At 71.8% G+C, this 55,482-nt stretch carries 24 protein-coding genes and 2 pseudogenes; 15 read left to right on the forward strand and 11 right to left on the reverse strand.

The features are described 5' to 3' along the window. Nucleotides 1-434: 434 nt before the first annotated feature. The 10 genes and pseudogenes from ccrA to ACZ42A_RS38135 all read left to right on the forward strand — a co-directional run bounded on the left by ccrA (nucleotide 435) and on the right by ACZ42A_RS38135 (nucleotide 31,545). Complete coding sequence (ccrA, locus tag ACZ42A_RS38090) at nucleotides 435-1,814, forward strand: crotonyl-CoA carboxylase/reductase (RefSeq protein WP_468531959.1); 1,380 nt, start codon at nucleotides 435-437, stop codon at nucleotides 1,812-1,814. Between the two features lies 1 nt (nucleotide 1,815). Next, nucleotides 1,816-2,814 (forward strand): 3-oxoacyl-ACP synthase III family protein, encoded by a 999-nt coding sequence (locus ACZ42A_RS38095; protein ID WP_468531960.1) that lies wholly within the window; start codon nucleotides 1,816-1,818, stop codon nucleotides 2,812-2,814. Then, complete coding sequence (locus ACZ42A_RS38100) at nucleotides 2,811-3,686, forward strand: 3-hydroxybutyryl-CoA dehydrogenase (protein WP_468531961.1); 876 nt, start codon at nucleotides 2,811-2,813, stop codon at nucleotides 3,684-3,686. Before ACZ42A_RS38095 ends, ACZ42A_RS38100 begins: the two co-directional genes overlap by 4 nt. 141 nt (nucleotides 3,687-3,827) lie before the next feature. Further along, the gene (locus tag ACZ42A_RS38105) at nucleotides 3,828-12,272 is read left to right on the forward strand and encodes a type I polyketide synthase (protein ID WP_468531962.1); all 8,445 of its coding nucleotides are present in this window, start codon (nucleotides 3,828-3,830) and stop codon (nucleotides 12,270-12,272) included. A 55-nt stretch (nucleotides 12,273-12,327) separates the two neighbouring features. Continuing rightward, nucleotides 12,328-20,661: pseudogene (locus tag ACZ42A_RS38110) on the forward strand (SDR family NAD(P)-dependent oxidoreductase); the annotation flags it as partial. 301 nt (nucleotides 20,662-20,962) lie between these two features. Continuing rightward, nucleotides 20,963-26,425, forward strand: a pseudogene (locus ACZ42A_RS38115) (type I polyketide synthase); the annotation flags it as partial. 74 nt (nucleotides 26,426-26,499) lie between these two features. Then, nucleotides 26,500-27,930, forward strand: a complete 1,431-nt coding sequence (locus ACZ42A_RS38120) for an FAD-dependent monooxygenase (RefSeq protein ID WP_468531963.1) — start codon at nucleotides 26,500-26,502, stop codon at nucleotides 27,928-27,930. A 55-nt stretch (nucleotides 27,931-27,985) separates the two neighbouring features. Beyond that, entirely contained in the window at nucleotides 27,986-29,536 is a 1,551-nt protein-coding gene (locus tag ACZ42A_RS38125) for an acyl-CoA carboxylase subunit beta (RefSeq protein WP_468531964.1), read from the forward strand. Between the two features lie 15 nt (nucleotides 29,537-29,551). Then, the gene (locus tag ACZ42A_RS38130) at nucleotides 29,552-29,752 is read left to right on the forward strand and encodes an acyl-CoA carboxylase epsilon subunit (RefSeq protein ID WP_468531965.1); all 201 of its coding nucleotides are present in this window, start codon (nucleotides 29,552-29,554) and stop codon (nucleotides 29,750-29,752) included. Nucleotides 29,753-29,769: 17 nt separating this feature from the next. Continuing rightward, nucleotides 29,770-31,545 carry an acetyl/propionyl/methylcrotonyl-CoA carboxylase subunit alpha gene (locus ACZ42A_RS38135; protein ID WP_468526366.1) on the forward strand — a complete coding sequence of 592 codons (1,776 nt, stop codon included), beginning with the start codon at nucleotides 29,770-29,772 and terminating at the stop codon, nucleotides 31,543-31,545. A 77-nt stretch (nucleotides 31,546-31,622) separates the two neighbouring features. Here the strand turns inward: ACZ42A_RS38135 and ACZ42A_RS38140 are convergent, their stop codons facing one another. The 6 genes from ACZ42A_RS38140 to ACZ42A_RS38165 form a co-directional block, all read right to left on the reverse strand. Continuing rightward, entirely contained in the window at nucleotides 31,623-31,973 is a 351-nt protein-coding gene (locus tag ACZ42A_RS38140; RefSeq protein WP_468531966.1) for a nuclear transport factor 2 family protein, read from the reverse strand. Between the two features lie 41 nt (nucleotides 31,974-32,014). After that, the gene (locus ACZ42A_RS38145) at nucleotides 32,015-33,253 is read right to left on the reverse strand and encodes a cytochrome P450 (RefSeq protein WP_468531967.1); all 1,239 of its coding nucleotides are present in this window, start codon (nucleotides 33,251-33,253) and stop codon (nucleotides 32,015-32,017) included. A gap of 32 nt (nucleotides 33,254-33,285) precedes the next feature. Next, complete coding sequence (locus tag ACZ42A_RS38150; protein ID WP_468531968.1) at nucleotides 33,286-34,560, reverse strand: cytochrome P450; 1,275 nt, start codon at nucleotides 34,558-34,560, stop codon at nucleotides 33,286-33,288. Nucleotides 34,561-34,594: 34 nt separating this feature from the next. Beyond that, nucleotides 34,595-36,247 carry an acyl-CoA dehydrogenase family protein gene (locus ACZ42A_RS38155; protein ID WP_468531969.1) on the reverse strand — a complete coding sequence of 551 codons (1,653 nt, stop codon included), beginning with the start codon at nucleotides 36,245-36,247 and terminating at the stop codon, nucleotides 34,595-34,597. A 245-nt stretch (nucleotides 36,248-36,492) separates the two neighbouring features. Continuing rightward, nucleotides 36,493-36,837: a nuclear transport factor 2 family protein gene (locus tag ACZ42A_RS38160; protein ID WP_468531970.1), complete on the reverse strand. Its 345-nt coding sequence runs from the start codon at nucleotides 36,835-36,837 to the stop codon at nucleotides 36,493-36,495. A 273-nt stretch (nucleotides 36,838-37,110) separates the two neighbouring features. Continuing rightward, nucleotides 37,111-37,836: a TetR/AcrR family transcriptional regulator gene (locus tag ACZ42A_RS38165; protein WP_468531971.1), complete on the reverse strand. Its 726-nt coding sequence runs from the start codon at nucleotides 37,834-37,836 to the stop codon at nucleotides 37,111-37,113. Nucleotides 37,837-37,912: 76 nt separating this feature from the next. Here ACZ42A_RS38165 and ACZ42A_RS38170 point away from each other — a divergent pair, with 76 nt between their 5' ends. From ACZ42A_RS38170 to ACZ42A_RS38180, 3 genes are all read left to right on the forward strand, one after another. Continuing rightward, the gene (locus ACZ42A_RS38170; protein ID WP_468531972.1) at nucleotides 37,913-39,580 is read left to right on the forward strand and encodes a GMC family oxidoreductase; all 1,668 of its coding nucleotides are present in this window, start codon (nucleotides 37,913-37,915) and stop codon (nucleotides 39,578-39,580) included. Nucleotides 39,581-39,757: 177 nt separating this feature from the next. Beyond that, entirely contained in the window at nucleotides 39,758-41,230 is a 1,473-nt protein-coding gene (locus ACZ42A_RS38175; RefSeq protein ID WP_468531973.1) for an MFS transporter, read from the forward strand. Between the two features lie 145 nt (nucleotides 41,231-41,375). After that, nucleotides 41,376-42,119 carry a thioesterase II family protein gene (locus ACZ42A_RS38180; protein WP_468531974.1) on the forward strand — a complete coding sequence of 248 codons (744 nt, stop codon included), beginning with the start codon at nucleotides 41,376-41,378 and terminating at the stop codon, nucleotides 42,117-42,119. A 176-nt stretch (nucleotides 42,120-42,295) separates the two neighbouring features. On the opposite strand, the gene ACZ42A_RS38185 is transcribed toward ACZ42A_RS38180, so the two are convergent. From ACZ42A_RS38185 to ACZ42A_RS38195, 3 genes are all read right to left on the reverse strand, one after another. Continuing rightward, nucleotides 42,296-45,169 carry a helix-turn-helix transcriptional regulator gene (locus ACZ42A_RS38185; protein WP_468531975.1) on the reverse strand — a complete coding sequence of 958 codons (2,874 nt, stop codon included), beginning with the start codon at nucleotides 45,167-45,169 and terminating at the stop codon, nucleotides 42,296-42,298. Nucleotides 45,170-45,703: 534 nt separating this feature from the next. Continuing rightward, a complete protein-coding gene (acnA, locus tag ACZ42A_RS38190) occupies nucleotides 45,704-48,421 on the reverse strand; it encodes an aconitate hydratase AcnA (protein ID WP_468531976.1) in 2,718 nt (905 codons plus the stop codon). Nucleotides 48,422-48,592: 171 nt separating this feature from the next. After that, a complete protein-coding gene (locus ACZ42A_RS38195; protein ID WP_468531977.1) occupies nucleotides 48,593-48,835 on the reverse strand; it encodes a hypothetical protein in 243 nt (80 codons plus the stop codon). A 100-nt stretch (nucleotides 48,836-48,935) separates the two neighbouring features. Here ACZ42A_RS38195 and ACZ42A_RS38200 point away from each other — a divergent pair, with 100 nt between their 5' ends. Both ACZ42A_RS38200 and ACZ42A_RS38205 read left to right on the forward strand, forming a co-directional pair. After that, a complete protein-coding gene (locus tag ACZ42A_RS38200; protein ID WP_468531978.1) occupies nucleotides 48,936-49,133 on the forward strand; it encodes a DUF4236 domain-containing protein in 198 nt (65 codons plus the stop codon). A gap of 64 nt (nucleotides 49,134-49,197) precedes the next feature. Then, nucleotides 49,198-50,727, forward strand: coding sequence for a helix-turn-helix domain-containing protein (locus ACZ42A_RS38205; RefSeq protein ID WP_468531979.1), 1,530 nt, complete (start codon nucleotides 49,198-49,200; stop codon nucleotides 50,725-50,727). 76 nt (nucleotides 50,728-50,803) lie between these two features. On the opposite strand, the gene ACZ42A_RS38210 is transcribed toward ACZ42A_RS38205, so the two are convergent. Together ACZ42A_RS38210 and ACZ42A_RS38215 are read right to left on the reverse strand one after the other, a co-directional pair. Continuing rightward, nucleotides 50,804-51,364: a hypothetical protein gene (locus tag ACZ42A_RS38210; RefSeq protein WP_468531980.1), complete on the reverse strand. Its 561-nt coding sequence runs from the start codon at nucleotides 51,362-51,364 to the stop codon at nucleotides 50,804-50,806. Then, nucleotides 51,351-55,482 (reverse strand): golvesin C-terminal-like domain-containing protein (locus tag ACZ42A_RS38215; RefSeq protein ID WP_468531981.1); only part of this gene is annotated, 4,132 nt, incomplete at its 5' end. The genes ACZ42A_RS38210 and ACZ42A_RS38215, both read right to left, overlap by 14 nt.

The following is a 55,482-nucleotide window of genomic DNA, read 5'->3' on the forward strand; positions in this document are numbered from 1 at the left end:
GTCGCGAGGACGGCCAGCGCCTCCTCGCGGGTCGGCAGCTCGCGCCGAAGCCCCTTGTCCACCAGCGTGTTCAGCAGGTCCATGAGAGCCGATCCCACCTCGCGCGGCACCCACCGGGGACCCGGAACTCCGCGGATTAGGGGTGTGAGTGCCATCACAACGCGCCGTACGGCCGTGAGACCGGCGCATTCGTCCGCCGACCGGCGCCGCGCATTGCTCCCATGAATGAGAACCCCTAGCCGAGACGGGTCCCCCACCCTTATGGGGTCCCGCATAGGGGGCGGCTAAGGGTACGGGGCGGGACCTGTGAATGCGTAACGTGAACGGCGTCGCAGGAACCCTTCGCACACTGTGCTGTGCCCCCTCGACAGGTCTGATCCGAGTTGGCGGCTTCCATCCTGAAGCAGCCGTTTTCCCGACGGAAAGGGGTCGTCATGGATGCGTTGACCGAAGCTCTCCTCGCAGGGGTCGACGCGGAGAAAATCGAGACAATCGATCTTCCCGAGAGTTATCTGGCCGCGCATCTGCGGATCGACGACGTCAACATGTTCGACGGCGTTTCCGACAGGGACGTACGGAAGTCCCTGCACGTGGACCGAGTCCCCATGCCCGCCCTCGCCCCGGACGAAGTCGTGGTGGCCGTGATGGCGAGCTCGATCAACTACAACACGGTCTGGTCCGCGACGTTCCAGCCGGTCTCCACCTTCAATTTCCTGAAGCGCCTGGGCCGGGAGGGCGGCCACGCCGCACGGCACGACCTGCCCCACCACGTCCTGGGCTCCGACGCCTCCGGGGTCATCGTGCGGGTGGGTGCCGGCGTACGCCGCTGGCGGCCGGGTGACCATGTCGTCGTCAGCTGTGTGCAGGTGGACGACCAGGAGCCGGCCACCCACGCCGACGGCATGCTCGGCGCCGGCCAGCGCATCTGGGGCTACGAGACCAACTTCGGCGGACTCGCGCACTACGCCGTCGTACGGGCGAGCCAGCTGCTCGACAAGCCCGCCCATCTGACCTGGGAGGAGTCGGCGGGCGTCATGCTCACGGCCGCGACCTCCTACCGGATGCTGGTCAGCGACAACGGGGCCCGTATCAAGCAGGGCGACATCGTCCTCATCTGGGGAGCGACCGGCGGTCTCGGCGCATTCGCCGTACAACTGGTCAAGAATGCCGGGGGAATTCCCATCGGCGTGGTCAGCTCGGAAGAGAAGGCCGACATTCTGCGCCGCCTCGGCTGCGATGTCGTCATCAATCGCAATGAGATCGGTCTGGGGGGCGACGAGGCTCTCACACCGGACCGCACCATCGAATTGGGCAAGCGGCTCGGACGGGCCATCAGGGCGGCGGTCGGTGAGGATCCGCACGTCGTCTTCGACTTCATCGGACAGGCCACGTTCGGCATTTCCGTATTCGTCGTACGGCGCGGCGGAACCGTCGTCACCTGCGGTTCCAGCACGGGTTATCAGCACCAGTTCGACAACCGCTATCTCTGGATGAACCTCAAGCGGATCGTGGGCAGTCACGCCGCCAACCTCCAGGAGCAGTGGGAGTTGAACCGGCTGGTCCGGCTCGGCCGGGTGTCCCCCGTGCTGTCCGAGGTGTATCCGCTGGCCGACGTCGCCGAGGCCGCCCGGCTCGTCCAGCGCAACCGGCACATCGGCAAGGTCGGTGTCCTGTGCCTGGCTCCCGAGGAGGGCCTCGGTGTGACCGACCCCGAGCTGCGGGCCGCCCTCGGGTACGAGCGGCTGAACCCGCTGCGCGCCACGGGCCCGAACGGAACGTCCGACCATGCGAAGTCCCAGGAAAGGGCTGCGTGACGTGACAGAGCAACGCACCGGGATCGTAGGGACCGGGTCCTATCTGCCGAAGGAGGAAGTCGGCAACGAGGAGGTCGCCGCCCGCGTCGGCACCACGGCGGAATGGATCGAGCGCAAGACCCAGATCGTCTCGCGCCGCTACGCGGCACCGGACGAGGCCACCTCGGACCTCGCGGTCCAGGCCGCGAACCGGGCGCTGGACCAGGCCGGACTGACCGCGGACCGGGTCGACTACCTGATCGTGTCGACGTCGACCGGGGACTTTCCGCAGCCGCCCACGTCGTATCTGGTGCAGGACGCGCTGGGCGCGTTCGGGGCGGCGTGCTTCGACGTCAACGTCGTGTGCAGCGGCTTCGTCTACGCCATGGAGATCGCCCGGCGGCTGATCGACGGACGTCCGGACCGTCATGCGCTGGTCATCGGCGCCGATCTCTACTCGCGGATCCTCGACTTCGACGACCGGCGCACGGCCGTGCTGTTCGCCGACGGTGCCGGCGCCGCCGTCCTCGGCCCGGTGGACGCGCCGTACGGCATCATCGGCACCGATCTCATCAGCCGAGGCGACGCCCACGATCTGATCCGGGTGGAGGCGGGCGGCAGCAGGAACCCCACCTCGGAGACGACCCTCGCCGAGGGCGGCCACTACTTCCGGATGAACGGCCGCGGTGTACGCGACTTCGTCGGCGAGCACGTCCCGCCGGCCCTGACCGCGCTGGCCGGCCGGGTCGGCGTCGGCATGGAGCAGGTGGACCACTTCGTGCCGCACCAGGCCAACGGGGTCATGCTCGGCGAAGTCGTCGAGCTGGCCGGGCTGACCCGTGCGGTCACGCACCGGACGCTGCAGAAGTACGGCAACGTCGGCAGCGCGTCGGTGCCGGTCGCCCTCGACGAGGCGAACCGCTCGGGTGCGCTCTCCCCCGGCGACCTCGTGCTGCTCGCCGGGTTCGGGGGCGGGATGTCCATCGGGGCCTCCCTGGTCCGCTGGGGGGTGACGGCATGACCGGCACCGGTTCCGGCCCGGACATCGAGCGGGTGGGCGTGGTCGGCAGCGGCATCATGGGCGCCGGGATCGCGGAGCTGTGTGCGAAGGCGGGCTGCGACGTGCGGGTCGCGGTCTCCTCCGACCGCTCCCTGGAGACCGGCCCCGGCCGGATCGCCCGGTCGCTGGACCGGGCCCTGGGCAAGGGCAGGATCAGCCAGGAGCAGCGCGATTCGGCGCTGGGGCGGATCACGTTCACCCGCGACCTCGGCGAGTTGGGCGACCGCCAGCTGGTGGTCGAGGCGGTGAAGGAGGACGAGACGCTCAAGCTCGACCTGTTCGCCTCGCTCGACAAGATCGTTCAGGCGCCCGACGCGATCTTCGCCTCGAACACGTCGTCGCTGTCGATCGCGCGGCTCGCCCAGGCCACCAGCCGCCCTGAGCAGGTCATCGGGATTCACTTCTTCAACCCGGCCCCGGTGCTGCCCCTCGTGGAGATCGTCGACTCGATCCTGACGGATCCCCGCGTGAGCGCCCGGACCGAGGCCTTCGTGGCCCGGCTCGGCAAGACCGCCATCAAGGCGCCGGACCGCGCCGGGTTCGTGGTGAACGCCCTGCTGTTCCCCTACCTGCTGTCCGCCATCCGCATGGTCGACTCCGGCCTGGCGACCGCCGAGGTGGTCGACCAGGGCATGACCCTGGGCTGCTCGCACCCGCTGGGCCCGCTGCGCCTCGCCGACCTGATCGGCCTCGACACCACGGTGTCCATCGCCGAGTCCCTGTACGAGGAGTCCAAGGAGCCCTTGTACGCGCCGCCCGCCCTGCTGCTGCGCATGGTGGAGGCCGGGCTGCTGGGCAAGAAGTCGGGCCGCGGCTTCTACACGTACACGTAGCGCCTCCGCCGCCCCTCCCTCACGCGGGCGTGGTGCGAGCGGCCTCCCGGCCTCGCACTCCGCCCGCGCCATTTCACGCACGTCCGCGCGCCGCGGTCCGGCCCGCCGCGCGCTGTTGCCGCCGACAGGAGAGCGAAGAACATGGCCATCCGTCCCGGATCCGGTCGTCCCGAAGGGTACTCGGTACCGGACGACGCAATTGCTGTGGTGGGCCTCGCCTGCCGCTTCCCCGGCGCCCAGGACCCCGCCGCCTTCTGGCGGCTGCTGTCCGACGGCGAGAGCGCGGTCGGCCCGGTGCCCCCGGGCCGTCCAGGCCTGACCGCCGGTGCCGGCACGCGGCCGGCCGGATTCCTGGACCGGGTCGACGAGTTCGAGCCGGAGTTCTTCGGCGTCTCCCCGCGCGAGGCGACGGCCATGGACCCGCAGCAGCGCCTGGTCCTGGAACTGGGCTGGGAGTCCCTGGAGAACGCGGGCATCGTCCCGGGCACGCTGCGGGACACCCCCGTCGGCGTCTTCATCGGCGCGATCTGGGACGACTACGCCAAACTGGTCCAGCGGTACGGCGCCGACGGCGTCACCCACCACACCATCACCGGCACCAGCCGCGGCATCATCGCCAACCGGCTGTCCTTCGCCCTGGGCCTGCGCGGACCCAGCCTCGTGGTGGACACCGGACAGTCCTCGTCGCTGGTGGCCGTCCAGCTCGCCTGCGAGAGCCTGCGCAAGGGCGAGTCCACCGTGGCGCTGGCCGGCGGGGTCAGCCTCAACCTGGCCGCGGAGGGCTTCACCGTCGCGGAGCGGTTCGGCGCCCTGTCCCCGCAGGGACGGACGTACACCTTCGACGAGCGGGCCGACGGGTACGTACGCGGCGAGGGAGGCGGGATCGTCGTCCTCAAGACGCTCCGGCAGGCCCTCGCCGACGGGGACGACGTGTACTGCGTCATCCGCGGCGGTGCCGTCAACAACGACGGCGGCGGCGGCGCGCTCACCACGCCCCGCGGCGCCGCCCAGGAGGACGTGCTGCGCCAGGCCTGCGCGGCGGCCGGGATCGAGCCGTCCGAGGTGCGGTTCGTGGAGCTGCACGGCACGGGTACCCCGGTCGGCGACCCGGTCGAGGCGGCCGCCCTCGGCGCGGTCCTGGGCACGGGACGGGCCACGGACGATCCCCTGCTGGTCGGCTCGGTGAAGACCAACATCGGCCATCTGGAAGGCGCGGCGGGCATCGCGGGGCTCATCAAGGCGGCGCTGTGCCTGCGCTCCGGCACCCTCGTGCCGAGCCTCAACTTCGCCCAGGCCAATCCCGCCATCCCCCTCGACGACCTGCGCCTCGCCGTCGCCACCGGGACGACGAAGCTGCGCGACGACGGCGCCGAGCCCGTCCTGGCCGGAGTCAGCTCCTTCGGGATGGGCGGCACCAACTGCCACCTCGTGCTGTCCGACTGGCGGCCCTCGCCCGAGGCCGGATCCGCGCCGGCCGCCGCGGCCGGTCCGGTGCTCGCGCCGCTGTCCGCCCGGACCGGGCAGGCGCTCGCCGCCCAGGCCGACCGGCTGGCCCGGCATCTGGAGGACCGCCCGGAACTCACGCCGGCGGACGTGGCGTACTCCCTCGCCACCACGCGCACGCACTTCAGGCATCGCGCCGTCCTCCTCGTCGAGGACCGGTCCGCCCTGCTGGCCTCGCTGACCGCGCTGTCCGCCGGGGAGTCGGCGCCCGGCCTGGTGCGCGGGGTGGCGCGGGACGGTGGTCTCGCCTTCCTGTTCACCGGTCAGGGCAGCCAGCGCGCGGGCATGGGACGGGACCTGTACGAGGCGTTCCCCGTGTTCGCCGACGCGCTGGACGAGGTGTGCGGGCTGCTGGACCCGGAGCTCGAACGGCCGCTGCGGGACGTGATGTTCGCCGACGAGGACTCCGCCGACGGCGCTCTGCTGCACCGGACCCGCTACACCCAGCCCGCCCTCTTCGCGTACGAGGTCGCCCTCCACCGGCTCCTCGGACACTGGGGAGTCACCCCGTCCGTCGTCATGGGCCACTCCGTCGGCGAGCTGGCCGCCGCCCATGTCGCCGGCGTGCTGTCGCTGCCGGACGCCGCGACCCTGGTGGCCGCGCGCGGCAGGCTGATGGACGCGCTTCCGGCCGGCGGCGCCATGGTGTCGGTCCAGGCCTCGGAGGAGGAGCTGCGGGCCACCCTGGCGGGGCGGGAGGGCCAGGTCGCGGTGGCCGCGACCAACGGCCCGCTGTCGACGGTGATCGCGGGCGACGAGGACGCCGTCCTGGAGACCGCCCGGCACTGGGAGGAGCAGGGGCGCAGGACCAAGCGGCTGCGCGTCAGCCACGCCTTCCACTCACCGCACATGGACGCGATGCTGGACGCCTTCCGGGAGGCGGCGCGGCCGCTGACGTACCACGCGCCGCGCATCACGGTGGTGTCGAACCTGACGGGCCGGGCCGTGTCCGCCGAGGAGATCGGCACGGCGGAGTACTGGGTGCGCCACGCCCGGGAGGGCGTCCGCTTCCTCGACGGCATGCGCGCCGTGGAGGGGAGCGGTGTCCGTACCTACCTGGAGGTGGGCCCGGACGCCGTCCTCGCGGCGATGGGGCGCGACTGCCTCACCGAGGACGCGCGGTTGGTCACCTCCGCGCGCCGCTCGCGGGCCGAGGTGCCCGCACTGCTGTCGGCGGTGGCCGAGCTGCACGCGCACGGCGCACCGGTCGACTGGCGGCGCGCCGCCGGGCCCGGCTCGCGCGTCGAGCTGCCGACGTACGCGTTCCAGCGCGCGTCCTACTGGCTGTCGGCGCCGGACACCCCCGCCGAGCAGCCTGCCGCCCCCTCGGAGGTCCCGGAGGCCTCGGAGACCCGGGAAGCCCAGAAGGCCCCGGAGCCCCGGGAAGTCCAGGAGCCCGCGACGAGTCCCCTGGCCCGGCGGCTGTCCGGGCTGCCGCGGGCGGAGGCCGAACGGGCCGTCGCGGACCTGGTCCGGCGCGAGGTGGCCGCGGTGCTGGAGTACCCGTCCGCCGACTCCGTCGAGATGGACCTCACGTTCAAGGAGCTCGGCTTCGACTCGCTCACCGGCGTCGAGCTGCGCGACCGGCTCGGCATCGCCTCGGGGCTGCGCGTCCCGCCCACCCTGATCTTCGATCACCCCACCGGGGACGCCGTCGTCCGCTTCCTGCGTTCGGAGCTGCTCGGTGACCGGAACTCCCCGTCGGCTTCCGTCACCGCCCCGGGCGGATCCGCCGACGACCCGGTCGTCGTGGTCGGCATGAGCAGCAGGCTCCCGGGCGGGATCGGCTCGCCCGAGGAGCTGTGGGAGCTGGTGGCCGCCGGTGGCGAGGCCATCACCGACTTCCCGGCCGACCGCGGCTGGGACCTGGAGACCCTCTTCGACCCGGACGGGGAGCGGACCGGCACCTCCTACACCCGGCGCGGCGGATTCCTGCACGAGGCCGCCGAGTTCGACGCGGAGTTCTTCGGGATCTCGCCGCGCGAGGCCCTCGCCATGGACCCCCAGCAGCGGCTCCTTCTGGAGACCGCCTGGGAGGCCTTCGAGCGGGCCGGCATCGACCCGACGAGCCTGCGCGGCACCGAAACCGGTGTCTACGCGGGCACGTTCACCTTCCGCGACCAGGACGGGCCGAGCGGCGGGGCGGAGGGCCAGCGCATGACGGGGTCGGCGGCCAGCGTGTTGTCGGGCCGGGTGTCGTACACCTTCGGTCTTGAGGGACCGGCGGTCACCGTCGACACCGCCTGCTCCTCCTCGCTCGTCGCCCTCCACATGGCCGCCCAGGCCCTCCGCCAGGGCGAGTGCTCCCTCGCGCTCGCCGGCGGTGTCACCATCATGTCCACGCCCAGCACCTTCATCGAGTTCAGCAGGCAGAAGGGGCTGTCGGTCGACGGGCGGTGCAAGTCGTTCGGGGCGTCGGCGGACGGGACCGGCTGGTCGGAGGGCGCCGCGCTCCTCGTCCTGGAGCGACTCTCCGACGCCCGCCGCAACGGACACACCGTCCTCGCCGTCCTGCGCGGCAGCGCCATCAACCAGGACGGCGCCAGCAACGGCCTCACCGCCCCCAACGGACCCTCCCAGCAACGCGTCATACGGGCCGCCCTCAACAACGCCGGTCTCAGCCCCGCCGACATCGACGCCGTGGAAGCGCACGGCACCGGCACCCGCCTCGGCGACCCCATCGAAGCCCAGGCCCTCCTCGCCACCTACGGCCAGGCCCACACCGACGAACAACCCCTCTGGCTCGGCTCACTGAAATCCAACATCGGCCACACCCAAGCAGCCGCAGGCGCCGCAGGCGTCATCAAAATGATCCAGGCCATGCAGCACGGCGTCCTGCCCCGCACTCTGCACGCCGAGGAGCCGTCACCGTTCATCGACTGGGAGGCCGGGGCGGTCCGGCTGCTCAACGAAGCACAGCCCTGGCCCGAGACCGGCCGCCCCCGCCGCGCCGCCGTCTCCTCCTTCGGCATCAGCGGCACCAACGCCCACGTCATCCTCGAACAGGCTCCTCCCACCGAGGAATCCGAGGGGTCCACGCCGGACGCGCGGCCCGCTGGCATGCCCGTCCCCGTCCCGCTGTCCGCCCGCACCCCCGCCGCTCTGCGCGACCAGGCACGGCGGCTGATCGCCCACCTGGAGCGCGACCAGGACGTCGACCTGCCCGCGCTCGGGCTGTCGCTGGCCGTGCACCGGGCCGCGCTCGACCAGCGCGCGGTCATCGCGGCCGAGGACCGGGACGGGCTGCTCGCCGGCCTGGCGGCGCTGGCCGACGGCGGCTCGTCGAACCGTCTCCTGCAGGGCGAGGCGGCCACGGGCGACACGGCGTTCCTGTTCACCGGGCAGGGCAGCCAGCGCATCGGCATGGGCCGCGAGCTGTACGAGGCGTTCCCCGTCTTCGCCCAGGCCCTGGACGAGGTCTGCGAGCACCTGGACGCCCACCTCGGCCGCTCGCTGCGCGACCTGATGTTCGGCACGGGCGGCGACGCCGACTGGCAGGCCCAGCTGCTGGACCAGACGGTCCACACGCAGACCGCGCTGTTCGCGCTCGAGGTGGCGCTGTACCGGCTCGTCGTCCACCTGGGTGTCACCCCGCAGTTCGTGGCGGGGCACTCGATCGGCGAGCTGGCGGCCGCGCACGTCGCCGGAGTCCTGTCCCTGGAGGACGCCTGCACCCTGGTGGCCGCTCGCGGCCGGCTGATGCAGGCGCTGCCGCAGGACGGGGCGATGGTCTCCGTGCTCGCCACGGAGGAGCAGGTCGCCGAGCACCTCGCGGGTCGGGAGGGCGAGGTGGCGATCGCCGCCGTCAACGGGCCCGCCTCGACCGTGATCTCCGGCGATCTGCTGGCCACCCTGGACGTGGCCGGGAAGCTGGAGGAGCAGGGGTTCAAGACCCGCAGGCTGCGGGTCAGCCACGCCTTCCACTCGCCGCACATGGAGCCGATGCTGGAGGAGTTCGCGGCCGTCGCGCGCGGCCTGGAATTCCGTCCGGCGCGCATCCCGGTCGTCTCGAACGTCACGGGTGCGCTGGCCACGGAGGAGCAGCTCACCTCACCCGACTACTGGGTGCGGCACGTCCGCGAGGCCGTCCGCTTCCACGACGGCATCGCCACGCTGCACCGGCACGGCGTGACGACGTATCTCGAACTCGGCCCGGACGGTGTGCTGTCCGCCATGGGCCGGGCCTGTGTGCCGGAAACGACAGACGTGGAGCCGGAGTTCGTCACGGCTCTGCGCAAGGACCGTCCGGAACCCGTCGCCCTCGGCAGCGCGCTGGCGCAGCTGTGGGTGCGCGGAACCGCTCCGGACTGGCAGGCCGTGTTCGGCGGCCGGGCGGCGCGGCGGGTCGATCTGCCCACTTACCCGTTCCAGCACCAGCGCTACTGGCAGCCGAACACGGCCCAGGCCAAGGACGCCTCGGCGGTGGGCCTCGGCACGGTGGACCACCCGCTGATCGGCGCGGCGGTCCAGCGGGCCGACACCGAGGAACTGCTGTTCACCGGGCGACTCTCGCTCGCCTCCCAGCCCTGGATCGGGGACCACGTGGTGCTCGACCGGGTGCTGCTGCCCGGCACCGCGTTCGTGGAGCTGGCGCTGCGGGCGGGAGACGAGGCGCTGGCCGGCGTGCTGGAGGAGCTGACGCTGGAGGCTCCGCTCGTGCTCCCGGAGCGGGGCGGTGTGCGGTTCCAGGTGGTCGTCGGCGCTCCGGGCGAGTCCGGGCGGCGCGAGGTGACCCTGCACTCACGGCCGGAGGGCGACGACACCGAGCGGCCGTGGACCCGGCACGCGAGCGGCTGGCTGGCCGCCGAGGACGCGCGGCCCGGCCCGGACCTCACGTCCTGGCCGCCGCGCGACGCCGAGCCGGTGGACCTGACGAAGCGTTACCACGACCTGGCGGAGCAGGGATTCGACTACGGTCCCGCCTTCCGCGGGCTGCGTGCCGTGTGGCGGCGTGGCGACGAGGTGTTCGCCGAACTGCGCCTGCCCGACGACCAGGCCGAGGGCGCGTCCGCCTTCGGGCTCCATCCGGCGCTGCTCGACTCCGCGCTGCACGCCATCGAGCTGGGCGTTCTGCCGGGCACGGGCGAGCCGCGGCTGCCGTTCGCCTGGAGCGGTGTGCGCCTGTTCGCCACCGGGGCCACGGCGGCCCGGGTGCGGCTGGCGCCGGCCGGGAACGACGCGGTGACGATCGAGGTCACCGACGCCGCCGGCGCCCCGGTCGCCTCGGTCGAGGCGCTCGCCGTGCGGGCGGTCTCCCCGGAGCAGTTGAGCGCCGCGGAGGGCCGGGCCCATGAAGCGCTGTTCCGCGTGGAGTGGGTGCCGGCCGGGCCCGGCGCCGCTCCCGCCGCCACGACCGTCGTACGGCTGCGGGGCGGGGGGTCGGTGCACGACACGGTGCACGAGGCGCTCGCCCTGGCCCAGCGATGGCTGGCGGAGGACCGGCCCGCCGACGAGCGGCTGGTCGTCGTGACCGAGGGCGCGGTCGCCGTCACCGCCGACGAGGACGTACGCGACCTCCCGGCCGCGGCGGCCTGGGGACTGCTGCGCTCGGCGCAGACGGAGAACCCCGACCGGATCGTCCTGGTGGACGTCGAGGACATCGACGACGAGGCCGCGCTCACGGCGGCGCTGGCCGCCTCGGACGCCCAGCTCGCCGTACGCGGCGGCACGGCGCTGACCCCGCGGCTGGCGCGGGTCACCGTGACCGGGACCGAGGTCCCGTCCTTCGCGCCGGACGGCACGGTGCTGATCACCGGGGCCACCGGGGCGCTCGGCGGGCTGCTCGCCCGGCACCTCGTCACCGAGCACGGGGTACGGCATCTGCTGCTCGTCAGCCGACGCGGCCGCAGCGCGGGCGGGGCGGAGGAACTGGAGCGGGAGCTGACCGCGCTGGGCGCCGACGTCACCTTCGCCGCCTGCGACGTCGCCGACCGCGCCGCCGTGGACGCCCTGCTGGCGGACATACCGGCGGAGCACCCGCTCACCGGTGTCATCCACGCGGCCGGCGTCCTCGACGACGGCGTGTTCGCCACGCTGACGCCGGAGCGCGTCTCCGCCGTCCTGCGCCCCAAGGCGGACGCCGCCCGCAACCTGCACGAGGCGACCCGAGGGCTGGACCTGGACGTCTTCGCGCTCTTCTCCTCGATCCAGGGCCTGGTCGGCGGCGCCGGGCAGGCGAACTACGCGGCGGCCAACGTCTACCTGGACGCGCTCGCCCAGCATCGCCGGGCCCACGGCCTGCCGGCGGTCTCCCTGGCGTGGGGCCCGTGGGCAGAGGGCGGTATGGCGGCGGGCCTCGGCGAAGCCGATCGCAACCGTTTCGCCCGGCTCGGCATGGTCCCGATCGCACCGGAGCAGGGCATGCGCCTCTTCGACGCCGCCGTGGCCCTCGGCGCGGCGGGGGCCGTACCGCTGCCGGTGGACACCGCGGCCCTGCGGGCCCGGCAGGCGGAGCTGCCCGCACTGCTGCGCGGGCTGGTCCGGGTGCCGCCGCGCAAGGCCGCGGCGGGCGGACCGGCGGCCGAGGACGCGGGCGGGCCGTCCCTCGCGCAGCGGCTCGCCGGCCTGACGCCCGAGGAACAGGAGGAACAGCTCGTCGACCTGGTACGCGCCGAGGTCGCCCGGACCCTGGACTACGCGGGTTCCGACGCGGTGGACGCCCGCCGCGGGTTCAAGGAGATCGGCATCGACTCGCTGACCGCCGTGGAACTGCGCAACCGCCTCAACAAGGCCACCGGACTGCGCCTGCCCGCGACCCTGGTCTTCGACCACCCCACGCCCACGGCCGTCGCCCGCCTCCTGCTCGACGAACTGGCGCCCGCCGAAGGGCCGTCCGCCGGGCCGGCGGAGCCGCCCGCCGGTGCCCTGGGCGACCACGACATCCGCCGCATGCTCGCCACCCTGTCCATCGACCGGCTGCGCGGCTCCGGTCTGCTCGACCGGCTGCTCGACCTCACCGAGCCGGCCCCGGCCCCCGCGGCGGAGCAGCCCTCCGCTCCGTCGGCAGACGCCTCCGACCTCGACATCGACGCCCTCGACGTCGACGCCCTCGTCCGCATGGCTCGCGAGAGCCACGGCTCCTGAGTCCTGGAGAAGGAACAGCATGAACAACACCTCGTCCGAAGCGGTCGTGGCAGCGCTGCGGGACTCGCTGAAGGAGACCAGCAGGCTGCGGCAGCAGAACCAGGAGCTGCTCGCCGCCTCCCGTGAACCCATCGCCATCGTCGGCATGAGCTGCCGCTACCCGGGCGGCGTCACCTCGCCCGAGGGCCTGTGGCAGCTCCTCGAGCAGGGAACCGACGCGGTCTCGCCGTTCCCCGTGGACCGCGGCTGGGACCTGGAGCGGCTGCACGACCCGGATCCCGACCGGCCGGGGACCTCGTACACCCGCGAGGGCGGATTCCTGCACGACGCCGCCGAGTTCGACGCGGAGTTCTTCGGGATCTCGCCGCGCGAGGCGCTCGCCATGGACCCCCAGCAGCGGCTGTTCCTGGAGACCGCCTGGGAGGCCTTCGAGCGGGCCGGCATCGACCCGACCAGCCTGCGCGGCAGCGACACCGGCGTGTACGCGGGCATCATGTACCACGACTACGGGCCGTACCTGTTCGAGCCCGTCGAGGGGGCCGACGGCCACCGGCTGACCGGCGGGGCCGGCAGCGTGCTGTCGGGCCGGGTGTCGTACACCTTCGGTCTGGAGGGTCCGGCGGTCACCGTCGACACGGCCTGCTCCTCCTCGCTCGTCACGCTGCACCTCGCGGTCCAGGCGCTGCGCCAGGGCGACTGCTCGCTCGCGCTGGCGGGCGGGGTCACGGTGATGTCGTCACCGGGCACGTTCGTGGAGTTCAGCCGGCAGAAGGGGCTGTCGCAGGACGGGCGGTGCAAGTCGTTCGCGGCGTCGGCGGACGGGACCGGCTGGTCGGAGGGCGTCGGCGTCCTCGTCCTGGAGAAGCTGTCGGACGCCCGCCGCAACGGGCACACCGTGCTCGCCCTGGTCCGCGGCAGCGCGGTCAACCAGGACGGCGCCAGCAACGGCCTCACCGCCCCCAACGGCCCCTCCCAGCAGCGCGTCATCCGGGCGGCGCTGAGCAACGCGGGCCTCGACCTGAGCGAGGTGGACGCGGTCGAGGCGCACGGCACCGGCACCCGCCTCGGCGACCCCATCGAGGCCCAGGCGCTCCTCGCCACCTACGGCCAGGCCCACACCGACGAACGGCCCCTGTGGCTCGGCTCGCTGAAGTCCAACGTCGGCCACACCCAGGCCGCCGCGGGCGTCGGCGGGGTGATCAAGATGGTCAAGGCGATGGAGCACGGGCTGCTCCCGCGCACTCTGCACGCCGAGGAGCCGTCGCCGTTCATCGACTGGGAGGCCGGGGCGGTCCGGCTGCTCAACGAAGCGCAGCCCTGGCCCGAGACCGGCCGCCCCCGCCGCGCCGCCGTCTCCTCCTTCGGCATCAGCGGCACCAACGCGCACGTCATCCTGGAGCAGGCTCCTCCCACCGAGGAATCGGAAGAGGCGCCCGAGGCGCAGCCGACCCTGACGCCCGTCCCCGTCCCGCTGTCCGCCCGCACCCCCGCCGCTCTGCGCGACCAGGCACGGCGGCTGATCGCCCACCTGGAGCGGGACCAGGACGTCGACCTGCCCGCGCTCGGGCTGTCGCTGGCCGTGCACCGGGCCACGCTGGAGGAGCGGGCCGTGCTGCTCGCGGACGGGTCCGACGCGCTGCGGGCCGGGCTCGCCCTGCTGGCCGAGGACCAGGCGGCGCCGCGGCTGGTGCGGGGCGCGCCGGTCGCGGGCGACACGGCGTTCCTGTTCACCGGTCAGGGCAGCCAGCGCGCCGGCATGGGCCGCGAACTGTACGCGGCGCAGCCGGTCTTCGCCCAGGCCCTGGACGAGGTCTGCAAGCATCTCGACGTCCACCTCGGCCGCTCGCTGCGCGAGGTGATGTTCGCCGACGACGGCGGCCTCCTGGACCAGACCCTCTACACCCAGACCTCGCTGTTCGCTCTCGAGGTCGCGCTGTACCGGCTGGTCGAGCACCTGGGTCTGCGGCCGAAGTACGTGGCCGGGCACTCGATCGGCGAGCTGGCGGCCGCGCACGTCGCCGGAGTCCTGTCCCTGGAGGACGCCTGCGCCCTCGTCGCCGCCCGCGGCCGGCTGATGCAGGCGCTCCCGGCCGGCGGCGCCATGCTCTCCGTGCTCGCCACCGAGGAGCAGATCACCGGCCACCTCGCCGGCCGGGAGGACGAGATCGCCGTCGCGGCCGTCAACGGACCGGAGTCCACGGTGCTCTCGGGCACCGAGGAAGCGGTCGCGGACCTCGACGCGGCGCTGACGGCGCTCGGCTACAAGACCCGCCGGCTGCGGGTCAGCCACGCCTTCCACTCGCCCCTGATGGAGCCGATGCTGGCGGAGTTCCGCCAGGTCGCGGAGGGGCTCGCCTACCGCCGGCCGCGCATCCCGGTCGTCTCCAACCTCACCGGGGGCCTCGCCACCGCCGAGCAGCTCACCTCCCCCGACTACTGGGTGCGGCACGTCCGCGAGGCCGTCCGCTTCCACGACGGCATCACCACGCTGCACGAGCGCGGCGTGCGCACTTACCTCGAACTCGGCCCCGACGGCGTGCTCTCCGCCATGGGCCGGGCCTGCGTGCCCGAAGGCGCCGACCCGGAGCCGGAGTTCGTCACCGTCCTGCGCAAGGACCGTTCGGCGGCCGAGTCCCTGACCACAGCGCTGGCCCAGCTGTGGGTGCGCGGCGCCGCGCCCGACTGGCAGGCCCTCGTCGGGGGCCGCGCGGCGCGGGCCGGTGACCTGCCGACGTACGCCTTCCAGCGCCGGCGCTACTGGCTGCGCCACGACGACGCGCGCAGCGCCGACGCGGACGCCGCCGGGCTGGGTCTCGGCCCGGCCGGGCACCCGCTGCTCGGCGCGGCCGTCTCGCTGGCCGACTCCGACGCCCTGGTGCTCACCACCCGGCTGTCCCTCGACGACCATCCCTGGCTCGCGGACCACGCCGTGCTGGACACCGTGCTCCTCCCGGGCACGGCCCTCGTGGAACTGGCGCTGCGCGCCGGCGACCTGGCGGGCTGTCAACTGGTGGAGGAGCTGACCCTGGAGTCACCGCTGGCGCTGCCCGCGTCGGGCGGCGTCCAGGTCCAGGTCTCGGTGGGCGCTCCGGACGAGTCCGGGCACTGCGCGTTCAGCATCCACTCGAGGACCGCGGAGGAGGCGGCCGACGGGCCGTGGACCCGGCACGGCACGGGCGTGCTGGCCCGGGACGACGCACGGACCCCGTCCGCGGAGGACGCCCTGACCGTCTGGCCGCCCCGCGGCGCACAGCCGGTGGACCTCGACGACTGGTACGGAACGCTCGCCGCGAAGGGCTTCGCCTACGGCCCCGCCTTCCAGGGGCTCCGGCAGGTGTGGCGAGGTGAGGACGCGGTCTTCGCGGAGGTCGCCCTCGCCGACGAACAGGCTGCCGAGGCCGGCAAGTTCGGTCTGCATCCGGCGCTGCTGGACGCGGCGCTGCACGCCATCGAGCTGGGCGCGCTCGACCCGTCCGAGGAGCCGCGCCTGCCGTTCTCCTTCGGTGCGGTCCGCCTGCACGCGACCGGTGCGGCGACGGTGCGGGTGCGGCTGCGCCGGGTCGGCCCGGACACCGTGTCGCTGCTGGTGGCGGACGGCACCGGGGAGCCGGTGGCCGAGGTCGGCGCGCTGACCCTGCGCACCGTCTCCGGCGCCCAGCTGCGCGACGCGCTCCGGTCCGGCGGTCAGGACGCGCTGTTCCGGCTGGAGTGGGTTCCGGTGCCGCCGGGCACCCCGGCCGCCGAAGCCACCGTTCTGCACGTCCCCTCGGGCGGTTCGGTGCACGACACCGTCCATCTGGTGCTCGGCCGGGTGCAGGAGTGGCTGGCCGAGGACCGGCCGGAGGACGAGCGGCTCGTGGTGCTCACCCGGGGCGCGGTCTCCGTGGCGGGCGAGGCACCGGATCCGGCGGCCGCCGCGGTGTGGGGTCTGCTGCGTTCGGCGCAGACGGAGAACCCGGACCGGATCGTGCTGGTGGACGGTCTCGACGACACCGCCGACGGGGCGCCGCTGCCCGCGGGAGAGCCCCAGCTCGCCCTGCGGAACGGCCGGTTCCTCGCGCCGCGGCTGGCCAGGGCCGCCGCGCCGGAGTCCCGGCGCTCGCCGTTCACCCCCGGCGGCACGGTCCTCGTCACCGGAGCCACCGGCGCCCTCGGCGGGCTCTTCGCCCGGCACCTCGTCACCGAGCACGGGGTACGGCATCTGCTGCTCGTCAGCCGACGCGGCCGCAGCGCCGGCGGGGCGGAGGAACTGGAGCGGGAGCTGACCGCGCTGGGCGCCGACGTCACCTTCGCCGCCTGCGACGTCGCCGACCGCGCCGCCGTGGACGCCCTGCTGGCGGACATACCGGCGGAGCACCCGCTCACCGGTGTCATCCACGCGGCCGGCGTCCTCGACGACGGCGTGTTCACCTCGCTCACCCCCGAGCGCGTCTCCGCCGTCCTGCGGCCGAAGGCCGACGCGGCACGCAACCTGGACGAGGCGACCCGAGGGCTGGACCTGTCCGTCTTCGCGCTCTTCTCCTCCATCGCCGGTACCTACGGCACGGCGGGCCAGGGCAGCTACGCGGCGGCGAACGCGTACCTGGACGCGCTGGCGCAGCGCCGCCGCGCCGAGGGCGGGTCCGCCGTGTCGCTGGGCTGGGGCGCGTGGGCCGACGACGGGATGGCCGCCACACTCAGCGAGACCGATCTGGCGCGCCTCGCGCGCACCGGCATCGGGTCGCTGGACCCGGCGCTGGGCCTCGCCCTGTTCGACACGGCGCTGGCGCTCGATGTGCCGGACGTGGTGCCGGCCGTGCTGGACACGGCCGGTCTGCGGGCCCGGGCCGACGAGGTCCCGGCCGTCCTGCGCGGGCTGGTCCGTACGACGGCGCGCCGGACCGCGCAGGCCGGTGCGGGCTCGTCCGCCGGTTCCCTCGCCGAGCGGCTGTCCGGTGTGAAGGAGGAGCAGCGGGAGGCGTTCCTGCTCGACCTCGTCCTGGGCGAGGTCGCCGGCGCGCTGAACTACTCCGGCTCGGCGGCGGTGGACGCCCGCCGCGGCTTCAAGGAACTCGGCATCGACTCCCTGACCGCTGTGGAACTGCGCAACCGCCTCAACAAGGCGACCGGACTGCGCCTGCCGGCCACCCTGGTCTTCGACCACCCCACGCCCACGGCCGTCGCCCGCCTCCTGCTCGACGAACTGGGCGGCACGGTCTCCGAGACGCCCGTCGTCTCCGCCGCGCCCCGGGACACGGGCGTCGACGACCCGGTCGTCGTGGTCGGCATGAGCGGCCGCTTCCCCGGCGGGCTCGGCTCGCCCGAGGAGCTGTGGAAGCTCGTCGCGGACGGCGGTGACGCGATCTCCGGCTTCCCGGCCGACCGCGGCTGGGACCTGGAGACCCTCTTCGACCCGGACCCGGACACGCCGGGTACCTCGTACGCCAGGGAGGGCGGGTTCCTGCACGAGGCCGCCGAGTTCGACGCGGAGTTCTTCGGGATCTCGCCGCGCGAGGCCCTCGCCATGGACCCCCAGCAGCGGCTGCTGCTGGAGACCGCCTGGGAGGCCTTCGAGCGGGCCGGCATCGACCCGACCAGCCTGCGCGGCACCGACACCGGCGTCTACGCGGGCGTGATGTACCACGACTACGCGAGCCGCCTGGCCCCCGCGTCCGGCGACCTCGAGGGCTATCTGGGGACCGGCAACACCGGCAGCGTCCACACCGGCCGGGTGGCGTACACCTTCGGTCTGGAGGGACCGGCGGTCACCGTCGACACCGCCTGCTCGTCCTCGCTCGTCGCCCTGCACATGGCCGCGCAGGCCCTGCGCAACGGCGAGTGCTCCCTCGCGCTCGCCGGCGGTGTCACCATCATGTCCACCCCCGGCACCTTCATCGAGTTCAGCCGCCAGCGCGGTCTCGCCCCCGACGGCCGCTGCAAGCCGTTCGCGGCGTCGGCGGACGGCACCGGCTGGTCGGAGGGCGCCGCACTCCTCGTCCTGGAGCGACTCTCCGACGCCCGCCGCAACGGACACACCGTCCTCGCCGTCCTGCGGGGCAGCGCCATCAACCAGGACGGCGCCAGCAACGGCCTCACCGCCCCCAACGGACCCTCCCAGCAACGCGTCATACGCGCCGCCCTCAACAACGCCGGTCTCAGCCCCGCCGACATCGACGCCGTGGAAGCGCACGGCACCGGCACCCGCCTCGGCGACCCCATCGAAGCCCAGGCCCTCCTCGCCACCTACGGCCAGGCCCACACCGACGAACAACCCCTCTGGCTCGGCTCACTGAAATCCAACATCGGCCACACCCAAGCAGCCGCAGGCGCCGCAGGCGTCATCAAAATGATCCAGGCCATGCAGCACGGCGTCCTGCCCCGCACCCTCCACGCCGACGAACCCTCACCCTTCATCGACTGGGAGGCCGGAGCCGTCCGGCTCCTCAACGAAACACAGCCCTGGCCCGAGACCGGCCGCCCCCGCCGCGCCGCCGTCTCCTCCTTCGGCATCAGCGGCACCAACGCCCACGTCATCCTCGAACAGGCCCCACCCGCGGACGACACCACGACGGAAGCGGAGCCGACCACGCCGCCGGTGACGGTCCTGCCCCTGTCGGGGCACACGTCCGCGGCCCTCGGCGCACAGGCCGAGCGGCTCACGGCCCTGCTCGACGAGACGTCCGGCCTCGACCTCGGCTTCTCGCTGGCGACCACCCGGGCGCCCCTCGACGTCCGCGCGGTCGTCGTGGCGGCCGGTGACGAGGGGCTGCGCCAGGGCCTCGAGGCGCTGGCCGGAAACGGCTCCGCGCCCACGCTGGTGCGCGGTCCGCGCGGGGAGGCCGAGCGCGGCGCCCCCGCCGTCCTGTTCACCGGTCAGGGCAGCCAGCGCGTCGGCATGGGCCGGCAACTGTACGAGGCGTTCCCCGTCTTCGCCCGGACGCTGGACACGGTCTGCGCGGCCTTCGACCCGCACGTGGACCGGCCGCTGCGGGAGGTGATCTTCGCGGCGGACGGCTCGGCGGAGGCCGGGCTGCTCGACGAGACCCTGTACACGCAGACCGCGCTGTTCGCGGTCGAGGTGGCGCTGTACCGGCTGGCCGAGTCCTGGGGGCTGCGCCCCGGCCATCTGATGGGCCACTCGATCGGCGAGGTGGTGGCCGCGCACGTCGCCGGGGTGCTGTCCCTGGCGGACGCCTGCACGCTGGTGGCCGCCCGCGGCCGGCTGATGCAGGCGCTGCCGCCCGGCGGCGCCATGCTCTCCGCGCTCGCCGCCGAGGAGGACGTCGTACCGCTGCTCGCCGGGCGGGAGCACGAGGCCGGCATCGCTGCCGTCAACGGCCCCGCCTCCACGGTGATCTCCGGTACCGAGGCCGCCGTCACCGCGATCGGTGACGAACTCGCGGGGCGCGGCGTCAAGACCCGCCGGCTGCGGGTCAGCCACGCCTTCCACTCACCGCTCATGGAGCCGATGCTGGCGGAGTTCCGGGCCGTCGTCGCCGGACTGTCCCTGAGCGAACCGCGGATCCCGGTGGTGTCGAACCTCTACGGCCGCTTGGCCACGGCCGAGGAGCTGTGCTCGCCGGAGTACTGGGTGCGCCACGTCCGCGAGGCGGTCCGCTTCCACGACGGCGTCACCTCGCTCGTGGAGGCGGGTGTGCGGACGCTCGTGGAGCTGGGTCCCGACGCGGTGCTCACCGCGCTGGCGCAGGAGGCCCTGGCCGGTCGGCCGGACGCGGTCGCGCTGGTGCCGGCGCTGCGCCGCGGCCGCCCGGAGGCCGAGACGTTCACCACGGCCGTCGCCACGGCCTACGTGCGGGGAGCGGACGTCGACTGGGCAGCGGTGTACGCCGGTTCGGGAGCCCGCAGGGCGGACCTGCCGACGTACCCCTTCCAGCGGCAGCGCTACTGGCCGGAGACGACGGGCACGCCCGCCGCACCGGTGCCCGGCTCGGTGGAGGGCGACTTCTGGGCGGCGGTCGAGCAGGAGGACCTCCGCTCCCTGGCCACGCTGCTGGGCACCGAGGAGGCGGGACTGGGCGAGGTGCTGCCGGTCCTCTCGGCCTGGCGGCGCGGCCGGACGCCGCAGGAGCGCCCCGCGGACGAGGCGGAGCCGCAGGCCGCGACCGAGCCCGCCGTCGATCTGTCCGCCGCGCTCGCCGCGCTCTCCCCCGCCGACCGGGAGCGGCGGCTGCTCGACCTGGTGCGCACCGAGATCGCCGAGGTGCTGCAGTACGCCGGCAAGGAGGCCGTCAAGCCCGGGCGGCAGCTCAAGGAGCTGGGCTTCGACTCCCTCGCCGCCGTGACCCTGCGCAACCGGCTGGCCGCGGTGACCGGGCTGGAGCTGCCCACGACGCTGGTGTACGACCACCCGACACCGGCCGCGCTCGCGACGTACCTCGCGGGCGAACTCGCCCAGGAGGACCCGGTCCTCGACGTCGACGTCGACGCCGAACTCGACCGGCTGGGCGCCGCGTTGGCGGCCGCCGACGACGACGCCGTACGGGAGCGGGCCGCGGCCCGGCTGCAGGCGCTGCTGTCCGAGCTGGACGTCGCGGCCGCGCCGTCCGGCCCCGCGGACGACCTGGCCGACCGGCTCCGGGACGCGGACGGCGACGACCTGTTCGACCTCATCGACTCCGAGCTCGGCTCGTCCTGACCTTCCGGGCGGTCACCGCCCCACTGAACCCATGAGGAACGCGATGTCTGAGTCTGACGAAAAGAAACTCCAGGAGTATCTGAAGCGGGTGACGGTCGAGCTGCGCGAGTCCCGGCTCAAGTTGCGGCAGGCCGAGGAGTCCTGGAACGAGCCCATCGCCATCGTCGGCATGAGCTGCCGGCTGCCGGGCGGGGTCCGCTCGCCCGAGGAGCTGTGGGATCTGGTGACGCACGGCGTCGACGCCATCTCCGAGTTCCCCTCGGACCGCGGCTGGGACGTGGACGGCCTGTACGACCCGGAGCCGGACCGGCCCGGCAAGTCGTACACGCGGCACGGCGGATTCCTCTACGACGCCGCCGAGTTCGACGCCGGCTTCTTCGGCATCTCGCCGCGCGAGGCGCTCGCCATGGACCCGCAGCAGCGCGTGTTCCTGGAGACCTCCTGGGAGGCGCTGGAGCGGGCCGGCATCGACCCGGCCGCCCTGCGCGGCAGCGACACGGGCGTGTACGCGGGCTGTGTCACCTCCGACTACCAGGTGCTGCTGGCCGAGGCGCCGGAGGAGATCGAGGCGTACCGTCTGACCGGCTCCGCGACCAGCGTCCTGTCGGGCCGGGTCTCGTATCTGCTGGGGCTGGAGGGCCCGGCGGTCACCGTCGACTCGGCGTGCTCGTCCTCCCTGGTGGCGCTGCACCTGGCGGTCCAGGCGCTGCGCCGCGACGAGTGCTCCCTGGCGCTGGTCGGCGGGGTCACGGTGATGGCCACGCCCACCGGGTTCGTGGACTTCAGCCGGCAGCGCGGCTTCTCGCCTGACGGGCGCTGCAAGGCGTTCGGCGCGGGTGCGGACGGCACCGGCTTCGCCGAGGGGGTCGGCGTCCTGGTGGTGGAGCGGCTGTCGGACGCGCGCCGCAACGGGCACCGGGTCCTCGCGGTCGTCCGGGGCAGCGCCGTCAACCAGGACGGCGCCAGCAACGGCCTCACCGCCCCCAGCGGCCCGTCCCAGCAGCGCGTCATCCGGGCGGCCCTCGCCTCGGCCGGGCTGGGCCCCGCCGACGTGGACGCCGTCGAGGCGCACGGCACCGGGACCCGGCTCGGCGATCCCATCGAGGCGCAGGCGCTGATCGCCACCTACGGCCAGGAGCGGGAGGCCGGGCAGCCGCTGTTCCTGGGCTCGGTGAAGTCGAACGTCGGGCACACGCTCGCCGCGGCCGGCGTCGTCGGTGTCATCAAGATGGTCAAGTCGATGGAGCACGGGGTGCTGCCGCCGACCCTGCACGCCGACGAGCCGTCGCCGTTCGTCGACTGGCGGGCGGGCGCGGTCGAACTGCTGACGGCCCGGCGTGACTGGCCGGAGACCGGCCGGGTGCGCCGTGCGGGTGTCTCGGCGTTCGGCATGAGCGGCACCAACGCCCATGTCGTACTCGAGCAGGGTCCGCCCGCCCCGGCGCGGGAGGAGCCCGCGCCGCGGGACCCCGAGGTGATCCCGTATCTGCTCTCGGCCCGCGGCGAGGCCGCGCTGCGCTCCCAGGCCGCCCGGCTGCGCGCCCACACCAGGTCCCACCCGGGACTGGCGCCCGCGGACGTGGGCCATTCCCTCGTGGTGTCCCGCTCGGCCCACGACCACCGTGCGGTCGTCCTCGGCGCGGACGCGGAGGAACTCGCCGCCGGTCTCGACGCGCTCTCCCGGGGCGAGGCGAGCGCGCAGCTCACCACGGGTGTGGCGAAGGAACGCGGGAAGACGGTCTTCGTCTTTCCGGGGCAGGGCTCCCAGTGGGCCGGGATGGCCGTGGAACTGCTGGACGCGGCGCCGGTGTTCGCGGAGCGGCTGCGGGCCTGCGACGCGGCGATCGCGGCCCAGGTCGGCTGGTCGGTCGAGGACGTCCTGCGGGAGCGTCCGGGCGCGCCGTCGATGGAGCGCATCGAGGTCGTGCAGCCGGTCCTGTTCTCGGTGATGGTGTCCCTCGCGGAGCTGTGGCGCCACCACGGGGTGGAGCCGGACGCCGTGGTGGGCCACTCCCAGGGCGAGATAGCGGCGGCCTGTGTCTCGGGCGCGCTCACCCTGGAGGACGCGGCGCGGATCGTGGTGCTGCGCTCCCAGCTGTTCGCCGACGAGCTGGTGGGACGGGGCGCCGTGGCGTCGGTCGCCCTGTCCCGGCGGGAGGCGGAGGAGTGGCTGGCGCCGTACGGGGACGAGCTGGCCGTGGCGGGCGTCAACAGCCCGCGGCTGGTGACCGTGGCCGGTCCGCACGAGCCGCTGGAGAAGCTGGTGGCGGCGCTGACCGACCGCGGGATCCGGGCCCGGATCGTGCCCGCGACGGTCGCCTCCCACTCGCCGCAGGTCGACCGGCTGCGCGGCCGGATCGCCGAGCTGCTGTCCTTCGTACGCCCCCGCAAGGGCCGGGTGCCGCTGTACTCGACCGTCACGGGCGAGCGGCTGCGGGGTGACGAGCTCACGGCCGACTACTGGTTCGAGAACTGCCGCCGCCCGGTGAACTTCGAGCCGGTCGTGCGCAGGCTGCTGGACGACGGCCACGACGTCTTCATCGAGTCCAGCGCCCACCCGGTCCTGGTCCTCGGCGTGGAGGAAACCGTCGAGGACGCCGGTGCCGACGCGCTCGTGGCCGCCACGCTGCGGCGCGGCAACGGCGGGCTCAGGCGGTTCCTCACCGCGCTGGCCGAGGCGTACGCGGGCGGGCTGCGCGTCGACTGGCGGACGGTGTTCGGCGACGGCCGCGGCACGGTGGAGCTGCCCACGTACCCCTTCCAGCGGCAGCGCTACTGGGTGGAGCCGCCTCAGGACCGCGAGGACCACGATCCGGTGGACGCGGCGTTCTGGGACGCCGTCGAGCGGGGTGACCTGCGCGAACTGGCCGCGTCGCTGCGCCTCACGGACACCTCGGCACTCGCCGAACTGCTGCCGGCGCTGTCGTCGTGGCGGCGGGACAGCAAGGAGCTGGGCGCGGTGGACTCGTGGCGCTACCAGGTGGTGTGGCGCCCCGCCGCCGAGCCCCCCGCGGCCGCTCTCTCCGGCCGCTGGCTGGTGGTACGGCCCGCACACCCCGCCGCGGACTCCGTCGCCGCCCGCCTGGCGGCGCGCCTCACGGACGCGGGTGCGCACACCGGCACGCTCACGGTCGAGGACGCGGTGAGCCGCGACGAACTCGCCCGGCTCGTCCGGGAGAGCGCGGCGGCCGTCGAGGACGTTCCGGTGACGGGAGTCGTCTCTCTGCTGCCGCTCAGCCCTCCGGAGCCGTCGCGTCCCGTGGTGTCCGCCGGACTGGAGCGGACCGTGCTGCTCCTTCAGGCCCTGTCGGACGCGGAGCTGTCCGCTCCCGTGTGGACGGTCACGAACGGCGCGGTGCGGGCGGAGAACGACGACACGGTCGCGGTGCCGGAGCGGGCCCAGGTGTGGGGTCTTGGACAGGTCGCGGCGCTGGAGACCCCGCAGCTGTGGGGTGGCCTGGTCGACCTCCCCGACGAGCCGGACGACCGGGCGCTGTCCCGGCTGGCCGCGCTGCTCGCCGCGCCCGGCGGCGAGAACCAGCTCGCGGTGCGCTCCTCGGGCGTGTACGTACGCCGGCTGGTGCCGGCCCCCTCGCCCACGGCCGCACCGGAGCTGCCCGGCGCGAGCGGCACCTGGCTGATCACCGACGGCGTCACCGGCCCGGGCAGGCATGTCGCCCGGCTCCTCGCCGACAAGGGCGTCGCCCATCTGCTGCTGACCGCTCCGCCCGGAAGGGAAGCGGAGCTGCTCGCCACCCGGGCGGAACTGGACGCTCTGGGCGCGCGTGTGACGGCCGCCGTGTGCGACGTGGCCGACCGTGACGCCCTCGCGCGGCTGCTGGCCGGCGTCCCGCGGGACACGCCCCTGACCGCCGTCGTGCACACGGCCGGGCTGCTCGAGGACACCCCGCTGGACACGCTGACCGGGGCGGAGCTGGAGCGCCTGCTGCGCACCAAGGTGCTCGGCGCCGTGCACCTCCACGAGCTGACGGCCCACAGCGACCTGTCGGCGTTCGTGCTGTTCTCCTCGGTGACCGCGACGTTCGGCGGCGGACTCGGCCTCGCCGCCCACGCGGCCGCCAACGCGCAGCTGGACGCGCTCGCCGCCCACCGCCGGTCGCTGGGCCTGCCCGCGCTGGCGCAGGCGTGGGGTGTGTGGCGGGAGGAACCGACCGACGAGGCGGGCCGGGCGCTGGAGGAGTCCCGCAGGGAGCGGCTGGGCCGTCGCGGTCTTCCGCTGCTGCGCCCGGAGCCGGCGACCGCCGCCTTCGAGCGGGCGCTGGACTTCGCCCGGCCGTCGATCGTGCTGGCCGACGTCGACTGGGGCCGCTTCACCCGGGTCTTCGACGGCGCCCGGCCCAGTCCGCTCGTCTCCGAGATCCCGCAGGTCCGGCAGGCCCGCAAGGAGTCCGTCGCGGCCGCCGCGGGCGCGCCGGACCTGCCGGGCCGGCTGGCCGGACTGCCGGTGGCGCGGCGGCGTGCGGTGCTGCTGGACCTGGTCCGCGCGGAGGTCGCCGCCGTGCTCGGGCACGCGGACGCCGGCGCGGTCGCGGCCCAGCGGGAGTTCCTGGAACTGGGCATGGACTCGGTCACGACCGTGGCCCTGCGCAACCGGCTGAACGCGGCGACCGGGCTGCGGCTCTCGGCCCGGGCGATCATCGACCGCCGCTCCCCCGAGGCCCTGGCCCGCCATCTGGCCGACGAACTGGCCGGTGACACCGCGGCTGCGGCCACGGGCACGCTGTCCGCCGAGTTCGCCGCGGCGTTCGACGGCGGTGACGGCACGGCCGTCATGGCGTCGCTGGCCGAGGCCGCGCGACAGCGCCCGTCGTTCGCCGTCCCGTCCCCGGACGATCTGCCGCGGCCGGTGCGGCTCGCCGAGGGCCAGGCCGGGCCCGCCCTGCTGTGCTTCCCGACCGTGCTGGCGACCTCGGGCCCGCACCAGTTCGCCCGGTTCGCCGCCCCTCTCGCCGGGGAGCGGGACGTACTGGCGCTGACCCTGCCCGGGTTCCGGCCCGAGGAGCGGTTGCCCGCGACCCTGGACGCGCTGGCCGAGGCGGCGGCGGAGGCGGTGCGCCGCACCGCGGACGGCAGGCCGTTCGCCCTGGTCGGCTACTCCTCCGGGGGCGTCGTCGCCCATGAGGCCGTACGGCTGCTGGAGGCCTCGGGGCTGTTCCCGGACGCCCTGGTCCTGCTGGACACGTACGCGCCGGACGACGCGGCGCTGCGCGCCGCCACTCCCGCGCTGCTGGCCGGGATGGCCCGCCGGCTCGGCGACCTCGGCCCCGTCGACGACGCCGGGTTCACCGCGATGGGCGGCTATCTGGCGCTGCTGGACGACTGGCGGCCCGCGCCCGTCAAGACCCCGACGCTGCTGGTCCGCCCGGCGGAGCCGCTGCCGGGCGGGTCGGCGGCGGACGCCCCGGATCCGTCCTGGCCGCCGCAGCACGAGGCCGTGCGGGTTCCCGGGGACCACTTCTCCCTGATCGAGCAGCACGCGTCCACGACGGCCGAAGCCGTCGACACCTGGCTCGCCGCCCTCAACAGCCGGGAGCCGGCGTGATGTCCCCCGAGCGAACGGAGACAACTGAGATGACCGGCGAGGCCGGCGTGGTGATCGTGGGCGCGGGCCCGGTCGGCCTGGCCGCCGCCTGCGCGCTGTGGCAGCGGGGCGTCCGCGCCCGCGTCCTGGAGGCGCAGGCCGGCCCGCAGCGCGGCTCGCGCGCCGTACAGCTGCACGCGCCCACGCTGCGCGTGTTCCGGGAACTCGGCATCCTGGAGGAGGCGGAGCGGCGCGGTCTGCGGATCCGTGCCAACGAGTACCACCTGGCGAACGGCCGCACGCTGCGCATCGAACTCGGCGCGCTCAACGAGCCGTTGATGCTGCCCCAGGAGGTCACCTGCGAGCTGCTGGAGCAGCGCCTGAAGCAGCTCGGCGGCCGAGTGGAGCGGGGCGTCGAGGTCACCAAGACCGTCCCGTACGACACCGGGGTCACCGTCGAGGCGGAGGGCCCCGACGGCACGGAACGCGTCGAGGCCGACTGGGTGATCGCCGCGGACGGTGTGCGCAGCGGGATTCGTGAGCAGCTCGGCATCGACTTCGAGGGCAGCCCGGTCCCCGTCAACTTCCTGCTCGCCGAGGGCAGGATCGAGGGCCGTCCCGCGGACGACGCCGTGCACTACTTCCTCGGCCTGTCCGGCTCGGTGGTCTTCGCGTCGATGCCCGGCGACCGGGTCCGCGTCTCCGCGGCCGTGCCCGTCGGCCATCCGCTCGACGAGGACGGCGTGCAGCGGATCCTGGACGAGCGCGGTCCGGGCGGACTGCGGGTCGCCTCCCTCGACATGGTGAACAGCTTCAGCAGTCAGGAGCGGATCGCCACCAGGCTGCGGGAGGGCCGGGTCTTCCTCGCTGGCGACGCCGCGCACACCCACTCCCCCCTCGGCGGCCAGGGCCTGAACCTCGGCCTGCAGGACGTGCACAACCTGGCCTGGAAGCTGGCCGGCGTCATCGACGGCCGGCTCGCCCCGGCGGTGCTGGACAGCTACGCGACCGAGCGGCGCCAGGCCGCCGAGCAGATCGTGCGCAACACCCACCAGTTCCTGAAGGTGTTCACGCTCGGCCCCGCCGCCGCGCGCGTCCGCAACACGGCCTGGGGCGCGCTGGAGTCCGCGGGCGTGCTGCGCCGCTGGTTCGCCCCGCTGCTCGCGGGCTGGCGGGTGCGCTACGCCGCCGACGGGCCGGCCGGGCGCGGGTTCCCCCGGCCCGGCACCCGCTCGTCGCACTGGTCCGACTCGCCCCTCGCGGGGGACACGTACCGGCTGGTGACGCGCGGCGGCCGGGAGGCGCGGCTGCGCGGCCTGGCGCTCGCCGAAGCACGGCCCGGTCTGGTCCGCCACGGGCACGTCGACCGGGGCAGCCCCGGATTCGTGCTGCTGCGGCCCGACGGATACGTGGCCGCGAGCGGCACCACCCCGGCCGACTGGGCGCGCGCCGAACGACTGCTCGCCGAGTCCGCGGCATGACCCACCGACACCACGGGTGCCGACGCCGGCACCCCCTCGCACGAAGGAGCAGGGCGTGACCGTCCAGGAACGTCTCGACGATCTGCACTCCCGCAAACAGGCGGCGCGGCGGGGTCCCGATCCGCGAGCCACCGAGCGGCAGCACGCCCGTGGCAAGCTGACCGCCCACGAGCGCATCGAACTGCTGCTGGACAAGGGCTCGTTCCAGGAGATCGAGGCGCTGCGTCAGCACCGGGCCACCGGCTTCGGCCTGGAGGACAGGCGCCACCCCTCCGACGGCGTGATCACGGGCTGGGGCTCCGTGGACGGCCGGACGGTCTTCGTCTACGCCCATGATTTCCGCGTCTTCGGCGGGGCGCTGGGCGAGGCCCACGCCGCCAAGATCCACAAGCTGATGGACCTCGCCGAGGCGGCCGGGGCGCCCCTGGTCAGCCTCAACGACGGTGCGGGCGCCCGCATCCAGGAAGGCGTCACCGCCCTGGCCGGATACGGCGGCATCTTCCGGCGCAACACCCGCAACTCCGGCGTCATCCCGCAGATCAGCGTGATGCTGGGGCCCTGCGCGGGCGGCGCCGCCTACTCCCCCGCCCTGACCGACTTCGTCTTCATGGTCCGCGACACGGCCCAGATGTTCATCACCGGGCCCGACGTCGTGCAGACGGTGACCGGCGAGTCGGTCACCATGGACGGCCTCGGCGGGGCCGACGTGCACGCCTCCGTCTCCGGTGTGGCCCAGTTCGCCTACGACGACGAGGAGAGCTGCCTGGAGGAGGTCCGCTATCTGCTGTCGCTGCTTCCCTCGAACAACCGCGAACTGGCCCCGGTCGTGCCGACGTCGGATCCGGCCGACCGCGCCAACGAGGCGCTGCTCGACCTGGTCCCGGCCGACCCCAACCAGGCCTACGACATGCGGGCCGTCATCGAGGAGATCGTCGACGACGGCGAGTACTTCGAGGTCCACTCCGCCTGGGCGACCAACGTCATCTGCGCGCTGGCCCGCCTGGACGGGCACGTCGTCGGCATCGTGGCCAACCAGCCCGCCTCGCTGGCCGGGGTCCTCGACATCCACGCCAGCGAGAAGGCGGCCCGGTTCGTCTCCATCTGCGACTCGTTCAACATCCCCCTGGTGACGCTGGTGGACGTACCGGGCTTCCTGCCGGGGGTGGACCAGGAGCACGGCGGCATCATCCGGCACGGCGCCAAGCTGCTCTACGCGTACTGCAACGCCACGGTCCCCCGCGTCTCCCTGGTGGTGCGCAAGGCCTACGGCGGTGCCTACATCGTCATGGACTCCCGTTCCATCGGCACCGATGTCGCCCTGGCCTGGCCGTCCAACGAGATCGCGGTGATGGGCGCCGAGGGAGCGGCCAACGTGATCTTCCGCCGCGAGATCGACGCCGCGGACGACCCGGAGTCGGTGCGCCGCCAGAAGATCGACGAGTACCGGGCGGAGCTGATGCACCCGTACTACGCGGCCGAGCGCGGGCTCGTCGACGACGTGATCGACCCCCGGGACACCCGGCAGGTGCTGATCCGCTCCCTGGCCATGCTGCGGACGAAACACGCCGACCTGCCGGCCCGCAAGCACGGCAACCTCCCGGCATAGGACGAAGGCGGAGAGATGAACCCTGTGAGAGTCGTGCGCGGCCGTCCCAGCGAGGAGGAACTGGCTGCCCTGCTGGCCGTGCTGCTGTCCGTGGGGCAGCGGCACGGCGCCGCCGCGTCCGGCGCGGGCCGGCCGGCGCCCCTGGGGGAGGCCAGGTGGAGCCGGGGCGGTCGCGCGTACCCGGCCCCGGCGGCTTCCTGGAGGTTCCCCTCATGAGTGCGCGAAGGAGCAAGGTGCGCAAGGTGCTCATCGCCAACCGTGGCGAAATCGCTGTCCGCGTTGCCCGGGCCTGCCGGGACGCCGGTATCGCGAGCGTGGCCGTCTACGCCGACCCGGACCGGGACGCTCTGCATGTCCGCGCCGCGGATGAGGCGTTCGCTCTGGGCGGTGACACCCCGGCCACCAGCTATCTCGACATCCAGAAGGTGCTGAAGGCCGCCAAGGAGTCCGGAGCCGACGCGATCCACCCCGGATACGGCTTTCTCTCGGAGAACGCGGAGTTCGCCCAGGCCGTCCTGGACGCGGGCCTGATCTGGATCGGCCCGCCCCCGCAGGCCATCCGCGACCTGGGTGACAAGGTCGCCGCCCGTCACATCGCCCAGCGCGCCGGCGCGCCGCTGGTCGCCGGTACGCCGGACCCGGTGAGCGGTGCCGAGGAGGTCGTGGAGTTCGCGAAGGAGCACGGCCTGCCCATCGCGATCAAGGCCGCCTTCGGCGGCGGCGGCCGCGGCCTGAAGGTCGCCCGCACCCTGGAAGAGGTCCCGGAGCTCTACGACTCCGCGGTCCGTGAGGCGGTCGCCGCCTTCGGCCGCGGCGAGTGCTTCGTCGAGCGCTACCTCGACAAGCCCCGCCACGTCGAGACCCAGTGCCTCGCCGACCAGCACGGCAACGTCGTCGTGGTCTCCACGCGTGACTGCTCGCTGCAGCGCCGCCACCAGAAGCTGGTCGAGGAGGCCCCCGCGCCGTTCCTGTCCGACGAGCAGGTCGCCGAGCTGTACTCCTCGTCCAAGGCCATCCTCAAGGAGGCCGGCTACGTCGGCGCCGGCACCGTCGAGTTCCTCGTCGGCAACGACGGCACGATCTCCTTCCTCGAGGTCAACACCCGCCTCCAGGTCGAGCACCCGGTCACCGAAGAGGTCGCCGGCATCGACCTGGTCCGCGAGATGTTCCGCATCGCCGACGGCGAGGAGCTGGGCTACGACGACCCGCCGCTGCGCGGCCACTCCTTCGAGTTCCGCATCAACGGCGAGGACCCGGGCCGCAACTTCCTCCCGGCCCCCGGCACGGTCACCACCTTCAACCCGCCGTCCGGCCCCGGCGTCCGCCTGGACGCCGGCGTGGAGTCCGGCTCGGTCATCGGCCCGGCATGGGACTCGCTGCTGGCCAAGCTCATCGTCACCGGCGCCACCCGTGAGCAGGCCCTCCAGCGCGCCGCCCGCGCCCTGGAGGAGTTCCAGGTCGAAGGCATGGCCACCGCGATCCCGTTCCACCGCGCGGTCGTCAAGGACCCGGCCTTCGCGCCCGAACTCACCGGCTCCACCGACCCGTTCACGGTCCACACCCGCTGGATCGAGACCGAGTTCGTCAACGACATCAAGCCCTTCGCCGCCCCCACCGACACCACCGAAGCCGACGAGGAAGCCGGCCGCGAGACGGTCGTCGTCGAGGTCGGCGGCAAGCGCCTGGAGGTCTCCCTCCCCTCCTCGCTCGGCATGTCCCTGGCCCGCACCGGCCTCGCCGCCGGCGCCAAGCCCAAGCGACGCGCCGCGAAGAAGTCCGGCCCCGTCGCCTCCGGCGACACCCTCGCCTCCCCGATGCAGGGCACCATCGTCAAGATCGCCGTCGAGGAAGGCCAGGAAGTCCAGGAAGGCGACCTCGTCGTCGTCCTGGAGGCCATGAAGATGGAACAGCCCCTCAACGCCCACAAGTCCGGCACCATCAAGGGCCTGACCGCCGAGGTCGGCGCCTCCATCACCTCCGGCGCCGCGATCTGCGAGATCAAGGACTGACCCGGACCGCGAGCCGTCCGCACACAACAGGACCGCCGGGCCGTTCGGCCCGGCGGTCCTGTCTGTCGGTCGCTCGGCTACGAGAAGAACCCGTACAGCCGCCGCACCTGCCCGTTCTCGATGGCGATGAAGTCGTAGCCCACAGCCAGCGGCGCGCCGCCGGCGGGACCGACCTGCCAGGTGAAGCGCCCCAGGTCGTGGTGCGAGCTGACCTCGCTCGCCAGCGCGAACACGCCTCCGGGGATCTGCTTCTGGGTCTCCGCGATGTACGCGTCCAGCGCCGCCCGGCCCTGGATTTGCACGTTCGGGTCGGCGTACTCGACGTCCTCGGTGAACAACTCGGCGATCACGGCGCGGCGTTCGTCGCCGTCCACGATGTTCCAGGTCTCGATGTACTTCTTCACCAGGGTGGTGATGTCATGGCTCACGTGCCGGTCTCTCCTCTGTTCTCAGGTGGTTCTCGGGCGTCCTAGGCCTTGCGGACCGTCACCGGCAGTTCGGCGAGGCTGCGGATGGCGAGGGCGCCGTTGGTCGGCGGGGTCTGCGTCTGCAGCTGAACGTCGTACTGGACGAGGGCGTTGAGCGCGACCTCGATGACCAGCTTGGCGATCGGCGCGGCCACGCAGTAGTGGATGCCGTGGCCGAACCCGAGGTTCCGCGTGCCGCGCCGGGTCAGGTCGAGCCGGTCGGGGTCGTCGTACGCTTCGGGGTCGCGGTTGGCCGCGCCGAGCAGCATGAAGACCTCTTCGCCGGCCTTGACCGGGACGCCGCCGACCTCGGTGTCCTCCAGCGCGGTCCGGTTGATCAGCTGGACGGCCGCGTCGTACCGCATCAGTTCCTCGACGGAGCCGACCGCCTCCTCGGGGTGGTCGCGGTACCACTCCAGCTGGTCGGGGTGGCGCAGCAGGGAGAGGGCCGCGAGGCCCATCGCGGCCTGCGGGGCGCTGAATCCGGCGAGGAAGATGTTGGCCACCGTGGTGAGCAGCTCGATCTCGTTGAGCCGCTCGCCGTCCTGCTCGGCCAGGACGAGTTCGCTCATCAGGTCGTCGACGGGCTGGGCGCGGCGCTCGTCGATCAGTTCCTGGGCGATGGCGACATAGCCGTCGCGGGCCTTGAGCCGGTTGGCGAGGGCGTCGGGTGAGAGCGTGTAGGCGGGGTCGAGGCCGCGGCCCGCGTCGTTGGCGTACTCGATGCACTGGGCGAGGTACTTCTCGGGCACGCCGACCAGGATGTTCAGGACGCCCGCGCCGAGCGGCCGGAACAGCCGGGAGGTGAGGTCGACGGCGCCGTTCGCGGCGGTCTCGTCGGCCGTCTCGGCGACGAGCTTGGCCGCGAGTTCCTCGGCGGGCCCCCGCAGCCGCTCGATGGCGCGGGGCGTGAAGGCCTTGTTGACCAGCGCCCGGATACGGGTGTGGTCCGGCGGGTCCATGAACATCACGGCGGGCTTGAGGCCCTCCGGGGTGGGTATCAGCGTGTCCTGGAAGCCGGCGCCCTCGCCACGGCCCAGCTTCGGGTTGCGCAGCACGGCGTTGACGTCGTGGTAGCCCAGGACGGCCACGCCGGCCCCGGTGCGGTGCACCGATCCGCCCGCGGCCCGCAGCCGGGTGTAGGTGGCGTAGGGGTCCGAGTGGAAGGCGGGGTCGAAGGGGTCGTAGGGCAGGACCTCGGGGAGGTCCTCGGTGGCCGTGGTCTCCACGGTCTCGGTCATGTGGGTATCCCGTCTGGTGTGGAAGGGGTGGGTCAGCCGGCGTCCGGGTCGGGGACCAGTTCCACCGGCATGTCGAGGATCACGGTGTGTTTGTTGTTCGGCGCGTGGACGACCGGCCCGGTGAGACGGATGTCCGCCACCTGGTCCAGCAGGGCTTCCAGGAAGAGCCGTATCTCCAGACGGGCCACCTGGTCGCCGAGGCAGAAGTGGGTTCCCGTCCCGAAGGACAGGTGCGGGTTGTGGGTGCGGCGGATGTCGAAGGCCGAGGCGTTGTCGAAGACGTCCTCGTCGCGGTTGGCCGACGGCCACCAGAAGGTGACCTTGTCGCCGGCCTTGATGTGGTGGCCGTGGAGGACGACGTCGCGGGTGGCGGTGCGCCGGTTGTAGGGGTTCGGGGGTGCCCAGCGCAGGATCTCCTCGATCGCCTGGGGCAGCAGCGACCGGTCCTTGCGCAGCGCCTGCCACTGGTCGGGATGCTCGGCGAGGGCCAGGACTCCGCTGGCGATGGTGTTGCGGGGCTGCTCGAAGCCGGTGATGAGGATGAGGACGGCGTTGGCGTCCCGCTCCTGCCCGGTGAGCGGCGGCTCGCCGTGTCCCTCCTCGATGGCACCGAGGGCCAGGACCGAGCCGAGGTCCTGTGCGGGTGCCTCGCGCTTGCGGTCCAGCAGCTCCTTGAAGTACGCCGACATGGCGTGGAAGATCTCGGTGGACCCGGCGTCGACCCTGCCGGTCAGGCGGTTGACGAACCCGAGGTTGCTGCGGCCCCACTCCGCGAGCCGGTCCCAGTCCTCTCGCGGGGCGCCCAGCAGCAGGGACACGGCGCGCAGGGCGTACGGCTCGCTGAGTTCCTTCATGAAGTCGACACGGCCGCCGCGGGCGAGCGCGTCGGTCAGCAGTTCCCCGGCGATCCCGCGCAGCGGATCGGCCAGGCCCTCGGCGACCTCGCCGGTGACGGCGGGCCGCAGCAGCCGCCGGATCAGGTCGTGGCGCGGGTTGTCCATCATCGCGAACAGCACACCGGCGTGCACGCCGATGGGCAGGTCCTCCAGGTGGGAGCCGCCGCCGGCCCGGTCGCCGCCGCCCTGTGCGGAGAAGTCGGGGGACGCGGCCGCGGCCACGATGTCGGCGTGCCGGGTCAGGACCCAGAACCCGTCGCCGTCCGCCGTGCTTCCGCCGGGGTGGAAGAGGACGGGCGCCTCCTTGCGCAGCCGGGCGAACAGGTCGTAGGGGACTCCGTCGGCGAACCGGGACTGGTCCGCCAGGTCGAATCCGCCCAGCACGTCCGGGAGTTCGTGGTCGATCGTCATGAGGTCCTCTCGCGTTCGGCGGCGGTCTCGCCGCTCAGTGACGGACGAGCTGGTCGTGGGCGCCGGCCAGCCAGCGGCGGCTGATCTTGGCGTGGTCGGGCTCGGCCTCGGTCCGCAGCCGCGCGAGGAGCCCGGCGATCCGGTGCCGGGCCGCCACGCCGTGCACGTCGGCGAGTTCCTGCGCCTGCCACGGCTCGGTGTCCGCCTGGGGTGCCTCGGACGCGGCGCGCGCGAGCACGGCCAGGGCGTTGAAGAGTTCGCCCGCGATGCGGCCGAGGAGCACGACGGTGCGCTCCTTCGCGTAGAGCCGCTCGGGGTCCGGGTGACGCTTCACCAGGTCGGCGGCGAGGTGCCGCACCTGCCGCACGAGCCCGGCGACCGCCTCCAGATGTGCCTGGTTGGCCGGGGTGAGCGCGTCGGACCGCAGCCCGCTGGCGTCCGGGGCGATCGGCGTGTCGTCCGCGGCGGCGGCGTAGAACCGCGCGAGCAGCAGCCGGCCCAGCTGGTTGTCGAGCTGGAAGTCGACGTTGCCGGCGATCCGCAGGCCCCGTGCGTCCCGGAAGGCGCGTTCCAGCGGTACGGGAGCGGCGCCCCGGCGGTTCTTGCTGGCGGCCGTCTCGAATCCCTCGCCGCCGTACAGGGACATGGTCCGGTCGACGACCCGCCAGGCCCCGCGTACCAGCAGGTTCTTGGTGAGGAACCGCTCGAACCAGCGATCGGTCAGGCCCGGCGCGAGCAGGCTCCAGCGCACCGCCGACTCCATGGCGTACACGTCCGCGAGGGTGGCGGTGACGGTCCGCTGGATCTCGTCGTACTCGCCGAGCGGGCGGCCGTCGATGGCGCGCCGGGTGATGAACTCGCGTGACCAGGCGAGGCAGTTCCGGGCGATCGCCATGGCGGGGGCACCGGTGAAGTGGATACGGCCGAGCAGCGCCACCATGCCCACGAGGGGCGGGAGTTGACCGCTCGCGGGGTCGAGGAGCGCCTGGCCCTCCGGGACGAACACCTCGTCGAAGCGAAGCGCGGCGTTGGGCAGGCCTCTGCTGCCCATGAACTCCACGCGGGCGCCGACGGAGAATCCCGGGGTGCTCGTGTCGAGGAAGAAGGCTCCGACCCGGGGTCCGGCGTCGCCGGGCACCGTGGCGGACACCGCGATGAGGTCGGCGACGGGGCCGTTGCCGGTGAACAGCTTCTCGCCGCGCAGCACATAGCCGCCGTCCACCGGTGTCGCGGTGAGGGTCGGGTGGGCGTTGTTCTGCCCCGAGCGGTCGGTGTCGCCGAAGCCCGACACGACGCCGGCCGCGAGCCGTCCGCTCACGAAGTCGCGTACCGGGCCGGGCGGCAGGGCCTGCAGCATGGCCGCCGCGCCGACGCCGTTCTGGATGGCCACGATCTGCCCGACGGGCACGGAGTGCGCACACGCCTGGGCGATCAGCCGGAAGGCGGTGTACGGCGGCAGTCCGAGACCCCGGAACTCCTGGGGCACCACGAGTCGGAGGTAGCCCCGCTCCTGAAGGTCGTCGAGCAGTCCGGCGGGCAGGACGCGGGTGTCGTCCAGCGCGGCGGCGTCGACACGCGCCGCGAAGTACTCCTCGGCCTCGGCGACCAGCCGGTCGCCGCGCTCCTCCTCCGCACGGCTCTGGCGGGGAAAGTCCCGCCAGCCGTTCCAGTCGGGACGTCCCGTCAACAAATCCGTCAGGAAAGAGTGGGGGGCGGTTTCACCATCGGATGGTGCGGCGGTCATCGGCGAATCCTCTTTCGGTAGACGCGCGGCACTCGGAAAAGCTAATGAGGTGCTCCCCCTACCGCCAACCCCAGTTCTGCGCCGCGAAGCAACCCCTATTCCTGCGGGAAAGCCGTATGGGCCGGGCGCGAAGAACGCGTCCGGCCCATACTGGGAGAGCAACTTCGGGCCGTTACGGCCCGGCGGGATCAGCCGAAGAAGTTGTACGCCAGCTCGATCTCCCCGTTCTCGATCTGCAGGACGCCGTAGCCCTTGGCGATCGGCTCGGCGGCGGGGCCGAGGTGCCAGGTGTACAGCACGGCGTCGTTGTGGGAGCCGATGATCGTGGTCAGGTCGAGCGGCAGGTCGCCGAGCTTGCCGCGCGCGGCGCCGATGGCCTCCACGATGGCGTCCACACCGTCGGCGACCCAGTCGGGGTCGATGATCTTGGCCTTCTTGGCGAAGATCGACTCGAGCGTGGCCTTGCGGCTGTCGGCGTCGAAGTCGTTCCAGGCCTTGAAGTAGGTCTCGACGATCTGAGTGACATCGCTCATGGGGGAAGAGTCCTTCCGAATACAGGTAAGAAGCCCGCGGAGGCGGATCGCCGCCACAGGAGACCCGGGCATCACGACCGCGGGTGAGCGCACATCGGCCGACCAGTGAAGTACACGCCGTTCAGTTGCACTACGCCCAACAGTAGCGCAACGCCGTTCACTGTCAAGGGCCGTGATCTTCGGGCCAGTTGGCGCGAACCGAGCGCATGAAAAAGCGCCGGGACACACCCGTGGGTGTGTCCCGGCGCTAGGCGAAGAGAGCCGGCATGGAGGTCAGTCGCTCACCGCGGCGACGGGCGCCGTGAGCCCCAACAGGTGGGTGAGGTCGACCAGTTCGGCGTGGTAGAGCTTGGCGGGATCCTGCACCTGCGGCCGCAGATGGCCGTAGATCTCGAGCGAGACGAGTCCGTGCAGACGCCCCCACAGCCGCATCGCCAGCGCCACGGCGGCCGGGTGCAGATCCGGGAAGGCCGAGCGCACCGTCTTGATGAACTCCGGGTCGTAGTCGTCCCAGTCGTAGCGGTCGTCGGCGTGCAGCCGCTGCGCCCAGGGCCAGGCCGCGACCACGACACCGGTGAGCGCGGTGCAGGCCCGGTGCTCGGCCTCGGCGGCGGGGCCGCACGGAGGCACCTGGTAGTCCGGCGCCGGATCGCCGTACACCAGCCGGAACTCCTGCGGATTGGCCACCGCCCAGTTCCGGTAGGCCTGGCCGTACGCCATCACCTGGGCGACCGGTCCCTCCGGCGCCGCCGCGATGGCCTCCTCCAGCGCCTGCGCCAGCGAGTTGTAGACATCGGCCACGAGAGCGGTGATCAGGTCGTCGCGGGTGTCGTAGTAGCTGTAGATCGCGCCGGCGGTCATCCCCATCTCGCGAGCGATCGCACGCAGGGACACGGCCGCCGTTCCGTTCTCCGCCATGTGCTTCAGCGCGATCGTCTTGATCTCCTGGGCGGCCTCTGCGCGGAGGCGTTCTCGCCTGCTCGGTTTCGGGTCTGCCATGAAGCCATCCTAACAGCGTAAAGGTTGTTGACTGCCGATCGAATCTTGAGCGCTGTGCAGCAAACGATCGCCGTACATGCTGGGGTTCCCGCTTCCCTCGCCGGCTCTCACCGGCCCGAACCCCTACCGGCGGGCCGTCCGGGCAGCTCGGCAGGGGCGTGATCTAGGGGTTGCCGCTAGGGGTGCGGACGCCCATAACGTCGGCTCGCCTCAACTCGACGAAGGGCTTTACGTGGTGAATTCGCGCACCGAATGGGATTACATCGTCGTCGGTGGCGGAGCCGCAGGCTCCGCGCTGGCGGCAAGGCTTTCCGAGGATTCCTCGGCGAACGTCCTCTTACTGGAAGCCGGAAAGGATGTCCGACCGCCGGACCGGCCGCAGAACTTCGTCGGCCGCGAATTCGATCTGGACATGGAAGCGCAGCCGGATTTCTGGTGGCACGGTCTGCGGACCCGGATTCACCCCGGCCTCGATCCCATCCCCTTCCAGGCGGGCCGGGGAGTCGGCGGCACCTCACAGGTGAACGGCCTCTTCTCCATTCGCGGCGTCCGCGACGACTTCGACCGCTGGGTGGCGCAGGGGGCGGACGGCTGGTCGTTCGACGACGTTCTCCCCTACTACCGGAAGCTGGAGGACGATCTCGACTTCCCGACCGCCCCGTACCACGGCCAGGGCGGGCCGCTGCCGATCTTCCGCGAGCCGCAGCAGAACTGGGGCGGCGCGGACCTCGCCTTCCGGGACGCCGCACTCGATCTGGGTGTCACCTGGCACGACGACACCAACGCCCCGGAGTCGACCGGCCTTTCGCCGTTCGCCATGCATCTGCGTGACGGCAAACGCGTGGCGGCCAACGACGGGTATCTGGAGCCCGCCCGCGGGCGCGCCAACCTCACCATCAGGGGCGAGGCACTGGTCGACAGCGTCACCTTCGCGCCGGGCACGAAGACCGCGAACGGCGTGAAGCTGGCCGACGGGGAGACCATCGCGCTCGCCCCGGGAGGCGAGGTGATCCTCTCCGCGGGCGGCACCCTCTCCCCCGCCCTCCTGGTGCGCTCGGGCATCGGCACCGCCGACGACCTGACCCGGCTCGGCATCGAGCAGGTGGTCGACCTGCCCGTGGGTCAGGAGCTCACCGAACACCCCTTCATCGTCCTCGCCCTGCCCATCCCGCTGGAGAAGGCCGCCAGCCCCTTCGGCAGGACCGTCAACGTCACCTGGCGCTACTCCTCCGGCCTGGCCGACGCCGGCGCCAACGACATGATGATCATCCCGAACAACGGCTGGCTGGGCATCCCCGGTATCTGCATCTGGCAGATGCACGCCGTCAGCCGGGGCCGCCTCAACTTCACTTCGCGCGACCCGCTCACCGGCCCCTTCGTCGAGATGCGCATGCTCACCGAGCAGAGCGACGTGCTGCGCGCCAAGGACGCCCTCGAACGTGTCCGCGAGCTGGTCGGCCACTCCGCCTTCGCCGCCATCCTGGCCGACAAGCCCGAACTCCCGTCCGCCGAGGAGCTTCCGAACGTGACGTTCGCCAGCCACCACGTGGCGACCACGGCCCGGATGGGCTCACCGGACGACGCGACGACGGTCGTCGACCCCGAGTGCCGCGTGCTCGGCGTCGACGGACTGCGCGTCATCGACCAGTCGGTCATGCCGGAGGTCATCCGCGGCAATCCGCTGCTGACCGTCCTGATGATGGCCGAGCGGATGGCGGACCGGATCAAGGCGTCCCGCACCTGATCGCGCCCGAGGGGGCCGGCGCCAACTGGCCCGGCCCTTACGGCGTTTGACAATCGATCGCCGTTGATTCAGACTCCACCGTATTGTTACTGAACACCGTTCACTCCGGATGTCGCTCACCGTCCCCGCCGGTCCCGCGTCTGCACCGGCGGCCCAGTGACAGAAAGAAGCCCTGTCGTGGTTGACACCGTCCCCAAGTCCCAGCAGCGGCCCGGGCTCATGCTCGCGCTCCTGGCGTTCGCGCAGTTCATCGTGGCCGCCGACTACAACATCGTTTACGTCGCGCTCCCGGACATCGGCAGCGCGCTCGGCTTCACGCCGCAGTCACTGCAGTGGGTGGTCAGCGCCTACGCGGTCGCCTTCGGTGGTCTCCTGCTGTTCGGCGGCCGTCTGGTCGACCGGCTGGGCGGCCGCCGCATCTTCATCCTCGGTTCCCTCCTCTTCGCCGTGGCCTGCCTCGTCGGCGGTCTCGCGGAGGACCCGGGCGTGCTGATCGCCGCCCGCGCCGTCCAGGGCGTCGGCGGTGCGCTGCTGTCGCCGGCCACCCTGATGCTCGTCAACACCCGCTTCGAGGAAGGCCCGGCGCGCAACCGGGCGCTCGCGGTGTGGGGTGCCTGCGGCAGCGGCGGCCTCGCGGCCGGCGCCCTGCTGGGCGGTCTGCTCACCGACGCCTGGGGCTGGGAGTGGGTCCTCTTCATCCTCGTCCCGATGGCCCTGCTGGCCGCCGTGGCCGCGCCCGCGATCCTGCCCGCCGACGAGCGCTCCGAGAGCGACGCGAGCTTCGACGTCCCGGGCGCCGTGCTCGCCACCGTCGGCTCGTCGCTGCTGGTCCTCGGCCTCGTCAGCGGTCCCGAGGAGGGCTGGGGCTCGCTGCGCGGCGCCGGTTCGATCGTCGCCGGCCTCGTGCTCCTCGCCGTCTTCGCCCTGGTGGAGACCAAGACCCGGGTGCCGCTCGCGCCCATGCGCCTGTTCCGCAACCGCAGCCTGGTCACGGCCATCCTGATCATCCTGGTGTTCCAGAGCGCGCTCTCGGGCTCGTACTACCTGTTCACCAACTACGTGCAGGACGTGCTCGGTTACGACGCGCTGGAGGCGGGTCTCGCCTTCCTCCCGCTCACCATCATCTCGATGTTCGCCTCGCTGAAGATCACCGGCATTCTGCTGGGCAAGTGGGGCCCGCGCACCACCCTCTTCGTCGGCATGGTCATCAACGGTGCCGGCATGATCCTCCTCGCGCTCGCCATGACGACCGAGGCCTCCTTCTGGCAGCTCCTCATCGGACTGGCCGTCTGGGGCGTCGGCGGCGGCGTGACCTTCCCCGCGATGTTCGTCTGCGCCGCGTCCGGCGTCGCCCCCAGCGAGGCCGGTATCGCCTCCGCGCTGGCCAACGCCTCGCAGCAGATCGGTGGCGCGGCGGGCCTCGCGGTCCTGGTGGCCGTCGCCAACGCGGGCCTGGACCTCGGCTCCGACGCGGCTCCGGCCGTGTCCGCGGTCGCGGACGGACTGCGGACGGCGACCTGGGTGGGTGGCGTGGCCGCCATCGTCGGCGGTCTGCTCGCCTTCACCCTCAAGAAGCCCGGCGCCGCCACCCCCGACGCGGCCGACCACCAGCCGAGCAAGGCCGACGAGATCGGCGCCGTCTCCCACTGACACCAGGAAGGCGGCACCGCACCCAGACGCGGGCCCGTGGCCGGGACATCCCCCGCCGGCCACGGGCCCGCCCGGCGCTCACCGCCCAAGTCCCGCGCCGGACCGAGCGGCCGCCGGCCACCCGACACGAGGGGACGACAGACCCATGAGCCAGGCAACCGAGAACACCTGGACACGCCGCTTCGCCGAAGCCCCCGGCAGCGAGCTTCAGCTCGTCTGCTTTCCGCACGCCGGAGGGGCGGCGACCTACTTCCGGCCGCTGGCCGAGGCCCTCGCGCCGCGCGTCGACACGCTCGCCGTCCAGTACCCGGGCCGTCAGGACCGGCGCCACGAGCCGCTGCTCGACTCCGTGCCGGCCCTGGCTGACGCCGCCTTCGCCGCGCTGCGTGACGAACTCCGGGGGTCCTACGCCTTCTTCGGACACAGTCTCGGCGCCACGGTGGCCTTCGAGGTGGCCCGCCGGTTCGAGCAGCTGACACCGCGGGGACCGGAACGGCTCTTCGTCTCGGCCCGGCGTGCCCCGTCGGTCGTGAAGGACGAGCAGGTCCATCTGCGAAGCGACACGGGCCTGATCGCCGAGATGGAACGACTCGGCGGCACGGACTCCGCCGTACTCGCCGACCCTGACCTGCGCGCGCTGGTCCTGCCGGTCGTGAGGGCGGACTACCGGGCGGTGGAGACCTACGTCCCCGAGCCGCTCAACGCCCGGATCACCTGCCCCATCACCGTCTTCGCCGGTGACTCCGACCCGGTCACACCGGTACCGGAGACCCAGGCCTGGGACACACACACCAGCAAGGGCGCCGACGTGCAGGTGTTCACCGGCGGGCACTTCTACCTGGACCGGAACATCGCGGCCGTCGCCGCGGCCGTCATCCGCGCATGGTGACCCGCCGCGGCGGCACCGGCCGCCAGGCGCGCGGGCTGGGGCGACTGGAGCCGGTGGAACCGCCGGAGCGGGGGGGGGGGGGGGGGGGGGGGGGGGGGGGGGGGGGGGGGGGGGGGGGAGGGGAGGGGGGGGGGGGGGGGGGGGGGCGGGGGGGGGGTTCCCCCCCCCCGCCCGCCTCAGCCCGCCAGCTCCTGAGGTTCCGACGGACTCACCGCCTGCAGCGCCCCCACCAGCTCGGTCCGCCGCCGGATGTTGAGCTTCCGGTAGACCCGCGTGAGGTGCTGCTCCACGGTGCTCACCGTCACATACAGCCGACTGGCGATCTGCCTGTTGCTGTAACCGCCGACCGCGAGTTGCGCGACCCGCATCTCGGCGTCGCTGAGCGCCTCCGCGACCCGGCCGCCCTGGGCCAGCGAGGAGACCGTCTGGTTCTCCTCCTCCGGGGCCATACCGGGTGCGGTCAGCCGCGGGATGCGCCGCACCCCGCGCCGCTCGGCCATGAGGCAGGCCCGGCGCACGATCTGCCGGCCCTTGCTGAACTGGCCCTGTTCCTGCCACGCCCAGCCGAGGTCGTGCAGGACGAACGCGAGGTCGAGGGGCGCCTCGCACAGCTGCAGATACTCCGACGCCCTGGTGAGCATCTTCGGGCCCTCCACCACCGGGCCGGCCGCGGCCAGGACGCGCAGGGTCTGGGCGTGCACCCTCGGATGCTCGGGACCGCACATGCGCAGTTGTTCGGCGAGCAGCACGCGCGCCCGCTTGCGGTCACCGAGGCGGATGAGCGCCTGGGCCGCTCCCGAACGCCAGGGATAGACGACGGGATTGTCCGCGCCCAGTCGCTGAGCCAGTTCCCCGGCCGCCGAGAAATCGTCGAGCGCCGCCGAAACCTGGTCGGACGCCAGATAGCGAACACCACGGGCGCACAGCAAACCTATGCCATAAGGCGTTTCGAAAACGCTCTGCGGAAGCGCGGACTGCAACTCGTCCACAAACGCACTGCTGCGACCGGTCAGCGCGCACGCCCGCATCGCCGTGCTCATCGGAAGTCCCAGCAGGACGCCCCAACTCCGCGCGGGAAGCAGCGACAGAGCCTGGCGCACTTCTCGTTCCGCGGCGGCCGGCTCTCCCTGACGCAGCAGGATCTCCGCACGGGCGGCGCAGAACAGGGCCTGCCATACGAGGAATTTCCCCTGCCTGGCCCGGTCGATCAGCTCATCAGCCCATGCCCGGGCTTCCTGCAGCCGCTCCGCGTAGATCAGGATGTACAGCGCGATCATCAGGAGCGGGGCGTTCCCCTCGGTGAACGCATAGTGCCGCAAAGCCTGCTGGGCTTCACAGACCTGTGTGCTGTCCGGACCCGCCGCCAGATTACGGCGGAGCAGGGCGGCGGCATGCCCCTTCGCCCAGGCTTCCGGCGACACACCGCCGGCGGTCAGCTCACCCGCGTGCGGAATCTCCCCCGCCTGCGCCTCCCACCGGTTGGGATACATGACTTCGAGCCAGCCTTTTGACGCTTCGAGATGGGAAGCGGCCATCATGTCGTGCGCCGCGAGAGCGGATTCCGATCCGCGCAGAAGCAGCTCGATCGCTTCCTCGGGCCGCCCGAACCAGGTCAGGGCATCGATGGCGTACGTCATCCGCCACCCCGAGAAAGTGCCCGCCCTCGATTCGTCCACCAGGCCGCCCACGCGCCGATACGCGGCATAGGGATCCTGGCGCCAGGTCGCGCGCACGATCATGGCGGTTGTCGTGGCTCTGCGCTGCTCATCTCTGTCGTACTGGAGTGCGATATGAAGGCAGTCCAGAGCGAACTGCACATTCCCGTCGGCTATCCCCTGCTCGGCCGCCTCGTGGAGGACGGGAATCGCGCAGTCGGTGTCCGCGCGGCCGGCCCGCAGAATATGACGGGCGATGGTGACCGCCGAAAGCCCGTTCTTGAACAGCACATTGGCGGTGCTGATCTGCAGGTCCGTCCGCTCCTCGGGGGTCATTCCGCTGAGGACCACCCGGCCGGCGTGCGCATGCCGGAACAGCCCGTTGGCGAGAATTCCGGTCTCATGCAGAAAATCCAGGGCGTGCGCCGTGGTGTCGGGGTCCAGTCCCGCCAGCTGAGCGAGCACATGGACCGGGACCTCGCTCTCCAGCACCGCCAGCCGTCGAGCGACCTGGAGCACCTCCGGCTCATAGCGGAACAGACAGCTGATCAGCGCCTGCCCGAATCCGTCGGCCACGCGCAACGCCGGCGTCCGCGCCTCCAGAACGTTCCGGTTGTCCTCGATCAGCCCTCGGAGCAGGAGCGGGTTGCCACCCGTGGCCGCATAGGCCTCCGCGGCCAGCGCCTCAGCCGTGGCACGCCCGAGGTGTTCGGCCATGACCTCTTCCACCTGCTGAGGCGAGAAGAGCGGCAGCTTCAGAAAACGGACGAGCGGTTCGGAGGGCAGCTCGGCGGCGGACAGTGTGGCGAGCCGCCGGGAATGCGGTGACTCGTTCAGCACCACCATCAACCGCGACGACCGAAGGCGCCGCACCACATAGGACAGGCAGCGCAGGGAGGCTTCGTCGGCGTAGTGCACGTCGTCGATGCCGATCACCATCGGACCCCGCGCCTGTTCGATGACATCCAGCAGGGTCATGCACATCTTATGGAATATCTGCGGCGCGACGTCACCCGCCGGCCCCTCGGAGGCAGCCTGGCTCACCGAGCCCGACTGCGCTTCGCCGACCCATCGGTCGGCACGCATCCGCAATTCGGCGGCTATTTTCTCGTCGTGGAGCAGATGGGCCAGAACGCCGAAGGGCACGGCCTGCTCCGCCCGGGATGCCGTCGCTCCTATATAAAAGCCGCCGGACTCGCCGACCTGTGCGGCAAAGCTGTCGAGAAGCTCCGTCTTTCCGCATCCGACAGGGCCGTAGACAATCGCCACCTCGGCATTTCCCCGGCGACTGCTCTCGAACATTTCCCTTAATGCGTCGAAGACCCTGAGACGACCCGGCGCGGCAGCGAGCGCTTCTTTTGCGCCGGGAATGCTGCCCGAATGGTTTTTTGACACGCCAATGACTGTCATACTCGTTCATTCCCCCTGCAAGCACGAGTGGCGTCGTCACCCAGGCAGACGCCTCCAGACGACTTCACCATTCAAATACCGGACGACCGACCCTGTCAACGGCAGTTGATCATGTCTTTGCACGGTGGAAGCCGAGCCTTGGAGCGTGTGGTGGACGTCCATCCGGCTCCACCACCTGGGCCTCTACACTCCACCCAGGCCAGAATCCTGCAACAGGATCGCCTACATGGCCCACTAACGCCGTGAACTGTGTCACAGTGAACTCGTAGCTGCAGCGGCCACACATGTCGAGACTTTTACAGGCTTATTAAATCTTCACGGGTGCGGCCCGCATAAACGGAATCATACCGTCCGGCAGATCTCATATCTTGGTCACCCACTGTCCGAAATATCGGTGCCCGAGCACCCGACTGCGAACAGAATTCTCCAAGACTCCTTCTTTTCTATCAGCAGGACACAAAGCGAAGGGCCGCGCCCCCGTCACCGGGGACGCGGCCCTGGACCGCCGTGTCCTGCCGCTTACTTGCGGATCAGGCTGCGCAGCACGTACTGCATGATGCCGCCGTTGCGGTAGTAGTCCGCCTCACCGGGGGTGTCGATGCGGACGACCGCGTCGAACTCGACGCCGGTGTCGGTGGTGACCTTCACCGTGCGCGGGGTGGTGCCCTCGTTCAGCTCGGTGACGCCGGAGATGGAGAAGGCCTCCTCACCGGTCAGGCCGAGGGACTCGGCGGACTGGCCCTCCGGGAACTGCAGCGGCAGCACGCCCATGCCGATGAGGTTCGAGCGGTGGATGCGCTCGTACGACTCGGCGATGACGGCCTTGACGCCGAGGAGGGCCGTGCCCTTGGCCGCCCAGTCACGGGACGAACCGGAGCCGTACTCCTTGCCGGCCAGGACGACCAGCGGGATGCCGGCGGCCTGGTAGTTCTGCGAGGCGTCGTAGATGAAGGAGACCGGGCCGCCCTCCTGCGTGAAGTCGCGGGTGTAGCCGCCCTCGGTGCCCGGCGCGATCTGGTTGCGCAGGCGGATGTTGGCGAACGTACCGCGGATCATGACCTCGTGGTTGCCTCGGCGGGAGCCGTAGGAGTTGAAGTCACGACGCTCCACACCGTGCTCGGTGAGGTACTTGCCGGCCGGGGTGTCGGCCTTGATGGCACCGGCGGGCGAGATGTGGTCCGTCGTCACCGAGTCGCCCAGCTTGGCCAGGACGCGGGCGCCGGAGATGTCGGAGACCGGCTCCGGGTCCATGGTCATGCCCTCGAAGTACGGGGGCTTGCGGACGTAGGTGGACTGCGGGTCCCACTCGAAGGTGTTGCCGGTCGGGACCGGGAGCGACTGCCACTGGGCGTCGCCGGCGAAGACGTCGCTGTAGGACTTGGAGAACATGTCCTCGCCGATGGCGTTGGCGACGACGTCGTTGACCTCGGCCTCGGAGGGCCAGATGTCCTTCAGGAAGACCGGGTTGCCGTCCTGGTCGGTGCCGAGCGCGTCCTTGGTGATGTCCACCTTCATGGAGCCGGCGAGGGCGTACGCGACGACCAGCGGCGGGGACGCCAGGTAGTTCATCTTGACGTCGGGGTTGATGCGGCCCTCGAAGTTCCGGTTGCCGGAGAGGACCGAGGTGACCGCGAGGTCGTGGTCGTTGACGGCCTTGGAGACCTCCTCCGGCAGCGGGCCGGAGTTGCCGATGCAGGTGGTGCAGCCGTAACCGACCAGGTTGAAGCCGACCTTGTCGAGGTACGGGGTCAGGCCCGCCTTGTCGAAGTAGTCGGTCACGACCTTCGAACCCGGGGCGAGGGTGGTCTTGACCCACGGCTTGCGGGTCAGGCCCTTCTCGACCGCCTTCTTGGCCACCAGGGCGGCGGCGACCATGACGTACGGGTTGGAGGTGTTGGTGCAGGAGGTGATGGCCGCGACGGTCACCGCACCGTGGTCCAGGGTGTAGGTGGTGCCGTCGGGGGCGGTCACCGGCACCGGGTTGGACGGGGCGCCGTTCGGGATCGTCGACGGCGCGTCGGAGCTCGGGAAGGACTCCTTGCTCGCCTCGTACTCGTCGTTGACGTAGTTGCGGACGTCCTGCTTGAACTGCTCGGCGGCGTTGGCGAGGACGATACGGTCCTGCGGGCGCTTCGGGCCGGCGATCGACGGGACGACCGTCGACAGGTCCAGCTCGAGCTTCTCGGAGAAGTCCGGCTCGGCGGCCGGGTCCAGCCACAGGCCCTGCTCCTTGGCGTACGCCTCGACGAGCGCGACCTGCTGCTCGGAGCGGCCAGTCAGGCGCAGGTAGTTCAGGGTCTCGTCGTCGATCGGGAAGATCGCGGCGGTGGAGCCGAACTCCGGCGACATGTTGCCGATGGTGGCGCGGTTGGCGAGGCTCGTGGCCGCCACACCCTCGCCGTAGAACTCGACGAACTTGCCGACGACGCCGTGCTTGCGCAGCATCTCGGTGATCGTGAGCACCAGGTCGGTGGCGGTGGTGCCGGTGGGCAGCTCGCCGGTCAGCTTGAAGCCGACGACGCGCGGGATCAGCATGGAGACCGGCTGGCCGAGCATCGCGGCCTCGGCCTCGATGCCGCCGACGCCCCAGCCGAGGACGCCGAGGCCGTTGACCATGGTGGTGTGCGAGTCGGTGCCGACGAGGGTGTCGGGGTACGCCTGGCCGTTACGGACCATGACCGTACGGGCCAGGTGCTCGATGTTCACCTGGTGGACGATGCCGGTGCCCGGCGGGACGACCTTGAAGTCGTCGAAGGCGGTCTGGCCCCAGCGCAGGAACTGGTACCGCTCGCGGTTGCGGCCGTACTCCAGCTCGACGTTCTGCGCGAAGGCCTCGTTGGTGCCGAACTTGTCGGCGATGACGGAGTGGTCGATGACCAGCTCGGCCGGGGAGAGCGGGTTGACCTTCGCCGGGTCGCCGCCCAGCTCCTTGACGGCCTCGCGCATGGTGGCGAGGTCGACGACACAGGGCACGCCGGTGAAGTCCTGCATGATCACGCGGGCCGGCGTGAACTGGATCTCCTGCGACGGCTGGGCCTGGGAGTCCCAGTTGCCGAGGGCGCGGATGTGGTCGGCGGTGATGTTCGCGCCGTCCTCGGTGCGGAGCAGGTTCTCCAGCAGAACCTTCAGGCTGTAAGGCAGCCGGGCGGAGCCCTCGACCTTGTCAAGCCGGAAGATCTCGTACGACTCGTCGCCCACCTGCAGCGTGCTGCGGGCGTCGAAGCTGTTCGCCGACACGACAGTCTCCTTCATTGATGTGCGCGTACCACCGCATCCTGCCGCCACGCGAGCTTGGCCGATCCGCTAAGGTAAGGCTAAGTTAGGTAACCCTTACTGCTGTGGTGGCTGCGGTGCGCCTCGGCAGATATCTCGATGTCGAGATAACTCTAGTACATGGGGGCGGCCTGGTCATGCCCTGACCCCTCCGCGAACCGCCGCGCCGCCCCCGATCAGCAGAACACCGCACGATGCGCGGCCGCCCACTCCCCCCATCAGGGCCGCCAGCTCCCGGCGCGCCTCCTCGGGGGCGACCTCGACGACCGAGATTTCCCGTCCGGTCTCCGCGGACCCGCCCGCCGCCCGAGCCGCCGTGAGGACATCCGCCAGAAGAGAGTGGCCGATGTTTCCGGTGGCGCCGGTGACGAGAATCATGCGGGGGACGCCAGGACCTCGACCGGACTTGGGGTCAACGAGCGGACTTGCGGCCCGGATCGGGGGGTACCCGAGGGGCCGGCGAACGAAAGGAGGCACGATGCCCCTCACCTTCCGCAAGAGCTTCCGCATCCTGCCCGGCGTACGGCTGACCATCAACCGGCGTTCCTGGTCGGTCACCACGGGTGGCCGGCACGGCCCGCGGCGTACGTTCAGCAGCACCGGACGTCGTACGACATCGGTGGATTTGCCCGGACCTTTCGGATGGCGTCGTACGCGTTCCCGCAGGCGCCATTGACGGTCCGTCACCCGGACGGACCCCCCGGGATGTGCCATCTCATATCTGAGATAGCCTCAACCCCATGGCAGACGACTACCTCGTACGCATCGGCAAGCTCATCCGTGACGCCCGGCAGCACCGGGGCTGGACCCAGTCGCAGCTTGCCGAGGCGCTCGGCACCTCGCAGAGCGCCGTGAACCGCATCGAGCGCGGCAACCAGAACATCAGCCTTGAGATGATCGCCCGAATCGGTGAAGCCCTGGACAGCGAAATCGTCTCCCTGGGCTACGCGGGCCCGATGCACCTCAGGGTGGTGGGCGGCCGCCGGCTGTCCGGCGCCATCGATGTGAAGACGAGCAAGAACGCGTGCGTGGCCCTGCTGTGCGCCTCGCTGCTCAACCAGGGGCGCACGGTGCTGCGCCGGGTCGCCCGCATCGAAGAGGTGTACCGCCTGCTGGAGGTACTGAACTCCATCGGCGTGCGCACCCGCTGGATCAACAACGGCGTCGACCTGGAGATCGTGCCGCCGGCCGACCTCGACCTGGACTCCATCGACGCGGAGGCGGCCCGCCGCACCCGCTCGATCATCATGTTCCTCGGCCCGCTGCTGCACCGTATGGACCGCTTCAAGCTGCCCTACGCCGGCGGCTGCGACCTCGGCACCCGGACCATCGAGCCGCACATGATCGCGCTGCGCCGGTTCGGCCTCGACATCGCCGCGACCGAGGGCCAGTACCACGCCGTGGTGGACCGGGGGGTCCGCCCCGACCGCCCGATCGTGCTGACCGAACGCGGCGACACGGTCACCGAGAACGCGCTGCTCGCCGCCGCCCGGCACGACGGCGTCACGGTCATCCGCAACGCCTCCTCCAACTACATGGTCCAGGACCTGTGCTTCTTCCTGGAGACCCTGGGCGTGAAGGTGGAGGGCATCGGCACCACCACGCTCACCGTGCACGGCATGCCGCAGATCGACGTGGACGTCGACTACTCCCCCTCCGAGGACCCGGTCGAGGCGATGAGCCTGCTCGCCGCCGCGGTGGTGACGGAGTCGGAGCTGACCGTGCGCCGCGTCCCCATCGAGTTCCTGGAGATCGAGCTGGCGGTCCTGGAGGAGATGGGCCTCGACCACGACCGCACCCCCGAGTACTTCGCGGACAACGGCCGTACCCGCCTGGTGGACCTCACCGTCCGGCCCTCCAAGCTGGAGGCGCCCATCGACAAGATCCACCCCATGCCCTTCCCGGGCCTGAACATCGACAACGTCCCCTTCTTCGCGGCCATCGCGGCGGTGGCGCAGGGCAAGACCCTCATCCACGACTGGGTCTACGACAACCGGGCCATCTACCTGACCGACCTGAACCGGCTGGGCGGCCGCCTCCAGCTCCTCGACCCGCACCGCGTGCTGGTCGAGGGCCCGACCCGCTGGCGCGCCGCCGAGATGATGTGCCCGCCGGCCCTCCGCCCCGCGGTGGTCGTCCTGCTGGCGATGATGGCGGCCGAGGGCACGTCCGTGCTGCGCAACGTCTACGTCATCAACCGGGGTTACGAGGACCTGGCGGAGCGGCTGAACTCGATCGGGGCGCAGATCGAGATCTTCCGGGACATCTGACGGCTCTTTCCAGCGGACGGCCCGCCGTCCGGACCCGTGGGTCCGGACGGCGGGCCGTCGAGGGGTGTGGAGGGGGTTACTCCTTCTTCTCCGGGTTCACCGCGTCGAAGACGAGCACCTTCCGCTCCAGGTCGGCGTGGAACGTCGCCGTGTAGCGGTCGCCGGTGACGGCACGGGTGAAGTCCGTGCTCGTCTGCCACCGGGCGCCGGACGGTACCTGGGCGCGCAGGCCGTCCAGGACGTCCGGCTGTGCGGACGTGTCCTGCCAGGTGTAGCCGTCCCGCAGCCGGGCCGCGTCGGTGTCGCTGAGCCGGACGACGCCGGACATCCGCACGTCCGTGGGTCCGGGCACGGACGACCGGTCGTTCGCGCCGAGGGCCTCGCCCTGCCAGACCACGGAGGTGAAGTCCCCGAACTCCGGGAAGCGCGCCCGCACCGGCTTCTCGTCCCGGCGGAGGCCGGCGGCCGGGGAGGCAGCCGGCGCGGTCGCCCGAGAGTCCTGGGTCCGGGCGGCATCCCCGGACTCCGCCTGTTCGGCGCAGCCGGTCAGCAGGAGCGCGGCGAGGGCCGCCGCGGACAGGCGGATGAGGCGGGTGACGGGCCCGCCGCCCCGGTGTCGTCGTCTATCGGTACACATCGCTGCCCACCGTAGTCGTTCCGGACTGGCCCACGGTCCAGGTCACGTTGCGGGTGAACGTGCCCCGTACCAGGAACGGCGCGGCCCAGCCGAGTGTGGCGAACCGTCCGTTGACGTCATCGGGGGTTCCGGAGGCGATGTCCTCGACGCCCGAGTTGAAGTCGTACTGGTCCAGAGCGTGCACGGTGATCGCCATGGTCATCTGATCGCCGTCACGCGTGACCTGGGCGCTGCCCCACACCTTGTGGTCGCCGAGCGCCTTCTGCCAGTTCTCGGTCGCGGGGTACTGCTTGATGCTGCGCAGGCCGCCCGTCATGTCGAAGGTGTCGGTGCCGAGCAGCACACTCAGCTGTTCCGCCGCCTTCTGCGCACGCGCGATCTCGTCGTCGACCGATGTCCTGATCGCGGTGTCCTCGTAGTAGGCCTCCCGGTAGTTCACCTCCTGGGCCGTGCCCAGGCCGGTGCGGTAGTGGGAGTACAGCGGCACCGCGTCGTCCAGGGCGCCGTCGGAGTAGAAGCCCAGCGCCGAGAGGAGCATGCCGCCGTTCTTCTTGAGGTTCCACAGGCTCCAGTTCTTGTAGTCCTCCCAGGTCGCCTCGGCGTCCGGGTCGTAGGGGAAGTCGTTGCCGAAGTCGAAGAACGGCTCCGACGCCGCCCCCTCGGTGTAGCCGTCGCTCGACGGCGGGGCGGTGTAGTTGACGTCCCAGCCGCCGGCGTCGTTCATCGAGCAGGTGTAGCCCGACTCGTTGCACTCGGCCGGCTTGTGCCCGGTGAACTCGATGAAGGTCGTCGGGTTGCCGCCGCCGAACGCGTACCGGTTCCCGGTGAAGGGATCGGCCCCGAGACCCATGTCGGCGAGGGCACCGTTGTACATGTCCCGCGTCACGAACCGGTTGAGCCCGGGGCTGTAGTCGCGGAAGCCCATGTCGTACGTGCCCGACTGGGCGTCCCAGCGCTTGGCGTTGTAGCGGTAGGCGTTGTACGCCTCCTTGGCCGGGTCGGCGGTGTCCGGCTTGTCGATGCCCGTGAACTCGGACTCGTCGTCCTTGCCGTAGGCGGTGTAGCCGTACGTCGCCTTGGTGTCGCCGGACGCGTCCGTCAGCGTCTCGACGTCGGTGTGGCTGTTGTAGCCGTAGTAGCCGTCCTCGGTCGTGCCGTCGCTGTTGTGCTTGACCTGCGACAGCCGCTCGCCCCACGGGCTGTACTGGTACGACTTGGACAGAACGCCCGCGACCTCCTCGTTCAGCACCTCGCTGGACAGGCCCAGGTAGGTGAAGTCGGTGGTCTTGCCGTCCGTCGTCTTCGACGTGGTGCGGTCGAGCGGGTCGAAGGTGTAGGTCGTCGACTTCAGCACGCCGTTGTCGTCCATCTTCTGGGACTCCACGACGTGATCGAAGCCGTCGTACACGCTCCGCTCGATGACCTCACCCTGCGAGCTGACCGACTCCAGGCGGCCGAACGGGTCGTAGGCGTACTGAGCCGCCACGCCCGACGTCGTCGCCGTCAGCAGCCGGTTGCGGTCGTACTCGTACACCGTCTCGGTGCCGTCGACCGTCTGCCGGATGACGTTGGCGTTGGCGTCGTGGACGTAGGTCTCCGTGCCCGCGCCGTTGCCCGTCTTGACCGACTGCTTCAGCCGGTTGGCGGGGTCGTAGGTGTGGTTCGTGGTCGATTCGAGGTACGCCGCGTGGTTGTCGGCGTTCATCTTCTTCGCCACGTCCTGCGCCTTGTTGCCGTTCGGGTCGTAGGCGTAGGTGTGCGAGGAGACGAGGGTGCCGTTCGCCTTCTTCTCCGTCGACGTCTTCAGCGCCGCGTTGAGGTAGTAGGTGTAGTCGACAGTGTTGCCGTTGTCCTTGGTCTCCTTCAGTTTCAGGCCGCGGTCGGTGTAGGTGTACGACGACACCTTCGGGTCGGCGTCCGTCGCGCTCTTTCCGACCGAGACCGTCTTGACCAGGTCGCGCAGGTCGTAGGCGTACCGGGAGAACTGGCCGGGGTGCGTGACCGTCTCCGGCAGACCGTTGGCGTCGTATGTGTAGGAGGTGGTCTTCTTCTCCTGGCCCGCCAGCGCCTCCGTCACCTGCCGCACCTGGTTGAGGCCGGTGTAGGCGATCGTGTAGGCGTCGATCTTCGCGCCGGACGAGGTGTCGTCGATGGACGTCAGGTTGCCGTTGACGTCGTAGGCGTACGCGAAGGTCTTCTTCTCGTTGTCGGTCTCACCCGTGTTGTCGCGGACCAGCTTGACCGCGTCGGCGACGGCGACACCGCCGCTGCTCTGGTCCAGCTTCAGCCTGGTGCTCTCGCCCTGCTTGAGGGTGTAGGTGCCCAGGCTGACCCAGGTGCCCGGGTCCGCCGTCTGGTTCCTGGTGACGGCCGGTTCGGTGGTGGTGCCGTGGGTGAGGGTGTACTTGGCGGTGGCGGTGGCGCCGGTGACCTTCGGATACTTCACATACGCGGTGTACGTGCCGTCCTTGGGGATGTTCAGCGTCCAGGTGAAGGCGTCCGTGCCGGTGCCCGCCGCGTGGGTGCGGTGGTCGTAGCCCTGCTGGCCGTCGATGTTCCCGGCCGTCCAGGTACCGGTCGCGGACGTGTGCTGGGTGTCGGAGTTGTCGACGAGGACGACCGCCTTGCCGACCGGCACGCCATCGTCGGACTTCGCCCTCAGCTTGCCGTCGGGGTAGTACGACCACGTCATCGTCCGGTTGGAGGAGCCGCCGGCCGAGGTGAGCGTGCGGGCGGTCTGCAGACCGAGCTCGTTGTAGTCGTACGTGGTGACGATGTCCCACGGGTCGGTGGCGGAACGCACCCAGCCGTTGTCGAAGTACTCGAACGTGGTGTCGTTGCGGACGGTCTCGCCTTCGGACGGCGGCAGCGAGGTCTTCGCCACCCGGCCGATCTTGTCGTAGACGGTCTCGGTGTAGACGTTGGGGTCGTTGTAGCGGGAGTCCGCCGGGTCGTACGGCTGGTACTGCCTGACCGGCCGGTTCAGCTCGTCGTACGCGGTACGCAGGGTGAAGTCGTCCGCGGTCGCGGTCTCCGTGCCGCGCGGCGTGATCACCTTCGTCACGTTGCCGACCTGGTCGTACTCGTACTTCGTCGTACGGACCGTGGTGCCCTCGTAGGGCACCTTCACCTCGGACTGCTTGCCGCGCTCGTCGTAGACGACGGTGGTGGTGTTGTTCTCCGCGTCCGTGACCGACGTGACCAGCGAGTCCTTGTCGTAGCCCCGCTTGGTGGTCTTGCCGGCTGCGTCCGTGACGACGGTGGCCCGGTGGTTCAGGTCGTAGGCCGTCTTGGTGGTGTAGTCGGTGGTGTCGGCGGTCGCGTTCTTCTTCGGGTCGATGACGGTGACGACGTTGCCGACGTTGTCGTACTCGTAACGGACTGTGTCACCGGTCGCGTTGACCACGGAAGTGAGCTGGTAGATCGCGTCGTAGTGGTGGGTGGTGACGTAGTCGGTCAGATCCGTCGTCGTCAGGGTGCCCTTCGGCTCCGTCGTCGTCTTCAGGTTGCCGACCCTGTCGTAGGTGTAGGCCGTGCGCCGCTCGTCCGACGTGGTGGTGTCCTTCGGCGCGGTGGCCGAGGTGACCTGGTCCGCGGCGTCGTACATCGCCGTGGAGACCGCGCCGTTGGGCGAGGTCGCCCTGGTGACGTTGTCGTTGGCGTCGTACTCGGGGGCGGGCGTGGTGATCAGGTCACCGGCCTTCTGGTCCTTCGGCTCGGTGCCCTCTGTCGGTCGGCCGTACGTGTCGTAGGCCTGCGTGCTCACCTTCTGGTCGGCGTCGGTGACCTTCGTGACCTGGCCGCGGTCGTCGTAGACGAAATCGGTCGTGAAGGTCTTGGCGTCCGTGATCCGCTTCGGGTAGCCGCTCGCGTGGAAGTCGGCGTACGAGGTCGGGTTGCCGTTGGCGTCGGTCGCCTTGGTCAGCTGGCCGTGGGCGTCGTACTCGTACTTGGTGGTGTAGTCGTCCGCGGTGGCGGACGCGACGCCCTTGGGGTCGGTGACCGTCTTCAGATTGCCGTAGATGTCGTAGCCGAACTGCCAGGCGCGGCCCTCCGGGGAGGTCTTGCGGAACAGGTCGGCGGAGTAGCCGTCGGCGCGGGTCTGGTACTCGTACTTC

The sequence above is a fragment of the Streptomyces sp. NPDC030838 genome (genome assembly GCF_055572035.1).

Excerpts from the sequence above, each read along its gene's own strand:
- ccrA (WP_468531959.1), top strand. The coding sequence starts at position 435 with ATGGATGCGTTGACCGAAGCTCTCCTCGCAGGGGTCGACGCGGAGAAA.
- ACZ42A_RS38100 (WP_468531961.1), top strand. The coding sequence starts at position 2,811 with ATGACCGGCACCGGTTCCGGCCCGGACATCGAGCGGGTGGGCGTGGTC.
- ACZ42A_RS38105 (WP_468531962.1), top strand. The coding sequence starts at position 3,828 with ATGGCCATCCGTCCCGGATCCGGTCGTCCCGAAGGGTACTCGGTACCG.
- ACZ42A_RS38120 (WP_468531963.1), top strand. The coding sequence starts at position 26,500 with ATGACCGGCGAGGCCGGCGTGGTGATCGTGGGCGCGGGCCCGGTCGGC.
- ACZ42A_RS38130 (WP_468531965.1), top strand. The coding sequence starts at position 29,552 with ATGAACCCTGTGAGAGTCGTGCGCGGCCGTCCCAGCGAGGAGGAACTG.
- ACZ42A_RS38145 (WP_468531967.1), bottom strand. The coding sequence starts at position 33,253 with ATGACCGAGACCGTGGAGACCACGGCCACCGAGGACCTCCCCGAGGTC.
- ACZ42A_RS38150 (WP_468531968.1), bottom strand. The coding sequence starts at position 34,560 with ATGACGATCGACCACGAACTCCCGGACGTGCTGGGCGGATTCGACCTG.
- ACZ42A_RS38160 (WP_468531970.1), bottom strand. The coding sequence starts at position 36,837 with ATGAGCGATGTCACTCAGATCGTCGAGACCTACTTCAAGGCCTGGAAC.
- ACZ42A_RS38165 (WP_468531971.1), bottom strand. The coding sequence starts at position 37,836 with ATGGCAGACCCGAAACCGAGCAGGCGAGAACGCCTCCGCGCAGAGGCC.
- ACZ42A_RS38170 (WP_468531972.1), top strand. The coding sequence starts at position 37,913 with ATGCTGGGGTTCCCGCTTCCCTCGCCGGCTCTCACCGGCCCGAACCCC.
- ACZ42A_RS38180 (WP_468531974.1), top strand. The coding sequence starts at position 41,376 with ATGAGCCAGGCAACCGAGAACACCTGGACACGCCGCTTCGCCGAAGCC.
- ACZ42A_RS38195 (WP_468531977.1), bottom strand. The coding sequence starts at position 48,835 with ATGATTCTCGTCACCGGCGCCACCGGAAACATCGGCCACTCTCTTCTG.
- ACZ42A_RS38200 (WP_468531978.1), top strand. The coding sequence starts at position 48,936 with ATGCCCCTCACCTTCCGCAAGAGCTTCCGCATCCTGCCCGGCGTACGG.
- ACZ42A_RS38205 (WP_468531979.1), top strand. The coding sequence starts at position 49,198 with ATGGCAGACGACTACCTCGTACGCATCGGCAAGCTCATCCGTGACGCC.
- ACZ42A_RS38210 (WP_468531980.1), bottom strand. The coding sequence starts at position 51,364 with ATGTGTACCGATAGACGACGACACCGGGGCGGCGGGCCCGTCACCCGC.